This is a genomic window from Collinsella aerofaciens (assembly GCF_039062365.1).
Lineage (GTDB): Bacteria > Actinomycetota > Coriobacteriia > Coriobacteriales > Coriobacteriaceae > Collinsella.
Map to the genome: position 1 here is coordinate 1 of NZ_JBCJBI010000005.1, position 57,671 is coordinate 57,671.

Sequence of the window (57,671 nt, forward strand, 5' to 3'; positions counted from 1 at the left end):
TAAAGCCGTTTGTCTCCACCCGCGTAGCGGGTGGTTTAAAGCTGGCCGCTGCGCGGCCAGCAGACTAAAGTCTTGAACCAGAAGAGCCCGGCACCGTAGCGGTACCGGGCTCGATATTCCTCTGGTGCCCCCGGGCGGATTCGAAAACTCCCCCCGCGGGGAAATGAGTGACGCGGGTGCCGACGGTCCGAATCCTGCCCTTAGACCAGAAGAGCCCGGCACCATAGCGGTACCGGGCTCGATATTCCTCTGGTGCCCCCGGGCGGATTCGAACCGTCGACACCCGCTTTAGGAGAGCGGTGCTCTATCCCCTGAGCTACGGAGGCATGTTGTACTAGTGTAGCAGATTTACTGCATCGCCATACGTCGCATGACTAGACTTCGAAGTTGCGGTGGAATAGTTCTTGCCTAAAGCATCTAAAGCCGTATTTAGGAACTATTTCACCGCAACTTGTGAAGAGCTAGTTGCCTTTGTGGAAGAGGCCTTTGATGACGGAAGGAATGCTCTTAGCGCCCTTGGCCGTCACATCGATGAAGTCGGGCGAACGCACGAGCTTGTCCTCGTCGACGTACTTGCGGACCGCACGAAGCGTCTCTTTGTCGTCGCGCGTCGAAAACGTAAAGTGACCGTTGTCCTTGGTGAAGATGGCAAAACGCGTGATCTTCTTGGTGCCGCGCAAAACCTCGGCGGCAATATAGTCGACCTCATCCCACGGGATCTGAATATAATCCTCGGGATTGCGCTCGTTGTAATACTCGAACGCCTTATTGCCCACCATCACGTTACCGTGGCTGGTAAGCCCCATCAGGCAGGTTGCCGGCGTTGCCAGATCGACCGTGCTGTTCTGAGATTGCGCCATGCGCGCCTCGCCCTCCAAATAAAACAATCGGACCGCATCCAGTGTACCCACCGGGTGCGGTCCGTTTCAATGGCTCAAAAGCCCTTGCCTAGCAATTCTCGGTCTTAAGCCGAAACGTGCTTACATGAAGCCGCAGACGCGACCGATGATGCCGATGGCGAAGAGAGCCAGGATGATGACGATCGGGCTGACCTTCTTCTTGAGGAGCTTGCAGACCAGCAGGGTCAGGCACACGGCGGCAAGGCCGGGGATGAGCTGATCGAGGTTGGCCTGAAGCGTGGTGACCTTCACCTGATCAAGGGCGTTAGCACCGATGGAGTTATACATCGTCAGTGCTTCCTTGACACCCTCAGAACCGGAGGGCAGGTTAGCCCAGTCGATAAAGGCGCCAGCAGACTGCGTGACCTTGGAGACGACCGGGGTAAAGGAGATGGACACCCAGCGCTCGACCAGGGCGCCGATGATGAACATACCCAGGATGGAAGCACCCTCGGTGACCTTGCCCATCAGACCGCCGGAGAGATCCTTGGCGATGGAGGAGCCGACCTTGTAGCCAAACTCCTGCGTGTACCACAGGAAGGCGTAACGGATGATGTTCCACGCGAAGAAGAACAGCAGCGGACCGGCGATGCTGCCGGACAGGGCCAGGGAAGCGCCCAGAGCACCCAGAATCGGGCGAAGGGTGAACCAGAAGGCGGGGTCGCCGACACCGGCGAGCGGGCCCATCATACCGACCTTGACGCCCTGAATGGCGACGTCGTCAATCGGGGCACCGTTGGCGCGCTCCTCCTCGAGAGCGAGGGTAACGCCAATGACGGGGGCGGAAACATAGGGGTGGGTGTTATAGAACTCCAGGTGGCGCTTAAGAGCGGCAATCTGGTCATCCTTGCTGGTGTAGAGCTTCTTGATCGCAGGGATCATTGCGAAGCACCAGCCGCCGTTCTGCATACGCTCGTAGTTCCACGAGCCCTGAAGGAACTGATGACGGAAGCAAACCTTCTTGCGGTCAGCCTTGGTGAGCTGAATCTTGTTCTCTGCCATATGTATCACTCCCCTCCTACTCGTAATCGTTCAGAATGTCGCCGAGCGGGTCACCGGAGCCACCGCCCATGCCGCCACCCTGCTTGGCCAGATCCTTAAGGCCAAGGTAGATGAGGGCAAGGGAGATGCCGATGAGGCCAAGGGCGATCAGCGTGAGCTGAGGGATGGCAGCAAGGACAAAGCCGAGGATGAAGAACGGCCAGGTCTCCTTGGTGGCCATCATGTTGATGACCATGGCGTAACCGACGGAAGCGACCATGCCGCCGCCGACAGCCATGCCGCCGGACAGCCAGTCGGGCATAGCGTTAAGCGCGTTGGTAACAGCCTCGGCCGGGATGATGCACAGAAGCACTGCCGGAATGGCGATACGAAGGCCCTGCATAAGGATGGCAATGTACTGCCAGCGCTCGATGCCGGCGAAGTCGCCCTTCTCGGCGCAACCGTCCATGGCGTGAGCGATAGCGGTAGCCAGGGTACGGCAGATCATGGTCAGGAACAGACCAGCGACCGACAGCGGGACGGCGACGGCGATGGCGGCGGTAACGGCCTTCGACGGATCGGTAGCGCCGCCGTTGAGGGCGAGCACCATGATGATCGAAGAGGCGACCGAGGCCAGAGCGGCGTCAGGCGCGACGGCGGCGCCGACGTTAGCCCAGCCAAGGGCCATCATCTGGAGCGAACCGCCCAGGAGGATGCCCTCCTGAAGGTGACCGGTTACGAGACCGATAAGCGTGCATGCCACGAGCGGCTGATGGAACTGGAACTCATCCAGAATGCCTTCCATACCGGCAAGCAACGCGACAATCGCAACAAGCAGAATAGTGATTGCAGACATGTATCGGACCCTCCTTTACTATGCTTGAGCGGCCAGTTCGGCCTTAGCTTTCTTCAACATGGCGTCGAGATCCTCGGAGGAATCCGAAGGAACCTTGCGGACCTCGAACTTGACGCCCTTGGCCTTGAGGGCCTCGAGAGTCTTGACGTCATCATCGCCCATAGCGACGGCGTTGGTGACGACGACCTTGCCCTTGGAGTGAGCCATGGAACCGATGTTGACTTCCTTGATGTCGACGCCGGCCTCGATGGCCTTGAGCAGATCCTGCGGGTTCTCAAAGAGCAGCATAGCCTTGGTGTCACCAAAGCGCGTGTCCTTGACGACCTCGGCCATCTTCTTGATGGGCACGACGTTGGCATGGACTCCCGGAGGGGCAGCCTGCTCGATCATGGTCTTGCGGAGCTCGTCGTGAGCAACGCCGTCGGAAACCACGATGATGCGGTTGGGGTTGATCTGCTTGGTCCACGTGGTGGCCACCTGACCATGAAGCAGACGGGTGTCGATACGGACGTGGGCGATCTTGATGTGCCCATCGCCGATGACCGTTCCCGGAGGGATGGCGCCTGCAGGAGCAGCGGCGGCCGCAGCCGGCTTCTTCTCCTCGGGCTCCAGAGACTCGGGCTTGACACGCACGCCAGCCTTAGCCTCAGTCACGAGATGTTTTGCGATCGCATGTGCAGTGTTCTTTGCGTCAAAGCGCTGCGAATATGCCTCGATGAGCATAGGCAGGTTGACACCGGTGACGATAGCCCAGGAATCGTGGCCCTCGATGAGCCCGCTGATCTGGTTGAACGGCGTGCCGCCCCACAGATCAACGAGGAAGAGCACCTGCTCCTGGTCCTCGAAGGAAGCAACTGCTTCCTCGACCTTGGCACGGAAATCGTCGGGGCCCATGCTCGGCTCGAGCGAGACCACGGCAACAGACGGCTGATCGCCAAAGACCATCGAGCCCGTCTGCTTGATTCCAGCTGCCAAGTCCCCGTGGCTAGCAAGAACAATACTTACCATCACATAACCTCCTTTTTGTCTACGTATTTCCTACACGACATGAAAGGAGTATACCTGTTTGGATTGTGGAATTATAGCTAAATTCGCAAAAGGTTGGATTATTTGTTTAAACGTCTAAGTTTGTTACAAATTGATTACATTGCTGATTTACAGCTCATTGCCTGCTAAAACGTGATTTTCCGATTGCTTTCAAAGACATATAAAGGTGCACTGTTCGTTAAGACCGCTTTTAGGTGGATCCCAATGCGTCTGCGTGCCGCCATTTTGTTTAAACAGACATGACTTGACTAACCGAAGCAAATATGTTTAGAACTCTAGCCCATGCAGTCATTGGATGTTAGGCGATGTGGATGGGGTTGGCGGCGTCGACGGCGTCGGGAGCGTCGGAAGGACCGTCAGGAGCAGCGTCTGCCGGGTCCTCGTCGGGGGTCTCGATCTGCTTGATCATGACCTCCTGGCCCTGCAGCAGGTATGTCTCGCCGCTGCCGCAATGGGGGCAGGTCTTGCCGTGCTCGACTGTCGAATAGTCGCGGCCGCACGCCTCGCAATGTGTCACGGCCTCGACGGGCTCCACAATAAGCTCCGCATCCTCGGTGATGGACTTTTTATCTGCCGCCCAGCGCCAAGCGTCGAGCAGCAAGTCGGGAACGACGCCCGAGACCTCGCCCAGCAGCAGCGTGACGCTCGAAACGCGACTCACGCCATTGGCGCGCGCCACGTTCTCAACATCGCGAATGATGTGATAAACGATTCCCAATTCGTGCAAGGTAGAAACCTTTCAACAACGGTTGATGCGATGCAAACTCAAAGCAAGGGGACGGCGAAATCTAGTCTGCGCCGTCCCCCTACCCGCCATGGTTACCTATTTACGACCGAACTTAATCTTGATGGCGCGTTTCAAAGCATACTTGCCCAGGCTTGGGAGCTTTTGCTCGTATTTGACCATCGTGGAGCACTCGGGGCGGTCGCGATCCAGATGGATGGCGTCGAACGCGCACTTGGTGGTGCACAGGCCGCAGCCGATGCACTTGTTGGGGTCGACGATCGAGGCACCGCAACCCAGGCAACGGGCGGTCTCGGCGCGCACCTGCTCTTCGGTAAAGGTCTCGACGTACTCGCTAAAGGGCGCAGCCTTCTCGCGGTCGCGGTTAACATGCGCCACCTCGCGGCTCGCGTTGTCATAGCTCTCGATCACGACATCGTCGCGGTCGAGCGCGGTGTAGCGGCGCTGGTTGCGGCCGATGGTGAGCGTGGAGCCCGGCTGCACAAAGCGATGGATGGAGACGGCGGCCTCGTGACCGGCGGCAATGGCATCGATGGCAAAGCTCGGACCAGTATAGACATCGCCGCCCACAAAGATGTCGGGCTCGGCGGTCTGGTAGGTCTGGGGATCGGCAAGAGCACCCTGGCCGCGGCCAAGCTCCACCTTGGAGCCAGCCAACAGGTCGCCCCACACAATGGACTGGCCAATCGACATGACGACACGGTCGGCATCGACACGACGCAGATCGTTCTCGTCGTACTCGGGCGCAAACCGGCCCTCGTCGTCAAAGACGCGCGTGCAGCGCTTGAAGGTGATACCGCACACACGGCCGGACTCGTCCAGGTGAACCTCCTTGGGACCCCAACCACAGCTGATGTGCGCGCCGTCCTCGATGGCCTCGCGACGCTCTTCCTCGCTGGCGGGCATCTGGGCCTCGCTCTCCAGGCAGAACATCTCGACGTGCTCGGAGCCCAGACGGCAGGCGTTGCGGGCCACGTCGATGGCCACGTTGCCGCCGCCCACCACGATGGTGCGGCCGGGCAGCGCGTCGATCTTGCCGCTGTTGACCTCGCGCAAGAAGTCGACGGCCACGGTCACGTCCTCGGCATCCTCGCCCGGAATACCGGCAAGGCGGCCGCCCTGGCAGCCGATGGCAACATAAAAGGCCTTAAAGCCCTGCTCGCGCAGCTCATCGAGCGTCACATCGCGACCGACCTCCACGCCATAGCGGAACTCGGCACCCATCAGGCGAATAACCTCGACCTCGGCCTCGATAACGTCCTTCTGCAGCTTAAAGCTGGGAATGCCGTAGGTGAGCATGCCGCCCGGGCGCTCGTTCTTCTCGAACACGACGGGCTTGTAGCCCTTCTCGGCCAGGTAGAAAGCGCAGGACAGGCCGGCCGGACCGGCACCGATAATGGCGATCTTCTGGTCGAAGCCGCCAGCGCGCGTCGGCGTCACCACGGGCGGGACATAGCGGGTCGCGGCATCCAGATCGCGCTGGGCGATGAACTTCTTGACCTCGTCGATGGCCACGGCGGCGTCCACACGGCCGCGGGTGCAGGCATCCTCGCAGCGGCGATTGCACACACGGCCGCAGATAGCGGGCAGAGGGTTCTCGCGCTTAATGAGTGCTAGGGCCTCGTCATAGCGACCCTGAGCCGCGAGCTTCAAATAGCCCTGAACGGCAACGTGCGCGGGGCAGGCCGTCTTGCAGGGCGCGGTGCCGGACTCATGCGTCTCGATGCGGTTGTCGTTGCGGTAGTTGGGCGACCACTTGGTGTGGTCCCACTTGGTGGCATCGGGCAGCTCCTGGCGCGGATACTCGGGCACCCGTCCGCCCGCCTTTTTGCTGCAGAGCTTCTGGCCCAGCTTGGCGGCGCCGGCCGGACACACCTCAACGCAGCGACCGCAGGCCACGCACTTGTCCTTCTCGACCTTGGCGACATAGGCCGAGCGCGACAGGTTGGGCGTGTTGAACAGCTGCGAGGTGCGCAGGGCGTAGCACACGTTGACGTTGCAGTTGCAGATGGCGAAGATCTTGTTCTCGCCGTCAATGTTGGTGATCTGGTGCACAAAGCCGTTGTCCTCGGCCTGGCGCAGGATGTCGTAGACCTCGTCGCGGGTCACGTAATGGCCACGATCGGTCTCGACCACGTAGTCGGCCATATCGCCCACGGCGATGCACCAATCGGCCGGGTCGTCGGCGCAGCCCTCGCCCATCACGCGACGGCTTGCGCGGCAGCTGCAGGTGCTGGCGGCATACTTACCCTCGTATTTGTCGAGCCAGTGCTCGATATGCTCAATAGGCACCGAGGTGCTCGCGGCATCGATGGCCTTCTCGACCGGAATGACGTGCATGCCGATGCCGGCGCCTCCGGGCGGCACCATCGGCGTGGCCTTGGACAGCGGACCCTTGGATGCCTGTTCAAAGAACTTGGCGTAGACCGGATGCTCATCGAGCTGGCTCACGCGCATGTTGAGGAACTCGGCAGAACCCGGCACCAGCATGGGCAGGACCCACTGCTTGGCGCGCTCGGGGTTTTCCCAGTTATACTCGAGCAGACCCGTGTAGCTCATGTCGTCGAGCATCTTTTCGATATCGGCCTCGGGCATGCCGGTGAGCTTGACCATCTCGGGCAGCGTATAGGGACGGCGCATCTTCATCTTGCAGAGCACTTCGGCTTGCTCGTCGGTTGCGGCCTCGGCAAACGACCAGTACTCGTAGCCCAGCAGCTCGTCGCGATGCAGCAGGCGGTTAGTGCAGTGCTCGCACAGTTTGACGATGGCCTCGCGCGGATGCTCCGGCAGCGGCGGCACAAACTCCGCACCGATATCGGGCTCGGTGTAGCTAATCCCCGGTCCGTTGAGAATCATAGTCGTCCCTTCTCTTGCCGCAGCCTGGCAGGCACGCAGCGCCCCTCTTTTTACGGGCTCGACATGCCCCCACGCCGTTCACCCGTTATTGTTGACATTGTGTCAAAAACAGTATTGACGAACCGTCAACAATATTCAAGACTGTTAGGCGAACGGTCAGGCTCAAACGGATGAAAGGCGGCAAACGCATGGGCAACAACACAGCAGATACCTCTGCGGTCAATGCCGTCCCCGCATCCGACAGCGCGGCAAAGCGCTTGACGGGCGACGAACGCCGTCGCGAGATCCTCACCGCCGTGCGCACCGTAAGCTCCGAGCTGGGCGTGTCCCACCTATCGGTATCGGCCGTGACCAAGCGAGCCGGCTGCACGCGCTCGCTGTTCTACCACTACTTCGCCGACATGGACGCCGCCGTCACCGCCGTCATGGACGAGGCAATTGACGGTTTTATCTCCGAGCTCGAGCAGTGGAATGCCAACCGCACCGTCGGTGATATTGAGGGCGCGCTCGACACCGTCGCCCCGCTCTTTAAGCGCCTGGTCGCCAGCGGCCACGAGCTGCCGAGTACCCTGACCTCGAGCAGCGGCGCGCTCTACGGCGGCTTTTTGCACAACGTGGTTCAGCGCGTGGCTCAGTACATCTGCGACACCACCGTGGTTGATTTTGTCGCCCATCACGAGCTGCGCATCGACCATGTCTACGAAACGTTCTACACCCTCATCATGGGTCTTTTGATGTATATCCGCACGCACCCCGATGTGCCCGACGAGACGGTCAAGGAAATCATCGCCTCGACACTCCACATCGAGGGCTATACCGCCAAGTATCCGGAGCGCATGCCCCAGAACTGACGACATTTGGCCAAACTGCCCGCGATCAGAAGAGGGGCCGCGGGCGTGTGAAAGGAGAGCAGCATGCTGTTCGATGTTTGGGGTAGCGATACCCTTATCCACTGGGCCGGCTGGGCCATGGTCTTTATTGGCCTCATCGTGCTCAACGAGGTCGGCCGCCGCACCAAGCTGGGCGCGGCAATCATCTTTGGCGTGGCTCCGCTGGCCATGACCATCTACTGCGTCGCCATCGCCGTCGGCGTTTCGCAGGGTGCCGAGTGGGCACTCACCAACCCCACCCATGTGTACCAGAACAGCTGGTTCCACTACGCCAAGGTATACGCGGCGCTGGCCGGTTGCTGGGGCTTCATTGCCATTAAGTACCAGTGGGGCAAGATCGGCAAGGCGCATTGGTTCCGCGCGTGGCCGTTTGTGATCGTCGCCATCAACATCATGATCGCCGTCGTGTCCGACTTCGAGAGCGCCTATCACTTCTTTGTCCTGGGCGAGTCCAACTGGGTCACCTCCGAGGGCGCCACGCAGCTGGCCGGCTGGAACAACGTGTTCAACGGCATCGCCGGTATCATCAACATCTTCTGCATGACCGGTTGGTGGAGCGTCTACGCCTCCGAGGATCAGACCGACATGTTGTGGCCCGACATGACTTGGGTCTACATCATCGCCTACGATATCTGGAACTTCTGCTACACCTACAACTGCCTGCCCACCCACTCCTGGTTCTGCGGCTTTGCGCTGCTGCTGGCGCCCACCGTCGCCGCCTTTATCTGGAACAAGGGCGGCTGGATTCAGAACCGCGCCTTTACGCTTGCTATTTGGTGCATGTTTGCCCAGGTGTTCCCGTACTTCCAGGAGGAGTCCATCTTTGTGACCCACTCCACGCTCGACCCCGGCGCCGCCACCGCGGTCTCGGTCGCCGCGCTGGTCGCCAACGTCGCCGCGATCATCTACATCGCCTACCGTGCCAAGAAGCTCGGCCGCAATCCCTACAAGCAGGATGTCTTTGAGGGCACCAGCGATTGGGAGAAGGCCACCGCTCGCCGCGCCAAGGCTGATTACGCGCACGCCGAGTAACATGTTTATTCCGTCCACATTTGGATGTAGGCAAACTTAGCCGATGCCGCAATCGCGCGTCATGTGCAGCCCCGGAAAGCGATTCGTCCGCTTTCCGGGGCTTTTTGTTGCTGCGCGCATTCACGCACATATGCAAAACCTCTCTCACAGATAAAATCAGATTTCCAATCGCCTGACAGCTCTATGTGACCCCAATTTTGGGTACATTGTTGTCCCGATATTGAGCTTGGGGGATGTATGAATGATGAGACGATGGGCCAAGAGAATGCGGCCCAAGATGCAGAAGCGTGTGCCGAAGCCCTGGAGAGCCTAGACCGGATTTCACTTGATGAGATTGCGTTTGACGATTCGGGCGTTGATGTGCAGGATGAGTCGGAAGCCGAGGCGCAGTCCGATGATCAGGATGCAGACGACGTTGAGCCTGCCGAAGATGAGGCAGATCACGAAGACACCGAATGCGAGGCCGACGACCAGCCCGAATCCGACACGAGCGAGGAAACCATCTTGCTCGGCAGCTTGCCGGCCGAAGATTCCCTGACCCGCGAGCTTCCCGGCCTGGGCTCCGCTCCTGCCGTGGACGAGACCATCGCCATGGGCGATATTCCCCTACCGTCCGTTCCTTCGGCACGCGAAGCCGAGGTTCGTCATCGTAAGATGTCGCCCAAGCGCCGCAACCTGATGGTTGCCGGCGTTGTGGCCGTCGCGCTCGTCGCCGGCGGCGCAGGCTACGCAGCCTGGAACGGATACCGGCAAGAGCAGGCTGCCATCACCGCCGCCAATGCCCACACGATGATGTCGGTGCAGATTGGCGTGCATGCCGCGGGCCTCGACTGTTCCGCCGGCTCCAAGATTCCCGTACAGGTGAGCGGTCAGGACGCTGATGGCTCCTCCGTGAGCGAAACGCTCTATGTTGACGAGCACGGCCGCGGCATCAAACTGCTGCCCGGCGATTACACGCTCTCCATCGCTGCCTCCCCCATCGCGGCCGACGGCACCATCTACACCGTCCCGACCACCAAGACGCAGGTCACCGTTAAGAGCGATGGACAGGATTTAAGTGCCCAGGCCACCTTTAAGCTCAAGGTGCCTTCGGCCGACACGGTGACTGACGACCAGATCGATGCCGCCGCCAAGTATGCCGAAGAGGGCGGTGCGAGCTCCGCCGCGGCTGCCAAAGTGCTCCAGCAGGCAGCAACCGCGCGACGTGACGCCGCCGTCAATGCCGTGAGCGCGCAAAAGGCACAGGCATCCCGTGATGCTGACGCTCGCCACAAGGCAACCGACCTCTACCAGCTCGATATTCCCGTCGAGTGGTACGGCAAGGTCGCAACTTGGCAAAACGGCAGCACGCTATGCATCTATCTGGGCGACGACGCCAATACGCCGCTCGTGACGCTCGTCGCCGTGCGCGATGGCGAGACCTTTACGCCCGATGACGGCGATACGGTTTTGGGCACGGTCAGTCTGGGCAACGGTTATACCGTCTATGCCAGCGGCCCCGTCTATCCGTACGTGGTGCCCCAGACCATCAACGGACGGACGCAGAATCCCGTGTCAACCTACCCCATGGACACGGCCATTGAGCTTGTCGAGCTTACGACCGGCAACCGCTACACCTATAGCCAGATCAAGAACGTACTGGTCGGCAAAGACGGCAAAGCCGACGCCGCGACCAAACTCGAGACCGACTACCTCGCGCAGATCCTGCTACCGAGCATCAAAGCCCAGGACTAGCCAGCCCGAAGACAGCCGCCCAACGTCCACACCCCTAACGCAGTTGCGGTGAAATAGGGACTGTTTTTGCTGGTCAAACCGCAAAACAGTCCCTATTTCACCGCAACTTTTTGGTGGCACTCAGCGCCACGGGTCAGCTTCGAACATCGGCTCACGCTCGGGGCGTCGGTCGCTGTAGGGGTCGTAACCGTCATCGTCCTCGTTCTCGGCACGAATGTAGGGGTCGCACGGCTTGGGCGCCGGTTTCGGTGCGGGCTTTGGTGCGGCGGACGCGGCGTTAGTCGCCGGCGTGTTCGTCTTGATCTCGACGTTCATCTGCATATCTCCTTGCCATGTACTCATGCTCAACATCATCGATTGTCGCACGAAAAAGGGCGGCGGACCCAATTGGATCCGCCGCCCTTGGCGTTTTGCGATGAGGGGCGGTTTTAAAGCCGGCCCCAAAAATCTACTCGGCGTCGGGGACCTCGTAGGTGGCCGCCGGCGTGTTGTCGCACACGACGGTAAAGCCGCCGTCCTTGTCGACATCGACCGTCACCTGATCGCCCTCGCGCACCGTGCCGTCGATGATAGCGGCCGCAATGGCATCCACGACCTCGCGCTGAACCAGACGCTTGAGCGGACGGGCGCCAAAGACCGGGTCCAGGCCGCCCACGGCGAGCATCTGCTTGGCCGCCGGGGTGATGGCAAGCGTCATGCGCTCCTTGGCCAGACGCGCGCGGACGTCGGCGAGCTGGATGTCGACGATCTTCTCGATCTGCGCCATGCCGAGCGGATGGAACACCACGATATCGTCGATACGGTTGAGGAACTCGGGGCGGAATGTCTGAGCCATGGCGGCGTCGACCTGATGGCGCATCTCCTCCTCGTCCTTACCGGACAGATCGGCGATGGCCTTGGAGCCCACGTTGGACGTCATGATGATGATCGTGTTCTTGAAGGACACCTGGCGACCCTGACCGTCGGTCAGACGGCCGTCGTCGAGCACCTGCAACAGTACGTTAAAGACATCCGGATGGGCCTTCTCCATCTCGTCGAGCAAGATCACGGAGTAGGGCCTGCGGCGCACGGCCTCGGTGAGCTGGCCGCCCTCGTCGTAGCCCACGTATCCCGGGGGCGCACCGATCAGACGCTGGACGCTGAACTTCTCCATGTACTCGGACATGTCGATACGCACGAGCGCACGCTCGTCATCGAACAGGCACTCGGCCAGCGCCTTGGCGAGCTCGGTCTTGCCCACGCCGGTGGGGCCCAGGAAGAAGAAGCTGCCGATGGGCTTGTCCGGATCGGAGAGGCCCGCACGGCTGCGACGCACGGCCGCGGCGACAGCGGAGACCGCCTCGTCCTGGCCGATGACGCGCTTATGCAGCTCGCCCTCCAAGCCCTTCAGCTTGTCGAGCTCGCCCTGCATCATCTTGGACACGGGCACGCCGGTCCAAGCGCTCACGACCTCGGCGATCTCATCGGAGGTCACCTGCTCGTTCAGGCCCTCGCCGTCCTGCTGCTTTTGTGCCTCGAGCGCGGCCTCGGAATCCTGAATCTGCTGCTGCAGGCCCGGAATCACGGAGTAGCGCAGCTCGGACGCACGACCCAGGTCGCCGTTGCGCGTCGCACGCTCCTCCTCGCTCTTGGCCTCGTCGAGCTGTCCCTTGAGCTCCTGCACGTGGTCGATGGCGTTCTTCTGGTTGAGCCAGCCGGCCTTTTGCACGTTGAGTTTTTCCTGGACCTCGGCAATCTCCTGGCGCAGGGCCTCCAGACGCTCCTTGGAGGCGTCATCGGTCTCTTTCATGAGCGCCTGTTCCTCGATCTGCAGCTGAGTGAGCTGACGCGTGGTGGCGTCGATCTCGACCGGCATGCTGTCGAGTTCCATGCGCAGGCGGCTTGCCGCCTCATCGACCAAATCGATGGCCTTGTCGGGCAGGAAGCGGTCGGCAATGTAGCGATCGGAGAGGTCGGCAGCTGCCACGAGCGCGCTATCGGTGATATGCACACCGTGGAAGATCTCGTACTTCTCCTTGAGGCCACGCAGGATAGAGATGGTGTCCTCGACGGTAGGCTCGCTCACCATAACGGTCTGGAAACGACGGGCGAGCGCCGCGTCCTTCTCGATGTACTTGCGGTATTCGTCGAGCGTGGTCGCGCCGATCGCGTGCAGGTCGCCACGGGCGAGCGCCGGCTTGAGGATGTTGCCGGCGTCCATGGAGCCCTCGGTGGCACCCGCGCCCACGATGGTGTGGAGCTCATCGATGAACAGGATGACCTTGCCTTCGGACTTTTGGACTTCCTTGAGTACAGCCTTCAAGCGATCCTCGAACTCGCCACGGTACTTGGCGCCGGCGACCAGCGCGCTCATGTCGAGCTCGATGAGGTCGCGGTCGCGCAGGGTGCTCGGCACGTCGCCGGCCACGATACGCTGGGCGATGCCCTCGACGATGGCCGTCTTGCCGACACCCGGCTCACCGATGAGCACGGGGTTGTTCTTGGTGCGGCGAGACAGGACCTGGATGGTACGACGGATCTCGTCGGTACGGCCAATGACCGGATCGAGCTTGCCGGCGCGGGCGAGGTCGCAGATGTTGCGGCCGTACTGCTCCAGTGCCTCAAACTGCGTCTTGTCCTCGGCGGACGTCACGCGGTCATCGCCGCGCAGCTCCTCGTAGACTTGCTCGATGCGCTCCTTGGTGACGCCGGCGTCGCGCAGCACGCGGCCCGCCTCGCCCTTGTCCTCGGCAAGCGCCATCAGCAGATGCTCGGTCACCACAAAGCTGTCGCCCATCTTGGTGGCCTTTTTCTCGGCCTTCTCGATGACGCGGACGAGCTCGTTGGACAGGCCCATCTGCTGACCCTCGCCCGAAACCTTGGGCGCATGGTCGATGGCATCTTGTGTGGAGCGTGCGAGCTGAGCCGGGTCGGCACCGATGCGCTCGATAATCACGGAGATATTGCGCTCACCGGCACCGAGCAGGGCAGACAGCAGGTGAATCGGCTCCACCGCGCCGGCCTGCGCGTCGGCAGCCGTGCTCATGGCGGTCTGCAGCGCCTCGCGCGACGTCATTGCTAGCTTATCGATTCTCATGGAATCACCTCTCTTGGGGTGGCCGCCCTACGGGGCGGCTTCACGTTGTTCGAGAAGTATTGTTGCCAGCTTTGCACGATCTTATACACAAATCTAAGTCTCTATATATAAGATTTTCTGAGTGATTAAGTGATAGGGGTAGGCACGCTCACCAGCTGCGGCCTCGTCCCCTTACTATCTCAATCTGTAACATCTAGTCAGCAAATAGAGCTCTATCTGTTACAAATCGAGACGAACAGAAAACACCCGGATCAAAAATCTAAATCTGTAACACCAGGCCCACTTTTAGCGGCCAAGATGTAACAAATCGAGACAAACGAAACCACTACAAAGGCGCCTGTCCCCTTTGTGGTGGTCCAGAGAAGAATCAGCCCCGATTAAAAGAGGCGGTATCAAGCCCAGTCTACGTTTGGCGATCCCAAATCGAAGCCCAATAGGGCCTTTTAGCCCTCTCATTCCGGGCGGTCGCTTTCTTTTGAATATTGTCGTAAGCTGGTATCACTTATCTTAATGAATGCATACTGTTTGCGAGGTACTCGCCGTGAAACGCTCCACCTATATCGGCCTGCTCGTCTTAGCGTTTGCGATTACCGCAGCCGGCGTAGGAATTATCTATCTCGCATTTCTCCCCGCCTCTGCGACGCAGGCGGCGGTTGAGACCGTAATCTATCCCATCGAGGTCCTCACCGATATCGTCAAACCCGATTCGATCACCGTCGATTTCGACGGTACGCCCGCAGCGCTTGGGGTCAGTAACTATCCCCGAATCGAACTTGGAGCCACGCGCTATACCCAAGATGAGCAGCTTATCGGCGAGGCAACCAGTTTATTCAAAGGCAAGACGTTTAAGCGGTGGTACGGCGCCATAATATATCGAGCCAAGAAAATCCAAATGAATGGCGGGTATTATTCGACCCTTGAACTCGATGCGGCAAACGGGAGCAGGCTGTGCAACGTCTCATACGACCCCGGCTACGTGGACAATGAAGGACCGGGGGTCTATATCTCGGATGGCGACGTAATCTATGTCATGGAGGGCGACCAGACGGCAGTCGTCGATTTTATGGATCGGTGTACCGAGGATGCCTACGAACAGACCTGCGAGCCCGATCCGCAGACAGCGCGCAACAGTGGTTCGGCACGCACTTGGCTATTTGACGATGAAATAACCTGGACCCCATCGAAATAAGGACCCGCCGGGCAGGCACCTTTGTGGTGGTTTCGGTTCCGATGTTCCGCTGTCTCGATCTGTAACATCTAGCGGCCGTTTTTGGGTCCAGATGTTACGGATCGAGATGAATTGTTCAGCGGTGCCCGTTTATCTAGATCTGTAACAACCGCTCGGCAAATAAGGGTCTACCTGTTACAGAACGAGACAAACCGTGAACCACCACAAAGGCGCCTGTCCCCTTTGTGGTGGTTCTCGACAAAAAGAAGCCACCCCGATAACAGAGGCGGCATCAAGCAAGCCCATTTATTAGTGTCCCTCAAGACCCAACGAGAACGCAGAAATGTAGCCCGGGACTTACCCTTTCCCGAACGCGACCCTCGCGAAGCGCGTGAGCGGGCGGGAAAGGGTAAGCCCCGGGCGGACAATAAAGTGCGTTACTCGGCAGCGGCCTTGAACTTGTTGTAGTTGATCAAGCAGCCGGCCTTGACGATGGCACGCTCCTCTGCCGTCATATCGGCAATGTAGAGCTCAATCTGCTCGACCGTGCCGTCGGCGCGCACCACGTAGGCGGCGATGTCCTTCAGGTCGCCGTCGAGCGCGGCACGGATACCCGGCACAAAGACGTAGTCGCCCACCTCAAAGTTGGGCTCCGCCTCCATCTGGAAGGGCACCATGCCCCAGTTCATCACGTTGGAGCGATAGCGCTTGGTGGCGTACTCGTGGACGATGTTGGCCAGGCCGCCGATCACGCGCTGGCAGCTCGCAGCCTGCTCGCGGGCAGAACCGTCGCCCGGCTTCTTGGCGTAGAGCATGGAGCCGTACTCGGTCGCCTTGGCGTCGGCTGCGACACCCGCGCCAGCCAGCGCCTCAAACACACCGGCAAGCCCGGCATCGAGTGCGGTCAGGTCGCCTGCTGCCTCGCCGGCAACGCGGCGCTTTTCCACCGCATCAACCTCCTTGGAGCGGCCCACGTAGGCAGGGTCGCGGCGGCTGAGCGTAAACTCGGCCAGGCCCAGCGGGTTGGAGCGGAAGGAGCTCGTCTCGCCCGAGGGAATGAGCTCGTCGGTCGTGGTGACCGGGTCCATGATCTTGGAGCACACCTTGAGCAGAATGTCGTCGCCGAGAGGCTCCATCGCGGGCCACGGCTTGATGTTGGGACCCTCGACCAGCTCGTCGGCAGGCTCCGCCTTGCCAAAGCCCCAGTACACACGCTTTTTGTACGGCGCGTCGTCAAAGGTGTACTCGCAGGCCTCGTCCCAAGTCTCCTCGGGCAGGTCGGTCGCCGGTGTCAGGACGCCGCCGTTGGCAGCCGTCGCCGCAATGGAGCGGGCATCCATCAGGGCCACGGCACTCAACTGGCCATTGCCCGGCTTGGAACCCTCGCGGTTGGGGAAGTTGCGCGTAGTGTGGCGGATCGAAAGGCCGTTGTTGGCAGGCGTGTCACCGGCGCCAAAGCACGGACCGCAGAACGCCGTGCGAACGATCGCACCGGCCTCCATGAGGTCGTAGATATAGCCACGGCGCGTAAGTTCGAGCGCCACGGGCTGGCTCGTGGGATAGACCGACAGCGAGAACTCGCCGCAGCCGGTGTTGGCGCCCTTGAGCACGCGGGCAGCCTGGACCACGGAGTCGTAGTTGCCGCCCGAGCAGCCGGCGATAACGCCCTGCTGCACGTGTAGCTTACCGTCGACGATCTTGTCGAGCAGGCTAAAGTGCGTCTTGCCCTCGCCGATCTTGGCAGCCTCGAGCTCGACCTTGTGCAGGATGTCCTCGAGATTCTCGTTGAGCTCGTCGATCTCAAAGCCGTTGGAAGGATGGAACGGCAGCGCGATCATGGGCTTGATGCTCGACAGATCGACCTCGACGCAGCCGTCGTAGTAGGCAACATCGGCGGGCTTGAGCTCGCGGTAGTCGTCGCCGCGGCCGTGCATGGTCAAAAACGCGTGCGTGTCCTCGTCGGTGGCCCAGATGCTCGACAGGCAGGTGGTCTCGGTGGTCATGACGTCGACGCCGTTGCGGTAATCGGTCGTCATGCTCGCGATGCCCGGGCCCACAAACTCCATGACCTTGTTCTTGACGTAGCCCTTGGCAAAGACGGCGCGGATGATGGCGAGCGCCACGTCGTGCGGGCCGATGCCGGGACGCGGGGCGCCCGTGAGGTAGATGGCAACGACGCCGGGATAGGCAACGTCGTAGGTGTCGCGCAACAGCTGCTTGGCCAGCTCGCCGCCGCCCTCGCCCACGGCCATGGTACCCAGGGCGCCGTAGCGGGTGTGCGAGTCGGAGCCCAGAATCATCTTGCCGCAACCGGCGAAGTTCTCACGCATAAAGGAGTGGATGACGGCGATGTGCGGCGGAACGAAGATGCCGCCGTACTTTTTGGCAGCCGAGAGACCAAAGACGTGGTCGTCCTCGTTGATGGTGCCGCCCACGGCGCACAGCGAGTTATGGCAGTTGGTGAGCACGTAGGGCAGCGGGAACTGCTCCATGCCCGAGGCACGCGCCGTCTGGATGATGCCGACGAAGGTGATGTCGTGGCTCGCCATGGCGTCGAAGCGAATCTTGAGCGCCTCGGGGTCGCCGGACGTATTGTGTGCCTGAAGGATCGAATACGCGATGGTGCCACGCTTGGCATCCTCGGGCGTCTGCGTAATACCGCGCTCAGCAGCCTCGGCCGCAGGCACAACCTCGCTGCCACGGCGCAGGTAGATGCCGTCCTCGTACAGCTTGACCATACTGTCTCCCACTCTGCCCAAACAATTTGGGCGCATAGCATACATTCGTTCAATATCGTGCCATAGAACGGTTGCGAGTGGGCTACGAATCTGCGCGTTCACTTTATCTCGGTAAAGTAAAGGGCAAGCCGGGGGCGGGAAGACGGGTTTGGCGCAGGGAGTGTCACCAAGTGCCGAAATGACGAGAGTGGATAATCTCCCACTTTGAGCCTGCACATAGGCCAAAAACGGGAAATTATCCACTCTCATTCTGTGGGCACTCATTTAAGTACGTCCCCAATGAGTGCCCGGCAGCGTCGGCGGAGCTATAGGTCGCCACCCGTACCTAGCAGTTTGCGCATGACTTGCTCGGGATTGACTGAGCCGTCGCGCGGGGCCAGGGCGGTGATCTTCTTCTGCATCTTGTACTCGTGCAGCTCGTCCTCGAGCTGGCGCACGCGGGCGCGGAGCCTCTCGTTCTCGCGCTCGCGCTCCTCGGCACGCTCCTTCATATCGAGAATGCGCACCACGCCGGCAAGGTTGATACCCTCGTCGGTCAGCTGGTTGATGAGTTCCAGACGCTCGATATCGGCACGCGAATACAGGCGCGTGTTACCGCCCGAGCGTTGAGGATTCACCAGGCCCTTGGACTCGTAGACGCGCAGAGTCTGCGGGTGCATGCCGGTCAGCTCAGCCGCCACGCTGATCATGTACAGCGGTTTGTTCCTATTGTCCTCGGCCATGCTACCTGACCCCTTTCCGTCTCGTTATCGTCCATCATAAGCCCGCGAGCGTGGGCGTGCGCCGCGACCGCCCTAGTACGTCGCCTTGTAACGGTTGACCTTCTCGCGATAATCGCGCGTGTCGGCCTCGCGCAGCTTGGTCATGGCATCGCGCTCGTCGTCGGACAGACTCGTGGGAACCTGCACCTTGATCTCGACGAGCAGCGCACCCGTGCGGCCACGGTGCTTAACGTCGGGCGCACCCATCTCCTTAAAGCGGAACTTCTTGCCCGTCTGGGTACCCGCGGGCACCTTCAGACGAACCGTCGCACCGCCGGGCGTCGGCACCTCCACCGTGCAGCCGAGCGCCGCCTCGTAGACCGAGACCGGTACCTCCATGGTCACGTCGGCGCCTTTGCGCTTAAACAGCGGGTGCTCCTCCACATGCGTGGTCACGACCAGGTCGCCGCGCTCGCCGCCGGCAACGCCATACTCGCCGCGACGCTTGTAGCGTAGCTTGCCGCCGTCGACCGCGCCCGCAGGCACCGAGACCGTAATGGTCTGCTGCTCGCCTGTCGAGGGAATGCGATAGGTGACCTTGTGCGTCACGCCGCGAAACGCGTCTTCGGCCGTCACATCGACGGTCAGCGACAGGTCGCCGCCCTTGCGAGCACGGCTGCGGCCCGCGCCGGCACCGGCAGCACCCGCAGCCCCGGCAAAGCCCGAGCCCCAATCGCTACCCCAAGCGCCGTTGCCGCTAAAGATGCTGTCGAAGATGTCGCCCCAGCCGCTGGCGCCCGCGCCGGCACCGTAGCCGCCGCCATGCGCGCCGCCTGCGCCCGGCATGCCGCCGAACATGAGCATCTGGTCGTACTCTTTGCGCTTCTTCTCGTCCGAAAGCGTCTCGTAGGCCTCGCTAATCTCCTTGAACTTGGCCTCGTCGCCGCCGGCATCGGGGTGATATTTTTGCGCGAGCTTGCGAAACGCGCTCTTGATCTCTTTGTCGGAGGCGCTCTTGGATACGCCCAGGATGTCATAGAAGGTTTTGCCTGCAGCCATCGTAGCTCCTCTCCTGTTACGTCCGCCGTCCATGCAGACGACGGCTCATGCTGTCATATGGCACTTGGCCAGAAAGGGCCCCGGGTGTTGCCCCGGGGCCCTTCTCAATTACTCCTCGGTGCTCTCGGCCGTATCGGCCGCAGCATCCTCGGGCGCCGCTTCGGGCTCCGGTGCGGGGCGCTTCTCGCCACCGTAAGTCACCGTCACCATGGCGGAACGCAGGATACGATCCGCCATGCGGTAGCCCTTCTGGTACACGTCGTTGACGGTCTCGTCGTACTGCGATGCGTCCTCGACGCGGCCTACAGCCTGGTGCTCGAGCGGATCGAACGCCTCGCCCTTGGGGTCGATGGGTTCAACACCCTCGTGCGCAAACACGTCGAGCAGCTTGGCATGTACCGCGTCAACGCCATCGACGAACTGCTTAAAGTCGTCGGAAAGCTCTTGGCTGCGGGCATGGTCGATCGCGCGCTCGATATCGTCGATCACCGGCAACAGCGCGGTGACAAGCTTCTCGGTCGCGCGCTCGCGCTCGGCGATGCGCTCGTTGGCGGTGCGGCGACGGAAGTTCTCCCAGTCGGCCTGCAAACGGGCGGTGCGCTCGGTGGCGTCCTTCGCCTTGTCCTCGGCGGCCTTCTGAGCCTCTGCCGCAGCATCGAGCTCGTTGCGCACGTCGGCAAGCTCTTTTTGGGCCTGCTCGAACTTGAGCTTAAAGTCGTTGTCGGCGGCTTCCTCACCGGCGCGGATAGCGGCTTCCACCATCTCGTCCTCGGTCATCGTCGCCTCCTTGTTAGAATCCTCTACCTGGTTCTCGGCAGCCTCGGCGGCCGGGGCCTCATTGGCCTCGGTATCGTCAACGGCCTCTACGGGAATCTTCACGTCCTTCTCCTCAGAGTCAACGGGGGCGGCGCCAGCGGCAGCCGCCTCCGTGCGAGCTTTACGGGCGGACATGATTACTTGTCCTCGTCGTCCACAACCTCGTAGTCGGCGTCGACGACGTCATCGTCGGCAGGCTGGGCGCCGGCGGCACCGTCGGTCTGCTGCTGAGCGTCGGCGTAGACAACCTGGGCCAGCTCGTAGGCCACAGACTGCAGGGACTCGCCGGCGGCCTTGATGGCCTCGACGTCAGAGCCCTCGAGCGCCTTCTTGGCGTCGGCGATAGCGGCCTCGGCCTTGGACTTCACGTCGGCGGAAACCTTGTCGCCCAGCTCGTTGAGGGTCTGCTCGGTGGAGTAGCACAGGCTATCGGTCTGGTTGCGGACCTCGACCTCTTCCTTCTGCTTCTTGTCCTCCTCGGCATGAGCCTCGGCGTCCTTGACCATACGATCGACTTCGTCGTCGGACAGAGCGGTGGAGCCGGAAATGGTGATCTGCTGCTCCTTGCCGGTGCCCTTGTCCTTAGCGGAGACCTTGACGATGCCGTTGGCGTCGATGTCGAAGGTGACTTCAATCTGCGGCACGCCGCGGCGGGCAGCCGGGATACCGGTCAGCTGGAACTTACCGAGCGACTTGTTGTCGCGGGCAAGCTCGCGCTCGCCCTGGAGCACGTTGATCTCGACGCTGGTCTGGTTGTCGGCAGCGGTGGAGTAGACCTCGGTCTTGGAGGTCGGGATCGTGGTGTTGCGGTCAATCATCTTGGTCATGATGCCGCCCATGGTCTCGACGCCCAGAGACAGCGGGGTAACATCGAGCAGCAGGATGCCCTCGACGTCGCCGGTGAGCACGCCGCCCTGGACGGCAGCGCCGTCGGCAACGACCTCATCGGGGTTCACGGACATGTTGGGCTGCTTGCCGGTCATGGTCTTGACCAGATCCTGGACAGCGGGCATGCGGGTGGAGCCGCCGACGAGGATGACCTCGGTCAGATCGGAGAGCTTGAGCTTAGCGTCGCGCAGGGCGTTGGTGACAGGCTGCTTGCAGCGCTCGAGCAGGTCGCGGGTGATCTTCTCGAACTCGGCGCGGGTCAGCGTGTAGTTGAGGTGCAGCGGGCCGGACTGGTTCATGGTGATGAACGGCAGGTTGATGGTGGACTGCTGGGCGGCGGAGAGCTCCTTCTTGGCGTTCTCGGCGGCCTCCTTCAGACGCTGCAGGGCCATGGGGTCCTGACGCAGGTCGACACCGTTCTCCTGCTGGAACTTATCGGCCATCCAGTCGATGACGCGCTGATCCCAGTCATCGCCGCCCAGGTGGTTGTCGCCCGAGGTGGACAGAACCTCAAACACGCCGTCGGCGAGGTCGAGGATGGAGACGTCGAAGGTGCCGCCGCCCAGGTCGAAGACCAGGATGCGCTGGTCGGTGCCCTGCTTGTCCAGGCCATAGGCAAGAGCGGCAGCGGTCGGCTCGTTGACGATACGCTTAACGTTGAGGCCGGCGATCTTACCGGCGTCCTTGGTGGCCTGACGCTGGGCGTCGTTGAAGTAAGCCGGGACGGTGATGACGGCGTCGGTGACGGTCTCGCCCAGATACTTCTCGGCGTCGGCCTTCATCTTGGCGAGCGTCATGGCGCTCACCTGCTCGGCGGTGTAATCCTTGCCCTCGATGTCGACGACGGCACGGCCACCCTGGCCCTCCTTGACCTCATACGGCACGGTCTTGATCTCGGAGGTGCACTCGGAGTACTTGCGGCCCATGAAGCGCTTGATGGAGAACACGGTGTTCTTGGGGTTGGTGACAGCCTGGTTCTTAGCAGCCTTACCCACGACGCGGTCACCGTCGGCACGGAAGCCCACGACGGACGGGGTGGTGCGGTCGCCCTCGGCGTTCACGATAATGGTCGGAGAACCGCCCTCGAGAACGGCCATTGCGGAGTTAGTAGTACCAAGGTCGATACCAAGAATCTTACCCATTAGAAATTCCCTCTCTCTTGTGCGTTTGCACCGACTCGGCGGTCTGCCGCGCGGTGCTTCGGCTTGTCTTTCAGGATGTAGTGTATCCCCTTATGGGCCGGAATATACAAAATCTAAGTCAATTCATATAAGATTTCTTGTTGTTGAGAGTTTAGGTTCTTAAATGCGCAGGTAGATGCACTGTTTGAGTTCTCGGCAAATCTATTGAGATCTATGTAGAGTTGACTGAGGTGCGAGCTTGGGGCGTGTGGAGCAGTCTGGGGCGGCCTTGGGGAAAGCGCGTCCCGTTTTGAGCGTCGATTTCGGGATGCGGTTTCCGGTTGAGCGCTCAACCGGAAACTGTGTCCCGGTCTGAGCGCGAATTCTGGGACGTAGCTTCCGCCGGGCGGTCCAACCGGAAACTGCGACCCGTTTTTCGACCAAATAACGGGATGCCCTTTCCGCAGGCGCGCTCAATAGCTCAATATTTCAAGTCACCTTTAGCTAACATTTGCGCAGCTCAACGGCCCCACCTGCGCGTTTTTTAGTAAGCCGTGGCATACTCGGCGAACGGTATGAAGATGCCGGTCAGAGGGTATTGCAAACGGTCGCTCCCGTGGTATGTTTTTGCCCGAATCAAACCGACGCGCATCGCCTGTAGCGTCGGTCAACAGAGAGGAAACTACCATGGCTCATCCCGTAATTGATGCCGACGAGTGCATCGCTTGTGGCGTTTGCGTCGACTCTTGCCCCGCTGGCGTTCTGGAGCTCCAGGACGTCGCTACCGTCGCTGACGAGGACTCCTGCGTCGCCTGTGGCGCTTGCCAGGACGCTTGCCCCGCCGGCGCGATCACCGAGATCGTCGAGGAGTAACAACTCCCCCACTTGCACACTCATAAGTACACCGTGCACAAAAAAGGAGGCCTCCGCATCGCCGCGGAGGCCTCCTTTTGCATATGTGGGCAGTTGCGGTGGAATAGTTCCTGTTTCATGGCTTCGATGCCCATTTCAGGAACTATTTCACCGCAACTTATAAAGACGGTGTCGGGCTAGGACAAATCATCCTCGTAGGGCATTAGGTCCGCCAAGTAGCCTTTTTCCTTGAGCATGGCCTCGATCTCGTCGAGGGTCTGCTCGTCCTCCGCGGCGATGCGATGGAAGTGGTAGCCACTGGTCACCGTCAGCAGCGGAAAGCTCTTGCCGCTGGCGATGCCCTCCAGGTAGCGCTCGACATCGCGACGATTGCGGATGTCCAAATCGGCCGTAATCTTGCCGTACACACGATGGTTGACGATCACGTTGAGCACGGCGCCACCCGCGTCGACGATGCTCGTAAGCTCGTCGCCCGCCTGCTCCACACTGTGGCGCACCTTAACGAGACGCGTGGGCACGGCGGGGCTACTCGCGGCTTCCTGCAGCACGTAGCCGCGGTTGGTTGCCACGATATCGTGCCCATCGGCACGCAGCAGGGCGATGTCCTGCACCACGACCTGGCGGCTCACACCCACCTCACGGGCAAGCGCGCTGCCCGATACGGCCCCCTTGGCTCCCTCGAGCACGGCCATGATGGCACGGCGACGCTCGTGGGCGTTCATTATTTACCGTCCAGCAGGCGCAGGTGCTTAAGCGAGAGGTCGAGAATCGGCGCGGAGTGCGTCAGGGCGCCCGAGCTAATGTAGTCGACACCAAGGTCAGCCAGGGCGCGAATGTTGTTTGCGTCCACGTTGCCCGAGCACTCGGTCTTGGCGCGACCGGCGATAAGCTCAATCGCAGCAGCCATGTCGTCGTGGGTCATGTTGTCGAGCATGATGATATCGGCGCCGGCCTCCACGGCCTCGCGCACCATGTCCAGGTTCTCGCACTCGATCTCGACCGTCGTGGTAAACGATGCATGGGCGCGCGCCATCTCGATCGCGCGCGTCACGCCACCGGCAGCATCGATGTGGTTGTCCTTGAGCATGACGGCCGTCGACAGGTTGTAGCGGTGGTTGTTGCCGCCGCCGATCTCAACCGCTGCCTTCTCAAACACGCGCATGCCCGGCGTGGTCTTGCGCGTGTCGACGAGCACGGTCTTGGTGCCCTCGAGCACCGCGGCCATCTGGTGCGTATAGGTAGCAATACCGCTCATGCGCTGCAGGTAGTTGAGCGCCACGCGCTCACCCGAAAGCAGCACACGTGCATCGCCGCGCACCTGACCCACGTGGTCGCCGGCGTGTACCTCGTCGCCATCCGAGACATCGAACAACACGGAGCTCTGCGGATCCAGCAGCTCAAAGGTGCGGGCGAACACATCCAAGCCGGCGATGATGCCGTCGGCCTTGGCGATAAGCTCAACGGTAGCAGGGCGTGCCGTGGGGCACACGCTCGCCGTGCTCACGTCCTCAAACGTAATGTCCTCGCGCAATGCCTGCAAAATCAGATCATCGACGACGAGCTTCATGGTAACGGGATTCATGGTCTACTCCTCCACTGCCTGCGTGCCGGCGGCACGGGCCAAATCATCGATTGCAAGGGCCTCGGCGCTCAGGGCGCGGTGACGGCCATCGAGCGCGGGCTCACCGGCCTGCTCCACGGCGAGCGACTCGCCGGTGCGCATGTACCACGCGGCGCGGCGGCCCCAAACCAGGGACTCGAGCAGGCTGTTGGAAGCCAGGCGGTTCTTGCCGTGCACGCCATTGCAGGCCGTCTCGCCGGCGGCGTAGAGCTCGGGCATCGAGGTGCGGCCGTCCTTGTCGACCCACACGCCGCCCATAAAGTAGTGCTGCGTGGGCGTAACGGGGATGGGCTCGTCCAAGATGTCGCGGCCGTCCTCCAAGCAGCGCGCGCGAATGTTGGCAAAATGCCCGGTCACCACATCGCGCTCGACGGGGGCAAAGCTCAGCCACTCGTGCTCGGCGCCGTCCTGCTTCATCTGCTCGCGAATAGCGGCGGCGACAACGTCGCGCGGCTGCAGCTCGTCGGTAAAACGCTCGCCGGCGGCATTGAGCAGAATCGCGCCCTCACCGCGGCAGCTCTCGCTGATCAGGAACGTACGACCTGGCTGCGGCGAGAACAGGCCCGTGGGGTGAATCTGCACGTAGTCCAGGTGCTCCATCTGAATGCCATGCTCCTGAGCGATATAGCAGGCGTCGCCCGTGAGCTGCGGGTAGTTGGTCGAGTGGTCGTATACGCCGCCGATGCCGCCCGTTGCCCACAGCGTATGGCGGGCATGGATCTTAAACGACTTACCGACATGCACGCCCTCAGCGGCATTTGCAAGCTCGTCGGCGGGGCGAGCTGAATCGTCCTCGTCCACGGCAACGGCGACGACGCCGGTGCACACCGTGGCGCCATCGCGCCCGGCGGTCAGGATATCGGTCATGGCAACGTGTTCGAGAATCTGCACGTTGTCCAGCTTGCGAACGGCCTGAAGCAGCTTGGTCGTAATCTCCTTACCGGTGATATCGGCATGGAAGGCGATGCGCGGGCGGCTGTGCGCGCCCTCGCGGGTAAAGTCGAGGCTGCCGTCGGCCTTGCGCTCAAAGTCCACGCCCATGGCCAGTAAGTCGTTGATGACCGAGCGGCTCGAGCGGATCATGATGTCGACGCTCTCGCGGCGGTTCTCGTAATGGCCGGCATGCATGGTGTCCTCAAAGAAGGCATCGTAGTCCGAGCCTTCGGGCAGCACGCAGATGCCGCCCTGCGCGAGCATCGAATCGCACTCGTCGACAGCGCCCTTGGAGAGCATGATCACGCGCGTGCTCGTCGGCAGGTTGAGAGCCGCATACAGGCCCGCTACGCCGCAGCCGGCAATGACGACGTCGCATTCCATATCGGGGTATTGCTTGGTTTCCACAGGAATCCTCTCCCTTGAATGTGACATAAGGGACCGTCCCTCATGCCACATTGTTCTAGCGCGCTGCGTACTCGAGCATACGGTCGAGCGTGAGCTTAGCCTGGTCTGCCGCCTCGTCCGAGACGCCGATCTGCACCTCGCCCTCGCCCGTCTCCAGGCAGCGCACGAGCTTTTCGAGCGTGATGAGATCCATGTTGATGCAGGTGGGTTGCACCGCTGGGAAGTAGAACTTCTTGCCGGTGCCCTGGCAGCGGCGCTCGAGCTCGTAGAGCACGCCACGGACCGTCACGATGATGAACTCGCTCGCGTCGGACTCCTCGGCATACTTGATGATGCCGGCAGTGGAGCCGATGTAGTCGGCCTCGGCCAGGACGTCGGCCTTGCACTCGGGGTGCGCCAGCACGAGCGCATCGGGATGCGCCTCCTGCGCGTCGACAATCTGCTCGACGGTGATGATGTGGTGGCGCGGGCAGTAGCCGTTGTTGAGGATGACGTGCTTTTGCGGCACCTGCTCGGCTACGAAGCGGCCCAGGTTTTGGTCGGGAATGAACAGGATGTGCTGCTGCGGCAGCTCGGACACGATCTTGACGGCGTTGGAGCTGGTGACGCACACGTCGCTCCAGCTCTTGATCTCGACCGTGGAGTTGACGTAGCAGACCACGGCAAGGTCGTCACCGTACTCGGCGCGGGCAGCGTCGACCGTCTCGCGCTTGACCATGTGAGCCATGGGGCAGTCCGCGCCCGGCTCGGGCAGCAGCACGGTCTTAGTGGGGTTGAGCAGCTTGGCGCTCTCGCCCATAAACTCCACGCCGCACAGCACGATGGTCTGCTGCGGCAGGCTCTTGGCGAGCTTTGCCAGGTAGAAGCTGTCGCCGACGTAATCGGCAACGGCTTGGACCTCGGGCGCCACATAGTAGTGCGCCAGGATCACCGCGTCACGTTGGGTTTTTAGTTGCTGAATGGCCTCGACGAGCTCTGCGGGCACCAGTGCCGCGCGCTCCGTTGCCGTCGTTGCCGATGCTAGGCCGGCCGCGATATCGCGTGCAAGCTCCGACGCATCCATGTTCGCGCTCTGTGCCATCAAGGCCCCTCTCTTTTGGCGAATCTTGGGGCTTTAGTATGACACCTAGGTTTACAGCTGACAAGACAGCTGTAAACCTAGGTGTAAGGTTGGAATAAAGATTCAATCATGCGGCAGGCCCATTTTCGAACTGACAAGTTAAGGATAATCGAGCTCTCGATAGCGCAGGAGGCATCTTTGGACGGCCGCCGCGCATGGTCGACGGCATGCCCACCAGGCAATCGCTCGCCGGCGCCAATCCGCTACAGTGGAGCGGCCGCCGGGGTCAGCTGCTTGATGTATGCCCACATGCGCTGTTTGGCGGCTTTGTCGGTGAGCGCCGCCTCAAAACCGTCGAGCGCGAGCACGCGACGTCCCTGCACATGGGCGACCAGACCGGGTTTGAGCATGGCGGTATCGAAGTCATCGATTGCCACGAGCATATCGGCATAGGTCTCGCGCATGACGTCGGCCGCGCTGTTGTCCAGCAACAGCACCGCCTCGGGATCCAAGGCCTCGAGCGCTTCGCGGAACAGCTCGCATGGCAGGCCCTCGCCTGTCGCAACCGCCCCATCGCCCGCGCCGGCAACACTTGCCAGCACGCAAAAATCCTCGGGCGCGTAGCCGATGGCGCCGAGCGCCTTGCGCAACGCGGCACCGTCTGGACCGGCAGCCAGCTCGCCGCCCGCACGCTCGGCATCGTCTAAATCACCTTTTACCAGCACGATCGGCGAGCACGCGTTGCCTGCGATACGCACGCCGCGGCCCGCGAGCGATGCGAGCTCCTGCTCGGTCGCCTGAGCGATAGCTTCTTTTTTTTGGCTTTGTGACGTAGGCATGCACTCTCCAATCGTTTGCGTGCCCACCATTATATAAAAGAGCCGACTGCAAGTGGTTGCTTTGCGGGCCGTTGGGTATAAGCACGGTCGTACTGAGTTTTACGCGGCTGAGCCGCGTCGCATTATGGAGGTCACCATGGCTGACATCAAGCAGATTACCCCCGAGAACTTCGGCTCCACTGTTAACGGCCCGCTTCCCGTGCTGGTTGATTTTTGGGCTCCTTGGTGTGGACCCTGCCGATCGCTTTCGCCCATCGTAGACGAACTCGCCGACGAACTTTCCGGCAGAATCGCCGTCGCCAAATGCAACGTCGACGACAACCAGGATCTGGCCATGAAGTTTGGCGTCATGAGCATTCCCACGCTGATCGTCTTTAAGAACGGCGAGGAAATTGACCGCTCCGTTGGCGCATTGCCTAAGGCAAGGCTTCAGGCGCTGCTGGAGAAGCACCTGTAATACACCGGTCACGTGCTGCCGTCCATGAGCGGTTTTGCGCCGCTCGCCGGAGAGCCGGGTGTTGTGCCCGCGACCACGGATAGTATGGTAGTCACAAACAGCCCCCAGTGAACGGGTGCGGGTCAGACGGACTCGCACCCGTTTTCTTCATTTGCCTAGTCTTTGCCACAAGTTTTGTTATGGATTTAAAAACTCAGATCCGATAGCACGTTCGTAAGACTGGATCGTTTCGGCATTTGCCCTCTCGATATCATTAAGCGGTGATGTCATCGCATCAAATTCCTCAGGCGAGTATATGCCTTCATACCAATCCTTATTGTCGAAATACTCTTGAATCTTCTCATTCTTGAACTTGCGACCATGGCGTGCATATATTTCATTTCTTGCCAAGCAAAGCTCCCATGTGCTCATACCCATTTCTTTAATCTCCGCCTCGGTATAACGCCGTGAGTCGCTTTCAGAAAGTAAGTAACCGTCTACCGTCGAACTCTTCGCATCACAGTAATAGGAAAAGCTATCCATAACCTTATGTGATTGATCATCAATATATGACACGACAACCGTACGGCTATCACCCGAATCGCTACCGAGCGTCGACCGATATGCGAGCTTGCAAACTCCGTCCAAACCAACTACAACACTCCGGGGGTTAGTCGAAGCCTGCTCACCGTTCGTACCCGCTTCTTTCAGGGACCAATTCTCCGGCTTCGACAACGCCTCTGTCGAAGAGCCGGTCACCTTGACATTCACCACCATCTCTGGAAACCCGGCGGAGTTATTTGATACCACTATTAATTCAGTTGCGCCCTCGTCGTCGGCCTCGTCCTTTTCATCTGAGTTTTCCAACTCAAACTCATCGGCGTCCGATTTATACATCGCATGCTGATAGGTTTGAGTGAATTCTGGTGATGAGTGCCCGCCCCCGAATCGATTCCAAACATAAAAGCCGCCAACAATAATGGCGGCCACGAGGCCAATTATCACGATTTTATTTGAATCGAATCCGCCAATTAACCCAATTACTCTTTTACCTAGTTCGTTGCCAGAATCCTCCGCCGCTGCCCTCCCCTTCGCATTATCCTTGACATCGAATGGCATCCGCTCATTTTCTGTGGTCGACCGACCCACGTCAGAAGATACTTTCGCAGCACAAAAGGGGCAGTAAACTGTCCCCTCTTCTATCTCTGCGTTACATTTGGGACACTTCACTGTCTCCCCTTTCAATCTGTCTTTAGCCATCAACATGACGTCGATATTCTTGATAGTTCGACAGATATGATGAGAATTCCGCCGATGTATCAGAATTTCCCGTCCGCCACGCCTTGTGGTCGATAATCTGGCTCTTGAACCCGTAGTACTCATCGATATACGCAATTAGACCGTCGACAGCGATAAGCTGCTCTTCGGGGTAATCGCCCGATCCTCCAACATGGACCATCTCAATCCCAACGGAATAAGAGTTCATGCCGTAATCGGGATAGCTTCCCCCTATCGGTAACGTTCCGACCTTGTCATCTCTCGAATCATCGATTGTTCCATACTGCTCGTTCTTCCCAGCATCGCCAAAACCGGCATGGTGCGCGATTTGATCGAGAGGCACACATTGAACGATCGACCCATCTTTTCCAACAACAAAATGAGCCGCCACCTTATTGCCGTTGGACTCCCACCAATCGATGACACTTTCAGGGGAAGAATCGCCCTCCGTATCGTGCAAAACGATGTACTTCTGAAACTCAGGACCCTTAGGCCCATGCGCCAAGTCGGCGTAGTACCGTTCTTGAATGCTTGGCTGAAATTCCGAGCTCCCATCGATGGACGAAGAGCGAGATTCGCCTTGCTCTACAACCCCTGAAACCGTGTCAGCAACTCTCGCATTGCAGATATCAAGCACATCTCCAACACCATCTGCACAAGCCGCCAGCACGCAATTGCTTCCGCTGGATTTCACGACCTCTCTCACGCCAATACGACCGACCAGAACAATTCCCAAGCCGAACAAGAAAACGGCAAGCGCGGAGACGAGCCCCCGCGCCACCCATAAACGCCTAGAGCGAGCTTGCATACGTGCTGACCACATCGCATGCCGTACTGATAAGGCCACCCGCCTCGAGCAGCTTTGCCGCTGCCGCTCCAAGCTGCCCAACCGCCTCATTTTGAGCGGTCGAATTTGTTCCTTCCATTGCCGCGTTAAGCATGTCGTGCAGTGAATCGAGATCGTCCGCCACCGTGACGCACACACCTCGCTGCGTCTCCATCTTCGACACCAACGCGTTCAGCTCTGCAACGAGCTGGCCGATGTTCTGACTCATTTCTGTTCCTTTCCGTTGTCACAACAACCCAAATAGCACATTCGCAATAAGCGAAATTACCCCAATACAGCACGCGCATAGAACCGCCGCCTGAGAAAGGCAGCCGCCTTTCGACTCCTCGGCTTTAACGGGAAGAGGATCCGGCATCGCCTTCTCTTCTTCCACCAGAAGACGCTTCCGGTCAAGAGCCGCCCGTCGAGCATCCAGTGCATTTGAAGATCGCTGACTCAACTCGTTCACAGACGTATCTTTTTCAATCATCTCGATATAGCAATCGATTTTCTTGATAAGCCCTGATAACGAAGAGGCAAGCTCGGCAGCGTCTTCATTCGACGCAATCGGTCTTACCATGTTCGGAAGCGCAGCGCCGACGTCCTTCGCGTGACTCCCCGCAAGTCGTTTAGACAATTGCGAAAAAGCCTCCTGTGCTTGATGCGCCAGGCGATCTATCTCCGCTTTCTTTTTGCCCGCCATGTTCCTCGCAGAGGTCGACTCCCGATCACAACGATCGCACTCCTGCTTAACAAGCTGGGCGGTCGACGCCTCCGATTTCAGAAATCGTTCTGCTTCGGACAGATACCTTTCGTACAAATCATCCCTGCTCATCGTCGCCCCTCCTCCATAATCGCGTTGCGACAAAGGGCATGAGCTTCATTGAGGGACGTCCCGAAGAAGCCTCCTTGTAAAGGACCCGGTTCTCTTGCCCGTTCCACTGGCACAGCGGGCCATCCAACTGCTTCGCTGCGACATTCGAGCCAAACAGACACGCCACGCCGTCAAAAGACGACAGTCCCGATGAACCCAACTGCGCTGAAAGCGCTACGGGGTTTTGCCAATGACAGACAAAGTGGATTCCGTGCATAGGAGCCTCGCGGAATACCTTTTGAATCTTCTGCTGAGCACCAAAGTCGAAAGATCCTAGTGAGTCCGCATTCGGCACCAACACAAACCGCTCCCGCCCACATTCTTCCCCGACATCATTTCTCTGAAGACAATTGGTAATCCATGCAGCCGCTTCGTCCGAAGGCACGACCTCCGGAGAAACCCCCGTACGAGCGCATATCTCCAGAGTCGAATTAGAAACATGGCGCGCGCCATCCTCCACTACAGCAAACTCAGCGCCTCGCTCATAGCGCGCAAGCGATAAAACAAGCGTTTCCATAACGCACGCCGCAAGATCGACAGAATTCGGAAGATCACCGAGCCCTGGCAGCGTTCCCCTGCCCACAAGAGCGATATTGCTTCCCGCAGCTCTTTCAAACGGGAAATATTTCGGTGCCAACCCAGCAGAAACACCCCGGCCAAGCAACGCGCGCGGCACGTTACCTGAATCTATGTCGTTCTGCTCAAGGAGGGCCTCAGTCAACTCCGGCAGAGCGCTTCCGTCGAAAACCACCGGTTCATCAAGGTGCTCTTTTGGCATTGCATAGAACTTGTTCCTGAGACTGTCCAACGTGGCATCTTCAGCAAACGGCGTAAGCACCGTCACATTTGCGCTCGGATTTCCGTAATCTTCGTTCAGAATCGCCTGTCCCCTGAACCTTAGACTAGCAGCCGCCTCGTTAAAGGGTCCGAAAGTCGCCCGCGACTCCGCCGGCGAGTTTTTCAGTCCGATACGGATAGGAAACTGTGCAAAGAACTTGCCCTGGGAAATGGCAAGATTGGTTATCCCGCCGATACTTTGTGACGCCAATATCACGTGAATACCGTATGCACGATAGAGGCGAACGATGCGTTCCAAAAGTTCACAGGCTTCCTTGCCTCTCGCGCCTTCTAGAAATAGCTGGAACTCATCAATGACCACAACGATACGCGGCATCTTATTCCCGCTATTGCGCCGATACTTGAGCAGATTATCTCCGTAAGGCTTGATCGCAGCGGCCCTCCGTTTGGCCTCGGCGGCTATGGAATTCAGCACATCCATGGCAAAGTCTTCATCGGCCTCAAGCCCAAATGCCTTTACCTGCGGTAGATACTCTGGGGAATCCGGCGTGGGAGCCATGGGAAACAGGGTAACGCCCTCTTTGAAATCAAACAGATAGAGTTCCAACTCGTCGGGAGAATACCTGGCGCACAAACCGTAGATGATATCTTTCAACAGATTCGATTTACCCTGTCCGACCGCGCCGGTTATCAGTGCATTATGTCTTTGAGTCTCATTCGAGCCAATCGTGACATCAACCGTCTGGGTTCCACGCAGACCCAGCGAGAACGTGACTCCGTCCTCGCTCGTCTCCATCCAATACTCCGCGGGAAGCACCGACTCGATCTTTACTTCGGGCAACCGTAGCTCTGCCGCTGATCGGGCCATCCGCTCGGCGGCTTGCGCCGATTCAATCGTGTCAAGCTCATAGAGCTCAACATCGTAGCCATCGTGACCCAGCCATCGGGCATGACTGCCCGAGAATAGTTCGAGACGCTCCGAAACAGGATAGGAACGTTTCTTCTCGCAATACCATTTGGGCAAGTCGTCCATCTTAGGTTGTATCATTAGGAAAGAAGTGCCTGCCTTTGGGGCCGCCTTCATCAGCGAGCAGATACGGTCGTATTGCTCGGCAGCCATTCCCATCGGCATATCGTGGATTACAACGAGCTGGTACTTCTCGACCGGCATTCCGACCCGTTGGTGATATACCGCCAGGCTCTCATCGTCTGACAGCAACTCGTTGTTGATTTGCGTCACACGGTCGGTCAGCTCGTTAAGTAAGGCATCGAGTTCGCCTCTTGAATGCAAATACCTGACCGCTGCCTCGCCTTGCCCGTTCCGGCCAATCGTCGAAAAAGGAGCCTCGATGTTTTTGAGTGCCGGGTCAAAACTAATGATTTCAACTTGCGACGCTGAAGTCGATAAAAGCGTCTTGGCCTCTACCTCGCGCACTACCCCGTCTGAAATGCAGCCCTCGCCTGAAACCGACATCACGATATTGCCGTGACCAAGCAACGGAACGATAAAGGGCACCGTAAACAAATCGTCACGTTTTGAGGTTTTCGACATGGATCCGATCTGGATATACTCGGCGGCATTGAGGGCCGAGCCTTCCTCGATCGCCAGCAACTCGTCAACGGTATCCTGCACGCGCTTTTTCGAAAGGGCGCTGCGTCGTTTTTCACGGTGATTGATTTTGTTGAGGGCCCGTGTTTTCGCCTCCTGCTTTTCCTTCAGCGTCACCTTCAACCACATGTCAACGGAGACAGATTGGGATTCACAAGCTCCCAGCAGACGAGCTTGGCATTCCTTGACCTCGCTGACTGCTTGCCTCATTTCGGCATAGGTCTCTTCCAACGACATATTGGCCATCAGCCCTCTTCATACCGAAAGACAACTACTCGCGCCGGGCGAAGAAGCCTTACGCCAAGCCTATATCCATCCCGTTCCACCCGGGCAATCTCCCCGTCTTTTGATGCGTCGCACGTCTTAATCAATCCGACGACTTCATGCTCCCGCAAGTTGACCTTCCCTGCACACGAAACCCGCTCAAGCCCGTAATGACCGCACGTCCCGATGACTTCATCCACAATCGAGGTTCGCAAATCCTCCGATAGAGGTTCGGACCTAAATCTGTCAATTGCCAACAACAACTCGGTGAACAACGTTGCAAAAGCTTCGCCAGTAGCCAGGTCTTTGATTTTGTTTGAGTCTGATTTGAGAGACGCGAGGGACGTCTTGAGCTGTGCGGCGCAGTCAATAATTGCCCGGCGATCGCTGTCCAAGCCGTCCAGTGCCTGGTCCCACCGTACATCCATTATTGAAGCCCTGTTTTCCAAGCGGCATCTCCTAGATTTCGCTTGTTAATCCGCCATCCTTCGGGAAACACTTCAAACATGACCACAACAACAACGATCGCCACGTAAATCAAGACATACACAGCACCAACAGCGGCGAGTATAAAGAACAGCACAATGAAACCGATTATCGCTTTGCCAATATCTTCCTGATTTACAAAGTGCCTCTTGCGTGCCCACTCGGTCATTCCGCGCATTTGCACAACCCATTTTGCTGTTTCGCTATTTACTTTCCCCATAGAATCTAGTTCCGCTATTACTTTTTCTACATATTCAACCTGCTTCAAATTGGCGAAGCAAACTTTGCTCCCTTGCGAACTCATCTTGTCTTCCGCATCATGTCGGAGGCAACGGCACAACGAATTTCTAACGATTTCAGAATCCGGATGGGCCTCGTAAAGGTTGCGGCACATTTGCAGGGCCACGTCATACTGACCTCTGTAGTACCTCACATCGGCAAGCAGCGCCAAAATCAAGTAATCCGACGGGTCAATCTTTTGAGCAACAAGAAGCTGAGATTCAGCTTTCTCATATTCATCGGTCATGTAGTAGGCAAATGCCAGTAGCTTTCGAGCATACACGTCGTCCGAATCCAACTTAAGCAGCTCGGATGTTGAGAAAATGACATCGTCATATTTATCAAGCAATTGGGAAGCACGCGCGCGCCACAACCAAGCCGACCCATCAGACGCGTCAGCTCGAACAGCTTCGCAAGCTGAATGGAACGCATTTGTATATTGGCCCGCCTCATAATACGCTTTTGCGTCTGCGACCCAGTCTCTTCCCGAGGTTCTCGACATTGGGCTCTCGCCATGGGGCTCTCGCCCGACTTCCCTCTTGTTTGCGTCATACGACGCATCGTACTTACCACGACGCACCTCATCGTGGAACAGTTCATCCGCTTCGTTCAAGCGCTGCATCATTTTCTCAGCGTTCGTTCTTTGCTCCGCATCGGGCGAGCCCTCGAGGCGCCTGAAGCGCTTTCTGGTTTTCTTGATCGCCTCTTCGATATCCTCAATCGAGGCGTCCTTTTGCAGTTCAAGGATTCCGTAGTAGTCGACAAATTCTTCCATCTGATTTCCTATCCGATCTCGATGTTCTTCATCTTGTTAACGGCAGCATCAAGTTGCCGCTCGTCCATATTCGCCACGCGGTCGATTTCGAACTCACCGTACAGTCGTCCGTTCTCCCCGTCATATAGACGGATATGCACTGTCTGTTCTTTGTCGTATTCATAGACGATGCGGATGGGAGAACTCTTGGGCAGGCCAGCGGGAAGCGGTATCTCTTTAGATCCGATGATTACCACATAGTTCAAATCAGGGTCATCGCCCTGCGTCACCTGGACGTTGACGCATGATTGGTTTTCACAGACCGTCGCTGCATCTTGTGAGTAACTTCCCGGCACGGGCGAATTCCTCGGAATCACGACCTCGTTGTAATCCTTGCCATCCTTATCGAGCATCACAACCCCCAAAGGTTGCGATGTCACATCGGTGATGACAACGCTCGGGACCTCGAAGATGGGCATGTCAGGCAAACCATCCTTCGGTAAACCCGCCTCATCAAGACTAGACTCCATCTCTATCGCTGCCTGAACGGCGGCTCCCATGGCAACAGCCTCATCAGGATTTACCCCGAGCTCAGGCTTCATTCCCGATATTTCTTCAATCAGTTTGTGCACCATCGGCATACGCGTCGAACCGCCCACAAGAACCACATGGTCGATCTGCGACCATGAATAGCCAGTGTCTTCGAGCACATCCTCAACCAGTTCTTTTGTTCGAGTTAGAAGCGACTTGCTTACGCGTTCGAAATCTTCGCGCGTAATAGTTACGCGATAGGGCTTTCCGTCTTTCGAAATGTGAAGGTTGGCTTTTGCCACGTTCGAGAGAGTGCGCTTCACCATTTCGCACTTCTCGCGAAGCTCAGCGCTTATCAGATAATCCTCAAGAACATTACCCGCCCCCTGCTTCGAAAGCTCTTCCGCTGCAAACGACATGAGGGCGTTATCGAAATCGAATCCGCCCAAGTTTCTATCGCCATCGGTTCCTATAACCGTAAAGCAACCGTCCTCTATCTTAAGAAGCGTCACGTCGAACGTTCCGCCGCCCAGATCATAGACAAGCGTGACGCCGTTCTTCTCGGTATCGAGACCAAAGGAAAGGGCTGCGGCCGTCGGTTCATTCAACACGCGAAGCACTTTGGTGCCCGCAATTACACCTGCCTGCTTTGTCGCAGTTCTTCTTGCATCATCAAAATATGCGGGAACCGTAATCACGGCTCCGCATACTTCTTCTCCAAGTGCCTGCTCGGCATCTTGCAATAATTTTTTGATAATAAGGGAGGAAACCTCTTCTGCAGAGTAGGAAACGCCCGAGTCGGAGTCGAATCTCCAATCCGGATTTCCCATCTGCCGTTTAACGAACTGGACAACATTATCGGGATCACTTGCCGCCGAATGCTTGGCCATCGTTCCAACAAGCGGCTCGTCTTTTCCGTCAAATGATTGGAATAAAACAACCGAAGGTGTAGTCGGTTCTCCGTCCGCATTCTTCAGTATTTCGGGAAGTCCATCGTCTCCCAACACAGCGACAGCCGAATAGGTCGTCCCAAGATCGATTCCAACAACTCTCCCCATAGCCACCATTCCTCGATGTCTATTTATATTGGTTTTGAGTTTATTCAAATTAGACTTTATGTCAATTATTGCACCTAAGGACAATCCAGTTAGACATTTGACCGGCATCGAAATGCAAAGTTGCTCTTGATATCAGACGGGAGCGACATGGATGTGACCAATAAACATACCGCACTCGCCAGAATCCGCAAAAAGTCAGGGCTTACTCAGCTTCAAATTGCGGACAGTCTTGGCGTTAGCAAGGCGACATATAGTGCATGGGAAACAGGTCGAGCAAAACTAGGAGAGGACCGCATTGTTGCATTGTGCGATCTCTTTGGATGCACGCCCAACGATATCCTTGGCTATACCAAAGATCCAGACGGAAGCCCTGCGTTTTTTACTGCTCAGGAAGACGAATATCTATCGCTCTTCAAAGCCCTGCCGCCAAACATCAAGGCCGACATTCTTGACATCATGCGTTATACGACAAAGGCCTGGAGACTCTAGGGCTTCTCTTTTGGCATCATGATTGTTTACTAGATATAATGTCCAACTTGCACAATCTAAATCGTCCAACTTGCACAATCTAAATCGTCCAACTTGCACAAATTAACAGTATAATACCCTGCTAGCAAGGAGGGTGACATGGGTTCAATTCAACACGGTTATTTACCACGAGTCGCGGACAAAGTGCTCGCCAGAAAACTAAAATCTTCTGGGGCTGTCCAAATCAAAGGGCCAAAATGGTGCGGCAAGACCGCAACGGCTGAACAGGCAGCCGCAAGCAGCATCTACATGCAAGACCCCGATAACGGTCCGAGCTACATCCAGCTTGCCGATTCGAAGCCCTCTCTCCTGCTCAAAGGAGATGAGCCACGCCTCATCGATGAATGGCAAATGGCCCCACAGCTTTGGGACGCCGTAAGGTTCGCGATCGACCGCGGCAAAGGACGAGGCAGGTTTATCCTCACCGGCTCCGCAACGCCTCGGGCAAGCGAAATGCCGGCACACTCAGGAGTCGGCCGCATAGCACGTATAAACATGCGTCCGATGTCACTTTTTGAATCACGCGAGTCAACAGGATCAGTTTCGCTGGCAAGCCTGTTTGGTGGAAACACCGATGTTGCCGATATGGTCGACTTCGATATCGAACGTATCGTCTACTCACTTTGCCGAGGAGGTTGGCCTGAAGCGGTTACCGAGCCAAACCATGGAATTGCGCTATCCATGGCCCCTGATTACATCTCGGAACTGCTTGATTCCGATATCGACGAGATTGATGGACTGCGGAGAAATAAGACTTGGATGGCCCAGATTATTCGAAGCTACGCTCGCAATATCTCGACAGAGGCATCGCTCGCCACAATCGCTGCTGACATGCAAGGAGAACCTCCCTCAAGAAATACCGTTTCTGAATATGTCGACGCCTTGACCCGCTCCTGCGTTTTCGAAGATCTCGAGGCATGGGCCCCGCGGCTCCGCTCAAAAACCGCCGTACGGACGAGTCCGACGCGCCATTTCTGCGATCCATCGCTTGCGGTCGCAGCCCTGGGGGCAACGCCTCAAAAGCTCCTGGAGGATTTTGAAACATTTGGGCTTCTGTTTGAATCGATGTGCATCCGTGACCTGCGCACCTATATGGATCTGCTTGGCGGCAAGGTTTACCACTATCGGGACAAGACCGACCTTGAAGCCGATGCCGTACTCGTGCTAGATGACGGCAGGTACGCTCTGGTTGAGGTCAAGCTTGGCTCAAAGCCTATAGACACCGCTGCCGCCAATCTCAAGAAACTCGCATCTAAAATCGATGCGACCCACCAAGGCGAAGCGTCCTTCTTGCTCGTTCTCACTGGAACCGCAACTGCCTACCGACGGGAAGACGGTGTCGTAGTCGTGCCACTTGCTTCACTGGCACCGTAGGACAACTGGCATACAGCGGCGGGCGCGGGAGCCCTCCGTAGTAGAATCTGAACCACTGATTAGACCCGTACAAAAGGAGACTTTCCATGCATGACGTCGGAATGAACATGAGCCAGCTTGCCATGAGCGTCAAACAGGTCGATGACACGATCGAGCTCGCCCACGAGTGGAGCCATCAACTGCTGCATGCGACCGAGAACTTTGATATGGAGCGCATTGGCGCCAAACTCGAAGCTGCCATGGCCGCACTGCACGAGGCGCATGACGCGCTCGAGGGCTACGAGGAAGCCATCGAGGCCGACCACAATTCCGTCGGTTCCGTGAAGCTGGTGTAACGTGGCCGAGCACGAACATGCCGACAGCAACGACCACTGCCACGAGTCTGGCATCGCGGGTGAGCCTAGCTACCGTTGCGGCGGCTCCGAACTCGTGCGGTTTTCGGTTACCGCGCCCGATGACCTGCTGCGTCGCTTTGACGCGCAAATCGCGCGCCGCGGCGACGTGGCCAACCGTTCCGAGGCCGTGCGCGACCTGATTCGCGCCTCCATTGCCAAGGAGCAGATGCGAACGCCCGACGAGCAGGTCATCGGGTCGCTCACCATGATTTACGACCATCACACCGGCGACCTGACACGCCGCCTGGACGAGGTGCAGCACGACTACACCGACGAGATCGTATCGACTATGCACGTGCATCTGGATCACCACAACTGCTTGGAGATTCTGGCGCTTAAGGGTCGCGGCGAGCGCGTCTACGAACTAGCCGACCGCCTGCTGGGCCTGCGCGGTGTTAAACACGGCGAGCTCACCTGCGCCGCCACCGAGCAGAGCCTGGGGCTCTAACAGCATGCACCCGCCAAAAAGGGACAGGTTTGTTTTGGCAGGTTTAGAAGTTTTACCTACCAAAATAAACCTGTCCCTTTTTGGTCGGTTTAGATGAGGGAGAGTCGCATGCGGCATGTGCATATTCATGTGACGGGCATCGTGCAGGGCGTTGGCATGCGACCGTTCGTGTATCGCGAGGCTATGGCACACGGCATTTGCGGCTGGGTGCTCAACGCGGGCGATGGCGTGCATATCGAGGCGCACGCCCCCGCCAAAGCCATCGATGGCTTTGCCGCTGCGTTGTCTGAGCATGCGCCCGCGGCGGCTCGCGTGGAGCATGTCGATGTCGCCGATCTCACGCCCGCCAGCTGGGACGCCGCCGACGAGCAAGGCTTCCGCATCGTAGCGTCGCAAGATCAGACCGAGCACACCACGCTCATCTCGCCCGATATCGCCACCTGTGACGATTGTCTGCGCGAGCTGTTCGATCCTGCCGACCGACGCTACCACTACCCCTTTATCAACTGCACCAACTGCGGGCCGCGCTTTACCATCATCCGATCGCTGCCTTATGACCGAACGGCCACGTCGATGGATTGTTTTCCCATGTGCCCCAAGTGCGCCGCGGAGTATGCCGACCCACTCGACCGGCGTTTTCACGCGCAGCCCGATGCCTGCTTTGACTGCGGGCCACATATTACCTGGCGCGAGGCGGAGGACGACATGGAGCTCGAAGGCTCGGGGGCGACGCCAGCCGTCGGCAGCACGCGCGAAACCAGCGATGCCATTATTGACCGCTGTGTCGAGCTGCTGGCCAACGGCGGTATCGTCGCTATCAAGGGTCTGGGCGGATTTCACTTGGCATGCGACGCCTCCAACGAGCAGGCGGTAGCCGAGCTTCGCCGCCGCAAACGCCGCAGCAACAAACCGCTTGCCGTTATGGTACGCGACCTTGCCGACGCTGAACGCCTGTGCCATGTCGATGATGCCGAGCACAGCTTGCTGGCCGGCAGCATTCGCCCCATCGTGCTGTTGCACCGGCGTGCCGTTGGCGAGGGAGATTCCCCCGACGCCCTTACACTCGCGCCGTCCGTCGCGCACGACCTTCCCGAACTCGGTGTTATGCTCCCCTACACCCCGCTTCAGCATCTGTTGCTTGCCGCGGCAGAAGCCCGCGGTATGCACGCGCTCGTCATGACCAGCGGAAACCTGAGCGAAGAGCCCATCGAGACCGACGACGACCTTGCCTGGGAACACCTCGTTGCCGCCGGCATCGCCGACGCGCTACTTGGCAACGACCGCGCAATCCTCTCGCGCTACGACGACTCCGTGGTACGTGTGGTCGACGGCACCGTCATGCCTGTGCGTCGCGCACGCGGATATGCGCCGCAACCGTTGTCGCTGCCGGCGCTCGACGCCGTCGCGCCCTGCGTGCTCGCCTGCGGCCCACAGCAAAAAGCCACGATCGCGCTCACGCGCGAGGACGCCGACGGCCATGTGGCCTGTTTTGTGTCGCAGCATATCGGCGATGTCGAAAACGGCGGGACCTTCGATGCCTGGAACGCCGCGCGCACGCGCTTGGAAGATCTCTTTGACTTGGCGCCCGCCGCCTTAGCCTGCGATGTACATCCCAGCTATCTATCGAGCCAGTGGGCGCGTGAGCGGGCACGGGAGCACAATCTGCCGCTTATCGAAATCCAGCATCATCATGCGCACATCGCGAGCGTAATGGCAGAGGCTATCGCCGTGGGCCAGCTTACAACCGACGCGCGCGTCCTTGGCATCGCCTTTGACGGCACCGGCGCCGGTACCGATGGGACCATTTGGGGCGGCGAGTTTCTTGTTGCCAGCCTTGGCAGCTTTGAGCGCGCCGCACATTTGCGCACCTGGGCGCTCCCCGGCGGGGCGGCCTCCGTGCGTGACGCCCGCCGCAACGCCTTCGCCCTGCTCAGCGAACTCAGCCTGCTTGAACATCCGGGAGCCGAGCAGCTCTTGGGCGGCCTAGACGAGCAAACGCGTAGCGTGACGGCAACGATGATCGAGCGGAGCATCAACAGCCCGCGCACGAGCAGCATGGGCCGCCTGTTTGACGCCGCGGCGGCAATTTTGGGCATCTGCAGCACTGCAACCTACGAGGGCGAACCCGCCATCGAGCTCGAAGCCGCCGCCTGGCGCGCGCTTGACGGCGAAATCAGCCGTTTCGCTTGCAATCAGGTGGGCGTATCCGCATCCGTCTCAACGGCGCTGGACAGTTTGTTCAGATACGTATTAACTACTAACCCCTCATCTGGCATTTTTGCCTCAAATTTGGCCAAAAAAGGCTCTCCAGACACCTTATTTGCGGCAAGCGTGCCCGGCATAGGCCCCAAATCGACCCATTTGGAATCCTCACAGACGACTTTTTCCACCCAAAGCCGCTCTAAAAAATACGAATCTGAACTAACTGTCCAGGCTGCCTCGGACAGCCCTTTCGTTCTGGACCCCAAGCCACTTTTTGAGGCACTTTTGAGCAGAATCGAGACCGAAGAATCCGCTGACCGGCTCGCGCTCGGGTTCCATATCGCCATCGCGCGCTCTTCGGCACGAATCGCACGCGAAATCTGTGCGCGCGAAGGCCTCGACACCGTCGCGCTCTCGGGCGGTGTGTTCATGAACCGACTTTTGCTCCAGCTCCTCACCCGCGAGCTCAAAAGCATGGGTCTCACTGTCTTGGTTCCCCACTCCGTGCCCGTCAACGACGGCTGCATCGCCTACGGTCAGGCGGCGATCGCGCGCGCCCGCCTTGCACAGGCAGCACTGTGTTAAGCAGTCCTGCTTGCTTGCGCGCCGCCGTCTCACAGGCGTAACGCGTTTGCCCGCGACCCCCTTCGAGCGCTACCATCAAACGATAGATTATTAAGCGCCTATCCAGCGCAAAGCGTATAAAAGGGGAACATTATGTGCCTTGCCGTTCCCGGTAAAGTGATCAAACGCGACGATGACCTAAGGGCGACCGTCGACATGATGGGCATCGAGCGTCCAGTGTCGTTGAGGCTCGTGCCGACAGCTCAGATAGGCGACTACATCCTGGTTCACGCCGGCTTTGGAATCCAAATCGTCGACGAACAAGAGGCGCGGGAGACGCTTGACCTGGTCAATACCATGACCGAACTGGTCGAAGAAGATCAGCTGACCAGCAACCCTGCCGAGGTGTACTAATGGCAATCGGGCAGCCGGTACATTCCGGCATCGATTTCTCAGCGTTTCGCGACCCACGGCTTGCTCGTGAGCTCATCGAGCGCATCAACGAGCTTGTCGGCGACCGCGCCATCAACCTTATGGAAGTCTGCGGCACGCACACCGTGAGCATCGGTCGCTATGGCTTTCGCTCCATTATGCCGGCGGGACTCAAGCTGCTGAGCGGCCCGGGTTGCCCCGTCTGCGTTACCGCCAACCGCGATATCGACCATGCAATCGCGCTCGCCAACATAGACGGCGCCATCATCACCACCTTTGGCGACATGATGCGCGTGCCTGGATCGTCCACCTCGCTCGCCGCGCAAAAGGCGGCAGGGCGCGACATCCGCATTGTCTACTCACCACTCGACGCACTCGACATCGCTGAGCAAAGCCCCGACCGCCCGGTCATCTTTATGGGTGTGGGCTTTGAGACCACCACTCCCACCATCGCCGCCGCCATCCTGGAGGCAGACGCACGCGGGCTGCAGAACTTCTCGGTCTACTGCGCCCATAAGACCACGCCGCCGGCGCTGCGCGCCATCGCCAACGATCCCGAGACCACCATCGACGGCTTTATCCTGCCGGGCCACGTCGCCACTATCACGGGCTTAGCCCCCTTTGGCTTTTTGGTCGACGAGTTTAAGACCCCGGGCGTGGTTACGGGATTTGAACCGGTCGACATTCTGCAGGGCATTTGCATGCTGGTCCAGATGGTTGTCGAGGGGCAGCCCGCGATCGACAACGCCTACCGTCGCGGCGTCAATGCCGACGGCAATCCCGTGGCGCGCCAGCTGGTCGAGCAGGTATTTGAGCCGTGCGATACCACATGGCGCGGGCTGGGGCCGATTGCCAACTCGGGCCTTTCCATCCGCCCCGAATTCTCGCGCTTTGACGCCGGCCCCCGCTATGACGTGCCCATTGAACCGACAGTCGAGCCGCGCGGATGCCGCTGCGGCGACGTGTTGCGCGGAGCCATTACGCCGAGCGACTGCCCTCTGTTCGGCCACGCTTGTACACCCGAGCATCCCGTCGGCCCCTGCATGGTGAGCTCCGAGGGCAGCTGCGCAGCATATTTCCGCTACCGAGGCTAATAGGTTCCGCCGCTCTAACGAACGGCGGACCGGTCGACGCTGCGCCTCACCCATATAATTCCACCCACGATTGGAGTTTTCGATATGTCCCATAGCGTTACCGATAGCACCGTCATGCTGGGTCACGGCTCCGGCGGCCAGATGATGAAACGCATCATCGACGAGGTCTTTTTGGATGCCTTTGGGTCGCCCGAGCTGCTCGAGGGCAACGATGCCGGCGTCGCCGCACTACCCGCGAGCGGGAGCATCGCCATGTCGACCGACAGCTTTGTGGTGACGCCGCAGTTCTTCCCCGGCGGCAATATCGGCCGACTCGCCGTGTGCGGAACCGTCAACGATGTCGCGACCTCGGGTGCCAATGTGCGTTACCTTTCGTGCGGCTTTATCCTCGAAGAGGGCTATCCCATGGACAAGCTGCGTCAGATCGTGCAGACCATGGCCGAGACGGCGCGCGAGGCGGGCGTGGCGATCATCACCGGCGACACCAAAGTGGTTGAGCGCGGCGGGGCCGACGGCGTCTACATCAATACCGCCGGCGTGGGCGAGGTACCCGCGGGCGTGACACTCAGCGGAGCAAACTGCCAGGCCGGCGATGTCATCCTGGTCTCGGGCACGCTGGGTGACCACGGCATCGCCATCATGAGCCAGCGCGAGGGCCTGGCGTTTTCGAGCAACATCGAGAGCGACGCCGCGCCGCTCAACCACCTGATTGCCGATGTGCTGGCCGCCGCCCCCGACACACGATGCTTCCGCGATCCCACGCGTGGCGGCCTAGCATCCACGCTCAATGAGTTTGCGCAGGCCAGCGGCGTTGTCATGGAGATCGACGAGGATGCCGCGCCCGTGCGCCCCGATGTGCAGGCCGCCTGTGAGATGCTCGGCTATGATGTGCTGCAGGTGGCAAACGAGGGCAAGATGGTCGCCGTGGTGCCGGCCGAGCAGGCCGATGCGGCTCTAACCGCCATGCGTGCCGCCCGCTACGGCGAGAACGCCGCGATTATCGGCCGCGTGCTGCCGCTTGGACCGGACGCTCGACCCGCCGTGCGCGTACGCACCGGCTGGGGCTCGACCCGCATCCTCGACATGCTCGTAGGAGAGCAGCTGCCGAGGATTTGCTAGGGCGGAATTGCACGGCTAGCGTGATGCGTCTCGATGCCGTTAAAGACATTCAGATTCCAAGCACGCTCGACACGCCAGCCCAGTATCATGATGTGCGTTTTGGAACCCAATGACGGGAGCTTTCATGGCAGCAGCTTTTTCCCATGTGATTTTTGATTTAGACGGCACAATCCTCAACACGCTCGAGGATCTGGCGGCCGCCGGCAACCATACCTGCGAGATGCACGGCTGGCCCACGTTTGCTGTGGACGAGTACCGCTACAAGGTGGGAAACGGTATGCTCAAGCTGGTTGAGCGCTTTATGCCCGCCGAATATGCGGGCGACGGTCGCATGTTTGAGCAGACGCTTGCCGAGTTTAGGGCTTACTACGGCGAGCACAAGGAGGACCACACCTCACCCTACGCCGGAACGATTGAGATGCTCGACCGTCTGCGCGCAGCGGGCGTTCAGCTTGCCGTGCTCACCAACAAGGACCATATTTCGGCGGCCCCGCTTATCGAGAAGTACTTTGGTCCCGACCGCTTTGCGCTGGTCCAGGGCCGTGTCGATGCGTTTCCGCCCAAGCCCGAAGCACCCGTCACGCTGCATGTGATGGAAGCGCTGGGCGCCGACCCGGCAACCACGCTCTATGTGGGCGATTCCAATGTCGACGTTCTGACCGGTCACAATGCCGGCCTCAAGAGCGCGGGCGTTAGCTGGGGCTTCCGCGGCCGCGCAGAGCTCGAAGCAGCCGGCGCCGACTACGTGGTTGACACTCAGGAAGAGCTCGCGGCGCTGATTCTGGGCGAGTAACGAGCAGCACCGCTTAACGTAGCTGCGACAATTCTTCCGCGCGGAAAGCGCGTCCCGTTTTGGAGCTCCGGAATGGGATGCGCTTTCCGTTTGAGACGCGTCGGGGAAACGCCATCCCGTTTCAGAACAATATTCCGGGTCGCACTTTCCGCAACCCACCCCATCCGGAAACCGCGACCCGGAATTCGGCCAAAAACCGGGCCACATTTTCCCGACCACTCGATGCAACGCTGGCGCAAGGAGTGTCCCCAACTGCCGACAGAAAAGGAACGTCCCCAAGTGCCGCCTTCCCAATGACCACTCCAGCAATGGCGACGTCGCAGGTAGAGGACGGACAGCGAAAACGCCCCTAAGCGAGCAAGGTGACGTGAAATGAAAGGGCGCTGACCTTCTGGTCGCGCCCTTGAAATTGAACGTCAGATTGCCGCTTAGGGGCGTTTGCAGCGTCGAGCAGTTGCGGCGTTTGGTAAAACGCCGCAACGAACTAGTTCATCATCGCATTCATCATCTCGTTGGTTGCGGAATCGTCAGCAGACCACTCGCCATCGTCATTGGCGGTGTACTTGAAGGTGACCGTGGTGTCCTTGGTCTTAGCAGCCTTGGTCACATCAACCATGACCTGACCGGCCATCTTGTACAACTCGTCATCGGAAGGCATCGAATCGAGCGCGGCGACCTTCTCCTGGTACTGGGTGGCAAAATCCTCAACGATCTGGTTCATTGACTTGCAGGTAATGGTAACCTCGGCAGTTGCGGTGCCCTTGTCCTCGTCGACCGTCACGTCGCCGATCTTGTAGTCAAAGCCCTCGAGATAGCTCTTGGCATACTCCTTGGGATCGATGCCCAGCTGCTCGAACTCGTCGCCCGAAGCCTCTTCCAGACCGGCGAGGAAATCGTCTCCGCCATTCTTAACCTCATCAAACTGAGTCGTAAGGTCCTTGGTGATGAGCTCCTCGACCGAAGGGCCTCCGCAGCCGGAAAGCAGGACCACGCACGCAACCAAGACGGCCATGAGGGGCGCAAGCAGCAGCTTCTTTTTCATGTTGTTCCTCCCAATGAGCGGCACCGCGCTTCCCGGACACGGCGCACGTTGTAATAAGGTAGGCCCATACTATCAACTAATGAACACCCTCGGCAGTACGAAGGCGCGGTCGGTTCGTTTTAGCATCCGAACGGTCTGTAGACTTGCACAACGCGCAATAAAACGTGTGCACCCGGTCTAATAAAAAGGGTGGCCGGACAATCCAACCACCCTAAAACATCCTCTGGACGCTACAGCTTACTTGCGGACGACCTTGACGATGGCATCGCCGGCGGCGACGGCGGACTCAGCCTCGACGGCGAGCTCGACATCGGCAAACTCGGCGGTGTTGGACACGGCCACGACGACGCAGTCCTTGTAACCGGCAGCGGCGATCTTGGCGCGATCGATCTTGAGCATGGGCTGGCCGGCCTTCACGACGTCGTCGGCCTTGACGAAGCCCTCGAAGCCGTCGCCATTCATGTTGACGGTATCGACGCCAACGTGCACCAGAACCTCGATGCCGCTATCGGACTGCAGGCCCACGGCGTGACCCATGGTGACGGTCACCTTGCCGTCGCAGGGAGCATAGACCAGGTCATCCTCGGGCCACACGGCGCAGCCCTTGCCCAGGACCTCGCCACCAAAGACGGGATCGGGAACGTCAGCCATCTTGATGACCTTGCCCTTGACAGGCGAGCACAGCACGTCGGCGCCGGCAAAAGCAGAGATGGAGGCCGGAGCAGCAGCAGCCGCGGGTTCAGCCTTCTTCTTGAACATATCAAACAGACCCATACGTTTTCTCCTCTTGATTAAGCGCAACGTCATGCGCATGCCTATGGTGATTATAGTGCCAAATGGTCAAATTGCTAAGGTGAGGGCGCGAATCGAGAGCCCTTCCCGGTAGTGCTCGTGGGATGAGCATCTCCTTTGCATCGCGGGTCGATAAGCCGAGTATCGCCTGCGCACGGGACGGACAGAAGCGGGCGCGCCAAACCCGACACTTCTTTTCGCGCCCACGGACCGCCGCCCCGCCCCTGACACTTCCTGATACCGACCGAAACGTGCCAAAATAAGCCTGTCCCTTTTTGGCAGGCTTGGCGAGTGTGGGAGTTCGCATGGATATCAAACGCAAGATTTCCGAGGCGCAGGGCCTCACCCCCACCGAGCAGCAACTCGGCATTGCAGCCCTTGCCATCGGCGAGGACATCCGCGTGCTTTCTATTAAGGAATTTGCCGCACGCACCAACGTTTCGGTCGCAAGCGTGCACCGTTTTTGCAAAAAGCTCGGCCTCGAGGGCTTCAAAGACCTCAAAGTCGAGCTTATTCGCTTGGCAACCGAGGCGGGAAACCGCTGCGACGTGGACATCAACTTTCCCTTCGACGCTACGTCCACCCCTGCGCAGGTTATGGAACGCATGGAGGGGCTCTACCAGACCACGCTGGCCGAAACGCAGGAGCTGCTCGACCCCACGCAGCTTGACCACGCCGCCAAGCTCATCGCGAACGCCCGACAGGTCGACATCTACACGGGCTCGCACAACCTCTATCCAGCGGGAATGTTCCGCGATCGCCTGCTCTCCGCCGGTAAAAGCGCAACGTGCCACGACAATTCCGAAGCCCAGGTGCGCACGGCGCTTGCCTCGGGCCCCGACCATGTGGCAATCGCCATCTCCTACAGTGGCCTTGCCCCCAACCTCAAGGATATCCTGCCGATCCTCAGCAGTCGGCATGTCCCGGTCGTCGTCATCGGCACGCCTCATTGCGCGCGCATTCACCCTGGCTTTGCCGCCTACCTTACGGTGAGTGACCACGAGAGCATGACGCATCGCATCACACAGTTCGCGAGCCACATCGCCGTGCAATACGTGCTCGATTCGCTCTACAGCAGTTACTTCGCCAAAGACTACGTCCGCTGCTCCGAATTCCTGGAGCGCTCGTTTCCCTACACCCGCCTGCCCGGGCTCAAGTAGCGACGAGCGTGGATTTTTGGACGCTTAACTAACGAGCGTGGATAATCTCCCACTTTGAGCCCGCACACAGGTCAAAACCGGGAGATTATCCACGCCCATTTCTGCCTAGTCATTGGGGACGTTCTTAAACGACTAGTCAAACAAGAACGTCCCCAATGACTAGTCGTTTAAGAACGTCCCCAACGACTACCGCGGCAACGCCGATGTCTTGGCAGCGACAGCGAGCGGGCCGCATTTGAGACAAGGTGACGTGAAACGAAAGGGCGCTGACCTTCTGGTCGCGCCCTTGAAGTTGAACGTCAGATTGTCCAAATGCGGCCCGCGCAGCGTCGACCGGTCCGCCGTTCGGCAAAACGGCGGAACCTACTTGACTCCGTACTGCTCGTAGTAGGCGTCGATGGCGGCCTTGAGCTCGTCGTCGATGACAACCTTGCCGTCGATCTCGTGGTTGTAGAGGGTCTCGACGACCTCGGCCATGGAGACGATGCTCGCGACGGGGAAACCGTACTTGGCCTCGATCTCCTTCTGAGCGGTGGTCACGCCACCCTTACCGACCTCCATGCGGTTGAGAGACACGATGAGGCCCTTGATCTCGACATCGGCAGCAGCCTTGACCTTGGGATAGGTCTCGTCGATGGACTTGCCGCTGGTGGTGACGTCCTCGACCATGACCACGCGATCGCCGTCCTGGGGCTCGTAGCCCAGCAGGTTGCCCTTGTCGGCGCCGTGGTCCTTGGCCTCCTTGCGGTCGCAGCAGTACTTGACCTCCTTGCCGTACAGCTCGTGGTAGGCAATGGCGGTCACGACGGCCAGGGGAATGCCCTTGTAGGCCGGTCCAAACAGCACGTCAAAGTCGTCGCCAAAGTTATCGTGGATGGCCTGGGCGTAATACTCGCCCAGCTTCTTGAGCTGGTAGCCCGTCACGTAAGCGCCGGCGTTCATAAAGAACGGGGACTGACGGCCGCTCTTGAGCGTAAAGCTGCCGAACTTAAGGACGTTGGACTCGACCATAAACTTGATGAACTCTTGCTTGTAAGCCTCCATGCGGGCTCCTCTCGTAATCGCGTACGTGCCCTCCAGTTTAGCGCAGGCAGGGCGTCGATGCGGGCGCGCTTTGAGGCCACGGTATTCTGTAAAGGCTTTATCAGCGACAATGGTTTTCCGAACAATGGGGTTGACATTGCAACCCCCCCTCATCAAGAATACGGGCGGATTAAAACGGGTACGAGATACCCAAAGCGCGCTGCGCCCAGCCTTAAGGAGGTGTGCCATGGAAGGCAGTCATAGTCGAAAAACCTGCATGTTGCCCTCGGCACGCCGCGAGGATTCCGCACACGCATAAGCGCCACGAATCGATCGTCAAAACCACCACAAAGGTGCCTGTCCCCTTTGTGGTGGTTCGAGAGCATGACGTGAGCGACATCTAGGTTTTTTGAAGCAAATACGACACGTACGCTAACTCCCTTCAACAAGGAGGACCCTATGCTGATGCTCAAAACCGCCACGGTACTCGAAGCTATCTCCAAGCGCCGTCGCACGGCGCGCCCTGCCGCTCACACCGGCCTGTCCAAAAACACCATATTCGCCGCTACCCATAGCGCCGAGGACGCCCTCGTGCTGCTCGACGCCACGGCAAACGGCCTCACCGCCGAGCAGGCAACCGAGCGTCTGGACGCCTCTGGCCCCAACACCATCGAGGCACCGACCAAGACGCTCGCGCGCCGCATCGCCGACGCGTTCATCGATCCCTTCGCTGGCATCCTCGCCGCGCTCGCGCTGGTCTCGCTCTACATCGACGTACTCGCCGTGCCCGAGCCGCAGCGCGATCCCTCCACGGTCATCGTCATCGGCATCATGCTGCTGGTATCGGGCGGCATGAAGTTTATCCAGGAAGCCCGCAGCGGCAATGCGGCCGAAGCCCTTAAGGACCTGGTCTCCAACACCTGTACCGCCCTGCGCGACAGCGAGCGCATCGAGATCCCCTTCGACGAGCTCGTCCCCGGCGATGTAATCCGCCTCTCTGCCGGCGATATGGTGCCGGCCGATGCCCGCATCATCACCGCGCGCGACCTATTTGTGATCGAGTCCGCGCTCACCGGCGAGAGCGAGGCCATCGAAAAGACCGCCGCCACCGTCGTCGAGGGTGCCGATAGCTCCGCGCTGCCGCTCTCTGCCTGCAAGAACATCGTCTTTACCGGCACCTCCGTGCAAAACGGCACCGCCATGGCGCTTGTCGTTGCCACCGGCTCGGACACTTACCTGGGCGGCATCGCCAAGATGCTCAACGGGCGCGGCGAGAAGAGCGCGTTTGATCGCGGCGTCTCGAGCGTCTCCATGTTGCTCGTACGCCTCATGCTCGTTATGGCTCCGGCCGTCTTTGCCATCAACGCCGCCACCAAGGGCAACGTCATCGACGCGCTGCTGTTCGCCACGAGCGTGGCCGTGGGCATCACGCCGCAGATGCTTCCCGTCATCGTGACCACGAGCCTGTCGCAGGGCGCCAAGGACCTTGCCCGCCGCCAGGTTATCGTCAAGGAGCTGCCGGCGATCCAAAACCTCGGTGCCATGGACGTGCTGTGCTGCGACAAGACCGGCACCCTCACCGAAGACCGCATCGTGCTCGAGCGCTACCTCAACACCGATGGCAACGAGGACGCGCGCGTGCTGCGCCATGCGTTTTTGAACAGCTTCTTCCAGACCGGCCTCAAAAATCTTATCGACCTGGCCGTAATCGACCGTGCCGATGTGACGCCCTCGACCGTCGCACCCGATTCCATGCTGGGCCAGAGCCTGCGCGACCGCTACACCAAGGTCGACGAGGTTCCCTTCGATTTCTCGCGCCGTCGCCTGAGCGTAGTTGTCGCCGACGCCCAAGGCAAAACCCAGATGGTTACCAAGGGCGCTGCCGAGGAAATGCTCGAGATCTGCTCCTTTGTCGAGATCGATGGCATCGCTCAGCCGCTCACCGACGAGAAGCTCGCCCAGATTCGCAAGCAGATCGCCGGACTTAACGCCGAGGGCCTACGCGTAATTGCCGTGGCGCAGAAGACCAATCCGCGCTGCGTGGGCGAGTTTGGCATCGCCGACGAGTGCGACATGGTGCTGATGGGCTTTTTGGCCTTCCTCGATCCGCCCAAAGCAAGTGCCGCGGGCGCCGTCGCCACCCTCGAGGCCAAGGGCGTGGCGGTCAAGGTCCTAACCGGCGACAACGACCGCGTCGCCGCCACCGTCTGCGAGCAGATTGGTATCGATGCGAGCAACGTCTTGCTCGGCTCCGAGATCGATGCGCTCGATGACGCCGAACTTGCCAAGCGCGCCGAGAAAACCCACCTCTTCGCCAAGCTCTCGCCGCTGCAGAAGGCGCGCCTGGTACGTGTCATGCGCGAGATGCTCGGCCACACCGTGGGCTTTATGGGCGACGGCATCAACGACGCCGCCGCCATGCGTGCGAGCGATTGCGGCATCTCGGTCGATTCGGCCGTCGATATTGCCAAGGAATCCGCCGATATCATCTTGCTTCAGAAGGACCTGGGCGTGCTCGAGCGCGGCATCATCGAAGGCCGCCGCACTTACGGCAACCTGCTCAAGTACCTCAAGACCACGGTGAGCTCCAACTTTGGCAATGTGCTGTCCGTGACCGTCGCGAGCCTGTTCTTGCCGTTTTTGCCCATGAGCGCCCTGCAGCTGGTACTGCTGTCGCTGGTCTACGAGATCGTGTGCATCGCACTGCCGTGGGACACCGTCGATGACGCCTGGACTGCCCGCCCGCGTGCCTGGGACGCCGCGTCCATCAAGGGCTTTATGCTCGAGCTGGGCCCCGTGAGCTCGCTGTTTGACATCGTGACCTTCGCCGCGCTCTTCTTTGTCGTGTGCCCCGCCGCCGTGGACGCAAGCTGGTCCGAGCTTGCCACCGCGGGCGACGTCGCGGGTATGGCGACCTTTGCTGCGCTCTTCCAGAGCGGCTGGTTTGTCGAGTCCATGTGGTCGCAGACACTCGTGGTCCACATGTTGCGCTCCCCGCATCTGCCGAGCCCGCGCGACCACGCCGCGCCCGCATTGTGCGTTCTTACCGTGCTGGGCCTGGCGCTCGTCACCTGGCTGCCGGCAAGCCCCATCGCCGATGCGCTCGGCCTCATGCCGCTGCCCACGAGCTTTTTTGGGCTGCTCATTGGCATCGTTACCGCCTATATCGCGCTCACCCAGCTGGCGAAGCGCCGCTACATTGCCCGCCACGGCGAGCTGCTGTAGCAAGTAGACGGAAAACACCCTGCCAGCTGCCGTTGCCACTACCACAGCTGCCAACGCCGCTGCCGTTGCCTCTGCCGCCGCCGCAGTCTATCCCCCCAGCAGTTGCGGTGAAATAGTTCCTGTTTAAAGCCCCGTGACTTTAATTTAGGGACTATTCCACCGCAACTTATTGGGAGATTAGCTAGTCCTTGGGCGTCCAGGACCAGAAGAAGTTGATGAGGGCCACGCGCGAGGCGGTACCGGCCTTTTTGTTGATCGAAGAAATGTGGCGATAGAGCGTGGAGCGCGAAAGAAAGAGCGTTGTGGCGATGTCCTGAACGCTCTGGTCCGAAACGACCAAGACCTCAAGAATATCGCGCTCGCGCTCTGTAAGCCCAAAGGTGGCGACGAAGGCATCAAGGCGTTCATCGGACGTGAGCTCCGCTGCCTCCACGGGCTCGGGGTCGGAGCATGTGGGCGCAAGATCCCCACCAAGATCGTCGGTGGCAAGCGTCAGTCCGTCCCGCATCGCGGCATCATCGGCTCGTTGCCCCAACTGCCCCAGCAGCGTAATCGCAATACCCACAAACATCACGAGCGCCGCGCCGACTGCAGCCAGCACGTTTTGACTCAAAATAATCGCCACTGCCGGCGCCGTCACGAGCATCGAGCACACGTTGTTGACGACGCGGCCCATGCACGGCCAAAAATATGACCAGCGCGCATAGAGCGAGATGGCGGCGAATTTTGTGGTAAAGAACACCACAAAGAAGCCCGAGCCCAGATAAAAGATGATCGTGGCAGCAAGCTCGTTGCCGCCATTGCCCTCGACGATGAGCACAAAAAACGAAAGCGTAGACAACATGGCGGCGCATGTCATGCCGATATTCATATACGAACGGCCGCGCAGGTCAAATAGGACGCCGGCGGCCAACGAGCTCACGACAAGCAGCAGGCGCGGCCAGTCACCCAAATCAACGGCTCCGGTAGCATGCAGGGTCGTGAGGCCCGCGTTGAGAGCGGCGAATACGACGGAAAGATACGCTGTCGCCACGGTCAAGCGAGCTGCAGTGCGGCGGAATGCCGCCTTTGCCTCGGGATCGTCATGCCACTTGGCGCCATATTCCAGAGCATCTACCGAAAGCCCGGCAACACTGGGTTCAAAGCTGGGATCGGACTCGTCGCGCAGCTTGGCGCGTCGGGCACCGTGGAGCGACGCCACCTGCGCGATCGCGCAGACGACCAGAACAGCCTGCTGAGGAATGCCGGCAGGCATCACCATGTGGTTGAGCACCTGCACCAGAACGCCCATGGCGTAGGAAAGTGCAGCCGCACGCGCCAAGCAGGGCGTCCGTGCAAAGCGCCGCGCAAAGTTTGCATGGGTAGTCGATCCGCAGTAGCCCAGCGCGCAGCACGCCACCAAACCGCCGGCAATTATCACCTCAACCTGAACCGCCATAATCAACAGCAGCAATGCCGCCACCAGCAAAACGCCCGTAACGTCACTCGTTGCTTCAATGGCATGGGGACGGCGATAGTACAGAATAGGACGCACAAAAAAGCCAATCACGCTCGCGCCGATAACAAGGCTCTCATAAATAACAACCTCGTCCGGAGACACGAACTCGGCCATGCGCACGTCAAAGAGATACTCGCACGCCAAAAACGTGAAGAAGAACAGCGCCAGGCATATAATCTCCCGAATGCCCCGACGCAAATATGCGGTTGTGTCTCCCATGTCCCCCATGGTTAACCCCCAGTCGCTCAATTGTCTGGAAATCTATTTTAATAAAGAACCAGTCTCAATATCGAAGCCAGGCTTGAAATGCTGCAAATTTGACCCCAGCCGTTCACGTCACACCGCGGTTTTGAGCCTCATGGACCAGAAGGGACACGCGCGGCCTCTAGCTCGGCAAGGAGTGTCTCCAACTGCCACTCATTGAAGTACGTCCCCAATGAGTGCCCAATGACTACCCGCAGCAAGGAGTGTCCCTATGTGTCGGATGAAAAATGGGCCATGTGTCCCAGTTGTGGAGACTCCTTGAGCCGTCTGGGTATCGCGAAGGATCGCGCACTCCCCCATCATCAAAAGTGACACACGCTACCAGTTGATGGGAGGCAGCCATGGGCTTCTTTGACAAGATGTTCGAGAAGAAAGAGTGCGCGATTTGCGGTACCGAGCTGGGACTTCTAGGTAAGACAAAAATCAATGAAGGCTACCTGTGCAAAGAGTGCGCCGGCAAGCTCTCCCCCTACTTTCACGGCTATCGCTACAGCACCGCGGACGACATCCGTGAGCAACTCGCCTACCGCGAGGCCAACGCCGAACGCCTGTCTTCGTTCAACCCCACGCGCACGCTTTCTGCCGGGCGCACCAATATTATGCTCGATGAGGACGCGGGCCTGCTGATCATCACTTCGCAGAGCCGCTGGCGCGACGCCAATCCCGACATCATCGAGTTCTCGCAGGTACTCGGCTGCGATATGGATATCGACGAGCATCGCACCGAGATCTATCGCGAGACCAAGGACGGCGAGCGCGAGAGCTACAACCCGCCGCGCTACGACCTGGATTACGACTTTAATCTGACCATCCACGTCAACACGCCGTACTTTACCGAGATCAACCTGCGCGTGAACGACTCCACCATCGATCAGCGCGGCTCCATCGAATACCGCGAGGCCAAGCGCCAGGCAACCGAGGTCCGCGACGCGCTGGTGCAGCTGCGCCAGGAGACGCGCGACAGCGTCGTGGCCGCCAAGGCCCCCAAGACCGCGGTGACCTGCCCCTTCTGCGGAGCCACCACCATTCCCGATGCCAGTGGGCGCTGCGAATACTGCGGCGGCGCCATCGGCGCATAGCCTCCGGCAGCGAAAGGACCGATCATGGCCTTCGAGAGCGTTAACTATCAGTGCCCTGCCTGCGGTGGCCCCTTGCATTTTGCCAGCGCCGAGCAAAAGCTCGTCTGCGACTACTGTGACTCGCGCTTTGAAGTCGAAGAAGTCGAGCCCCTCTATCGCGAGCGCCAGGACAAGGCAGACGCCAAAGCCGATGCCGCAGCCGCAACGCCAAAGCCCGTCGCCGACGACGCGGTGCAGGAGCTCGCCCAAAACGCCGGCTATATCTGCTCGTCGTGCGGCGCCGAGCTGGTCTCGGACGGCACTGTCGCCGTTACCACCTGCCCGTACTGCGGCAACTCCGCCGTGGCACCCGGCCAGCTCTCGGGAGATTTCTCGCCCGATCTGGTGATTCCGTTTAAGCTCGGGCGCGACGATGTCATGGCCGCGCTCAAGGAACACTACAAGGGCAAGATCCTGCTGCCCAAGAGCTTTGTCACCGGCAACCACATCGACGAGGTCCAAGGCGTCTACGTGCCGTTTTGGCTCTACGGCGCCCGCGTGGACGGCGAAGTGTACTTTGACGCGACCAACGAGACCGTGACCGAGGAATCCGACCGCACCGTCACGACCACCGACCACTACGATGCCTACCGTAAGGGCAATATCTCGTTTGAGCGCGTGCCCGTCGACGGATCTTCCAAGATGCCCGACGGCCACATGGACGCCATCGAACCGTTTGACTACGATGCGCTGCGTCCGTTCTCGGTCGCCTATATGCCCGGCTACATCGCCAACCGCTACGACGAGGACTGCGAGACCTGCAAGGCGCGCGCCGAGCGCCGCATGGAGGAGAGCACGATCTCGGCCCTGCGTGAGACCGTCATCGACGAGTACGACGACGCCACGGTCGAAAGCAAGCAGCTCGACTACACCTGGGAAGACAGCAACTACGCCCTGTTCCCCGTCTGGATGCTCTCTACCTCGTGGAACGGCAAGAGCTACCTGTTTGCCATGAACGGCCAAACCGGCCGCATGGTCGGCGAGCTCCCCTGTTCCAAGCCCAAGCTTGCTATCGCCTCGGTGCTGTTCTTTGTGATCGGGTTTGTCCTCTCCCAGATTCTCTTTA

General features: G+C 59.5%; 49 protein-coding genes and 1 tRNA gene (1 of these 50 running past the window's edge). 19 read left to right on the forward strand and 31 right to left on the reverse strand.

Going from position 1 to position 57,671, the window contains the following annotated elements:
- Positions 1-250 precede the first annotated feature (250 nt).
- The 7 genes from ABCN01_RS03795 to ABCN01_RS03825 form a co-directional block, all read right to left on the reverse strand.
- Positions 251-326, reverse strand: a tRNA-Arg gene (locus ABCN01_RS03795).
- Between the two features lie 135 nt (positions 327-461).
- Complete coding sequence (locus tag ABCN01_RS03800; RefSeq protein ID WP_055310059.1) at positions 462-860, reverse strand: DUF956 family protein; 399 nt, start codon at positions 858-860, stop codon at positions 462-464.
- 120 nt (positions 861-980) lie between these two features.
- Positions 981-1,901, reverse strand: a complete 921-nt coding sequence (locus ABCN01_RS03805) for a PTS system mannose/fructose/sorbose family transporter subunit IID (RefSeq protein ID WP_022094170.1) — start codon at positions 1,899-1,901, stop codon at positions 981-983.
- A 16-nt stretch (positions 1,902-1,917) separates the two neighbouring features.
- Positions 1,918-2,736, reverse strand: coding sequence for a PTS mannose/fructose/sorbose transporter subunit IIC (locus ABCN01_RS03810; protein ID WP_271739911.1), 819 nt, complete (start codon positions 2,734-2,736; stop codon positions 1,918-1,920).
- Between the two features lie 18 nt (positions 2,737-2,754).
- Positions 2,755-3,744 carry a PTS sugar transporter subunit IIB gene (locus ABCN01_RS03815; protein ID WP_148332486.1) on the reverse strand — a complete coding sequence of 330 codons (990 nt, stop codon included), beginning with the start codon at positions 3,742-3,744 and terminating at the stop codon, positions 2,755-2,757.
- A 337-nt stretch (positions 3,745-4,081) separates the two neighbouring features.
- The gene (locus ABCN01_RS03820; protein WP_343014197.1) at positions 4,082-4,510 is read right to left on the reverse strand and encodes a hydrogenase maturation nickel metallochaperone HypA/HybF; all 429 of its coding nucleotides are present in this window, start codon (positions 4,508-4,510) and stop codon (positions 4,082-4,084) included.
- 96 nt (positions 4,511-4,606) lie between these two features.
- The gene (locus tag ABCN01_RS03825; RefSeq protein ID WP_342996954.1) at positions 4,607-7,384 is read right to left on the reverse strand and encodes an FAD-dependent oxidoreductase; all 2,778 of its coding nucleotides are present in this window, start codon (positions 7,382-7,384) and stop codon (positions 4,607-4,609) included.
- A 188-nt stretch (positions 7,385-7,572) separates the two neighbouring features.
- Between ABCN01_RS03825 and ABCN01_RS03830 the strand changes: the two genes are divergently transcribed.
- The 3 genes from ABCN01_RS03830 to ABCN01_RS03840 all read left to right on the forward strand — a co-directional run bounded on the left by ABCN01_RS03830 (position 7,573) and on the right by ABCN01_RS03840 (position 11,040).
- Complete coding sequence (locus ABCN01_RS03830; RefSeq protein WP_342996955.1) at positions 7,573-8,235, forward strand: TetR/AcrR family transcriptional regulator; 663 nt, start codon at positions 7,573-7,575, stop codon at positions 8,233-8,235.
- Positions 8,236-8,298: 63 nt separating this feature from the next.
- Positions 8,299-9,306, forward strand: coding sequence for a DUF5692 family protein (locus ABCN01_RS03835; RefSeq protein WP_342996956.1), 1,008 nt, complete (start codon positions 8,299-8,301; stop codon positions 9,304-9,306).
- Between the two features lie 237 nt (positions 9,307-9,543).
- Positions 9,544-11,040, forward strand: a complete 1,497-nt coding sequence (locus ABCN01_RS03840; protein WP_342996957.1) for a hypothetical protein — start codon at positions 9,544-9,546, stop codon at positions 11,038-11,040.
- A 120-nt stretch (positions 11,041-11,160) separates the two neighbouring features.
- Here the strand turns inward: ABCN01_RS03840 and ABCN01_RS03845 are convergent, their stop codons facing one another.
- Positions 11,161-11,355, reverse strand: coding sequence for a hypothetical protein (locus ABCN01_RS03845; protein WP_342996958.1), 195 nt, complete (start codon positions 11,353-11,355; stop codon positions 11,161-11,163).
- A 133-nt stretch (positions 11,356-11,488) separates the two neighbouring features.
- Positions 11,489-14,116, reverse strand: coding sequence for an ATP-dependent chaperone ClpB (clpB, locus tag ABCN01_RS03850; RefSeq protein ID WP_055310051.1), 2,628 nt, complete (start codon positions 14,114-14,116; stop codon positions 11,489-11,491).
- A 541-nt stretch (positions 14,117-14,657) separates the two neighbouring features.
- Here clpB and ABCN01_RS03855 point away from each other — a divergent pair.
- Positions 14,658-15,305, forward strand: a complete 648-nt coding sequence (locus ABCN01_RS03855; RefSeq protein ID WP_342996959.1) for a hypothetical protein — start codon at positions 14,658-14,660, stop codon at positions 15,303-15,305.
- A 416-nt stretch (positions 15,306-15,721) separates the two neighbouring features.
- Here the strand turns inward: ABCN01_RS03855 and ABCN01_RS03860 are convergent, their stop codons facing one another.
- The 5 genes from ABCN01_RS03860 to dnaK form a co-directional block, all read right to left on the reverse strand.
- Entirely contained in the window at positions 15,722-18,022 is a 2,301-nt protein-coding gene (locus ABCN01_RS03860) for a hydratase (protein ID WP_342996960.1), read from the reverse strand.
- A 305-nt stretch (positions 18,023-18,327) separates the two neighbouring features.
- Positions 18,328-18,744, reverse strand: a complete 417-nt coding sequence (locus ABCN01_RS03865) for a heat shock protein transcriptional repressor HspR (protein WP_342996961.1) — start codon at positions 18,742-18,744, stop codon at positions 18,328-18,330.
- 72 nt (positions 18,745-18,816) lie between these two features.
- A complete protein-coding gene (locus ABCN01_RS03870; protein ID WP_342996962.1) occupies positions 18,817-19,782 on the reverse strand; it encodes a DnaJ C-terminal domain-containing protein in 966 nt (321 codons plus the stop codon).
- Between the two features lie 108 nt (positions 19,783-19,890).
- Entirely contained in the window at positions 19,891-20,733 is an 843-nt protein-coding gene (locus ABCN01_RS03875) for a nucleotide exchange factor GrpE (protein ID WP_118270891.1), read from the reverse strand.
- Positions 20,734-20,735: 2 nt separating this feature from the next.
- Positions 20,736-22,628 (reverse strand): molecular chaperone DnaK, encoded by a 1,893-nt coding sequence (gene dnaK, locus ABCN01_RS03880; protein ID WP_342996963.1) that lies wholly within the window; start codon positions 22,626-22,628, stop codon positions 20,736-20,738.
- Between the two features lie 600 nt (positions 22,629-23,228).
- On the opposite strand from dnaK, the gene ABCN01_RS03885 reads away from it, so the two are divergent.
- Positions 23,229-23,480 (forward strand): ferredoxin family protein, encoded by a 252-nt coding sequence (locus ABCN01_RS03885; RefSeq protein ID WP_158564522.1) that lies wholly within the window; start codon positions 23,229-23,231, stop codon positions 23,478-23,480.
- A gap of 176 nt (positions 23,481-23,656) precedes the next feature.
- On the opposite strand, the gene ABCN01_RS03890 is transcribed toward ABCN01_RS03885, so the two are convergent.
- The 5 genes from ABCN01_RS03890 to ABCN01_RS03910 all read right to left on the reverse strand — a co-directional run bounded on the left by ABCN01_RS03890 (position 23,657) and on the right by ABCN01_RS03910 (position 28,341).
- Positions 23,657-24,202: a transcription repressor NadR gene (locus ABCN01_RS03890; protein WP_342996964.1), complete on the reverse strand. Its 546-nt coding sequence runs from the start codon at positions 24,200-24,202 to the stop codon at positions 23,657-23,659.
- Positions 24,202-25,062 carry a carboxylating nicotinate-nucleotide diphosphorylase gene (gene nadC, locus ABCN01_RS03895; RefSeq protein WP_342996965.1) on the reverse strand — a complete coding sequence of 287 codons (861 nt, stop codon included), beginning with the start codon at positions 25,060-25,062 and terminating at the stop codon, positions 24,202-24,204. Before nadC ends, ABCN01_RS03890 begins: the two co-directional genes overlap by 1 nt.
- Before the next feature lie 3 nt (positions 25,063-25,065).
- Positions 25,066-26,469, reverse strand: a complete 1,404-nt coding sequence (locus ABCN01_RS03900; RefSeq protein WP_425458739.1) for an L-aspartate oxidase — start codon at positions 26,467-26,469, stop codon at positions 25,066-25,068.
- 28 nt (positions 26,470-26,497) lie between these two features.
- Complete coding sequence (gene nadA / locus ABCN01_RS03905) at positions 26,498-27,523, reverse strand: quinolinate synthase NadA (protein WP_342996967.1); 1,026 nt, start codon at positions 27,521-27,523, stop codon at positions 26,498-26,500.
- 242 nt (positions 27,524-27,765) lie between these two features.
- Positions 27,766-28,341, reverse strand: a complete 576-nt coding sequence (locus ABCN01_RS03910; RefSeq protein ID WP_343014198.1) for a hypothetical protein — start codon at positions 28,339-28,341, stop codon at positions 27,766-27,768.
- Positions 28,342-28,477: 136 nt separating this feature from the next.
- On the opposite strand from ABCN01_RS03910, the gene trxA reads away from it, so the two are divergent.
- Entirely contained in the window at positions 28,478-28,798 is a 321-nt protein-coding gene (gene trxA, locus ABCN01_RS03915; RefSeq protein ID WP_342996671.1) for a thioredoxin, read from the forward strand.
- A 177-nt stretch (positions 28,799-28,975) separates the two neighbouring features.
- Here the strand turns inward: trxA and ABCN01_RS03920 are convergent, their stop codons facing one another.
- Genes ABCN01_RS03920 through ABCN01_RS03950 form a run of 8 tightly spaced genes read right to left on the reverse strand, consistent with a single transcriptional unit; the run spans position 28,976 to position 37,534 of the window.
- Positions 28,976-30,007, reverse strand: a complete 1,032-nt coding sequence (locus ABCN01_RS03920; protein WP_343014199.1) for a YARHG domain-containing protein — start codon at positions 30,005-30,007, stop codon at positions 28,976-28,978.
- A gap of 22 nt (positions 30,008-30,029) precedes the next feature.
- Positions 30,030-30,836 carry an N-acetylmuramoyl-L-alanine amidase gene (locus ABCN01_RS03925; RefSeq protein WP_343014201.1) on the reverse strand — a complete coding sequence of 269 codons (807 nt, stop codon included), beginning with the start codon at positions 30,834-30,836 and terminating at the stop codon, positions 30,030-30,032.
- Positions 30,837-30,846: 10 nt separating this feature from the next.
- On the reverse strand, positions 30,847-31,110 hold the full coding sequence (locus ABCN01_RS03930; protein ID WP_271758247.1) for a hypothetical protein: 264 nt from the start codon (positions 31,108-31,110) through the stop codon (positions 30,847-30,849).
- Positions 31,111-31,128: 18 nt separating this feature from the next.
- On the reverse strand, positions 31,129-31,716 hold the full coding sequence (locus ABCN01_RS03935) for a hypothetical protein (RefSeq protein ID WP_195192674.1): 588 nt from the start codon (positions 31,714-31,716) through the stop codon (positions 31,129-31,131).
- Positions 31,703-34,408, reverse strand: coding sequence for an FtsK/SpoIIIE domain-containing protein (locus ABCN01_RS03940; protein WP_342996674.1), 2,706 nt, complete (start codon positions 34,406-34,408; stop codon positions 31,703-31,705). Before ABCN01_RS03940 ends, ABCN01_RS03935 begins: the two co-directional genes overlap by 14 nt.
- Positions 34,408-34,854: a nucleotide exchange factor GrpE gene (gene grpE / locus ABCN01_RS09530; RefSeq protein ID WP_425458737.1), complete on the reverse strand. Its 447-nt coding sequence runs from the start codon at positions 34,852-34,854 to the stop codon at positions 34,408-34,410. Before grpE ends, ABCN01_RS03940 begins: the two co-directional genes overlap by 1 nt.
- Complete coding sequence (locus ABCN01_RS03945) at positions 34,854-35,966, reverse strand: J domain-containing protein (protein WP_342996675.1); 1,113 nt, start codon at positions 35,964-35,966, stop codon at positions 34,854-34,856. The genes grpE and ABCN01_RS03945 overlap by 1 nt, the downstream gene beginning before the upstream one ends.
- Before the next feature lie 8 nt (positions 35,967-35,974).
- Positions 35,975-37,534, reverse strand: a complete 1,560-nt coding sequence (locus ABCN01_RS03950) for an Hsp70 family protein (RefSeq protein WP_342996676.1) — start codon at positions 37,532-37,534, stop codon at positions 35,975-35,977.
- 147 nt (positions 37,535-37,681) lie between these two features.
- Between ABCN01_RS03950 and ABCN01_RS03955 the strand changes: the two genes are divergently transcribed.
- The 9 genes from ABCN01_RS03955 (at position 37,682) to ABCN01_RS03995 (ending at position 46,483) form a co-directional block, all read left to right on the forward strand.
- Positions 37,682-38,023, forward strand: coding sequence for a helix-turn-helix domain-containing protein (locus ABCN01_RS03955; RefSeq protein WP_342996677.1), 342 nt, complete (start codon positions 37,682-37,684; stop codon positions 38,021-38,023).
- Positions 38,024-38,161: 138 nt separating this feature from the next.
- Positions 38,162-39,436, forward strand: a complete 1,275-nt coding sequence (locus ABCN01_RS03960; protein WP_342996678.1) for an ATP-binding protein — start codon at positions 38,162-38,164, stop codon at positions 39,434-39,436.
- Positions 39,437-39,522: 86 nt separating this feature from the next.
- Positions 39,523-39,771: a hypothetical protein gene (locus ABCN01_RS03965; RefSeq protein ID WP_006235225.1), complete on the forward strand. Its 249-nt coding sequence runs from the start codon at positions 39,523-39,525 to the stop codon at positions 39,769-39,771.
- Between the two features lies 1 nt (position 39,772).
- Positions 39,773-40,279, forward strand: a complete 507-nt coding sequence (nikR, locus tag ABCN01_RS03970; RefSeq protein WP_342996679.1) for a nickel-responsive transcriptional regulator NikR — start codon at positions 39,773-39,775, stop codon at positions 40,277-40,279.
- A gap of 108 nt (positions 40,280-40,387) precedes the next feature.
- Complete coding sequence (hypF, locus tag ABCN01_RS03975) at positions 40,388-43,066, forward strand: carbamoyltransferase HypF (protein WP_342996680.1); 2,679 nt, start codon at positions 40,388-40,390, stop codon at positions 43,064-43,066.
- 132 nt (positions 43,067-43,198) lie between these two features.
- Positions 43,199-43,459 carry a HypC/HybG/HupF family hydrogenase formation chaperone gene (locus ABCN01_RS03980; protein WP_342996681.1) on the forward strand — a complete coding sequence of 87 codons (261 nt, stop codon included), beginning with the start codon at positions 43,199-43,201 and terminating at the stop codon, positions 43,457-43,459.
- Positions 43,459-44,571: a hydrogenase formation protein HypD gene (gene hypD / locus ABCN01_RS03985; protein WP_342996682.1), complete on the forward strand. Its 1,113-nt coding sequence runs from the start codon at positions 43,459-43,461 to the stop codon at positions 44,569-44,571. Before ABCN01_RS03980 ends, hypD begins: the two co-directional genes overlap by 1 nt.
- An 84-nt stretch (positions 44,572-44,655) precedes the next feature.
- Positions 44,656-45,690 carry a hydrogenase expression/formation protein HypE gene (gene hypE / locus ABCN01_RS03990; RefSeq protein WP_342996683.1) on the forward strand — a complete coding sequence of 345 codons (1,035 nt, stop codon included), beginning with the start codon at positions 44,656-44,658 and terminating at the stop codon, positions 45,688-45,690.
- A 124-nt stretch (positions 45,691-45,814) separates the two neighbouring features.
- The gene (locus tag ABCN01_RS03995; RefSeq protein ID WP_342996684.1) at positions 45,815-46,483 is read left to right on the forward strand and encodes an HAD family hydrolase; all 669 of its coding nucleotides are present in this window, start codon (positions 45,815-45,817) and stop codon (positions 46,481-46,483) included.
- Between the two features lie 484 nt (positions 46,484-46,967).
- On the opposite strand, the gene ABCN01_RS04000 is transcribed toward ABCN01_RS03995, so the two are convergent.
- The gene (locus tag ABCN01_RS04000; protein ID WP_342996685.1) at positions 46,968-47,525 is read right to left on the reverse strand and encodes a hypothetical protein; all 558 of its coding nucleotides are present in this window, start codon (positions 47,523-47,525) and stop codon (positions 46,968-46,970) included.
- Positions 47,526-47,762: 237 nt separating this feature from the next.
- Positions 47,763-48,299 (reverse strand): PTS sugar transporter subunit IIA, encoded by a 537-nt coding sequence (locus ABCN01_RS04005; protein ID WP_342996686.1) that lies wholly within the window; start codon positions 48,297-48,299, stop codon positions 47,763-47,765.
- Between the two features lie 323 nt (positions 48,300-48,622).
- Between ABCN01_RS04005 and ABCN01_RS04010 the strand changes: the two genes are divergently transcribed.
- Positions 48,623-49,477, forward strand: a complete 855-nt coding sequence (locus ABCN01_RS04010; RefSeq protein WP_342996687.1) for a MurR/RpiR family transcriptional regulator — start codon at positions 48,623-48,625, stop codon at positions 49,475-49,477.
- A 363-nt stretch (positions 49,478-49,840) separates the two neighbouring features.
- Here the strand turns inward: ABCN01_RS04010 and pyrE are convergent, their stop codons facing one another.
- Positions 49,841-50,521, reverse strand: a complete 681-nt coding sequence (gene pyrE / locus ABCN01_RS04015) for an orotate phosphoribosyltransferase (RefSeq protein WP_342996688.1) — start codon at positions 50,519-50,521, stop codon at positions 49,841-49,843.
- Positions 50,522-50,959: 438 nt separating this feature from the next.
- On the opposite strand from pyrE, the gene mgtA reads away from it, so the two are divergent.
- A complete protein-coding gene (gene mgtA / locus ABCN01_RS04020; RefSeq protein ID WP_342996689.1) occupies positions 50,960-53,725 on the forward strand; it encodes a magnesium-translocating P-type ATPase in 2,766 nt (921 codons plus the stop codon).
- A 181-nt stretch (positions 53,726-53,906) separates the two neighbouring features.
- Here mgtA and ABCN01_RS04025 read toward each other — a convergent pair whose 3' ends face one another.
- Positions 53,907-55,442 carry a helix-turn-helix transcriptional regulator gene (locus tag ABCN01_RS04025; protein WP_342996690.1) on the reverse strand — a complete coding sequence of 512 codons (1,536 nt, stop codon included), beginning with the start codon at positions 55,440-55,442 and terminating at the stop codon, positions 53,907-53,909.
- 386 nt (positions 55,443-55,828) lie between these two features.
- Between ABCN01_RS04025 and ABCN01_RS04030 the strand changes: the two genes are divergently transcribed.
- Both ABCN01_RS04030 and ABCN01_RS04035 read left to right on the forward strand, forming a co-directional pair.
- On the forward strand, positions 55,829-56,566 hold the full coding sequence (locus tag ABCN01_RS04030) for a DUF4428 domain-containing protein (protein ID WP_342996691.1): 738 nt from the start codon (positions 55,829-55,831) through the stop codon (positions 56,564-56,566).
- Positions 56,567-56,590: 24 nt separating this feature from the next.
- On the forward strand, positions 56,591-57,671 hold the 5' portion of the coding sequence (locus tag ABCN01_RS04035; protein ID WP_342996692.1) for a hypothetical protein. It continues 242 nt past the right edge of the window; 1,081 of the gene's 1,323 nt are visible here — the first part of the coding sequence; the start codon lies at positions 56,591-56,593; its stop codon lies off the right edge, out of view.

Bases quoted from the DNA above. Each gene is read 5' to 3' on its own strand.
- ABCN01_RS03800 (WP_055310059.1), bottom strand. From the start codon at position 860: ATGGCGCAATCTCAGAACAGCACGGTCGATCTGGCAACGCCGGCAACC.
- ABCN01_RS03805 (WP_022094170.1), bottom strand. From the start codon at position 1,901: ATGGCAGAGAACAAGATTCAGCTCACCAAGGCTGACCGCAAGAAGGTT.
- ABCN01_RS03810 (WP_271739911.1), bottom strand. From the start codon at position 2,736: ATGTCTGCAATCACTATTCTGCTTGTTGCGATTGTCGCGTTGCTTGCC.
- ABCN01_RS03815 (WP_148332486.1), bottom strand. From the start codon at position 3,744: ATGGTAAGTATTGTTCTTGCTAGCCACGGGGACTTGGCAGCTGGAATC.
- ABCN01_RS03825 (WP_342996954.1), bottom strand. From the start codon at position 7,384: ATGATTCTCAACGGACCGGGGATTAGCTACACCGAGCCCGATATCGGT.
- ABCN01_RS03830 (WP_342996955.1), top strand. From the start codon at position 7,573: ATGGGCAACAACACAGCAGATACCTCTGCGGTCAATGCCGTCCCCGCA.
- ABCN01_RS03835 (WP_342996956.1), top strand. From the start codon at position 8,299: ATGCTGTTCGATGTTTGGGGTAGCGATACCCTTATCCACTGGGCCGGC.
- ABCN01_RS03840 (WP_342996957.1), top strand. From the start codon at position 9,544: ATGAATGATGAGACGATGGGCCAAGAGAATGCGGCCCAAGATGCAGAA.
- ABCN01_RS03845 (WP_342996958.1), bottom strand. From the start codon at position 11,355: ATGAACGTCGAGATCAAGACGAACACGCCGGCGACTAACGCCGCGTCC.
- clpB (WP_055310051.1), bottom strand. From the start codon at position 14,116: ATGAGAATCGATAAGCTAGCAATGACGTCGCGCGAGGCGCTGCAGACC.
- ABCN01_RS03860 (WP_342996960.1), bottom strand. From the start codon at position 18,022: ATGGTCAAGCTGTACGAGGACGGCATCTACCTGCGCCGTGGCAGCGAG.
- ABCN01_RS03865 (WP_342996961.1), bottom strand. From the start codon at position 18,744: ATGGCCGAGGACAATAGGAACAAACCGCTGTACATGATCAGCGTGGCG.
- ABCN01_RS03870 (WP_342996962.1), bottom strand. From the start codon at position 19,782: ATGGCTGCAGGCAAAACCTTCTATGACATCCTGGGCGTATCCAAGAGC.
- ABCN01_RS03875 (WP_118270891.1), bottom strand. From the start codon at position 20,733: ATGTCCGCCCGTAAAGCTCGCACGGAGGCGGCTGCCGCTGGCGCCGCC.
- dnaK (WP_342996963.1), bottom strand. From the start codon at position 22,628: ATGGGTAAGATTCTTGGTATCGACCTTGGTACTACTAACTCCGCAATG.
- ABCN01_RS03885 (WP_158564522.1), top strand. From the start codon at position 23,229: ATGTTTTTGCCCGAATCAAACCGACGCGCATCGCCTGTAGCGTCGGTC.
- ABCN01_RS03890 (WP_342996964.1), bottom strand. From the start codon at position 24,202: ATGAACGCCCACGAGCGTCGCCGTGCCATCATGGCCGTGCTCGAGGGA.
- nadC (WP_342996965.1), bottom strand. From the start codon at position 25,062: ATGAATCCCGTTACCATGAAGCTCGTCGTCGATGATCTGATTTTGCAG.
- ABCN01_RS03900 (WP_425458739.1), bottom strand. From the start codon at position 26,469: ATGTCACATTCAAGGGAGAGGATTCCTGTGGAAACCAAGCAATACCCC.
- nadA (WP_342996967.1), bottom strand. From the start codon at position 27,523: ATGGCACAGAGCGCGAACATGGATGCGTCGGAGCTTGCACGCGATATC.
- ABCN01_RS03910 (WP_343014198.1), bottom strand. From the start codon at position 28,341: ATGCCTACGTCACAAAGCCAAAAAAAAGAAGCTATCGCTCAGGCGACC.
- trxA (WP_342996671.1), top strand. From the start codon at position 28,478: ATGGCTGACATCAAGCAGATTACCCCCGAGAACTTCGGCTCCACTGTT.
- ABCN01_RS03930 (WP_271758247.1), bottom strand. From the start codon at position 31,110: ATGAGTCAGAACATCGGCCAGCTCGTTGCAGAGCTGAACGCGTTGGTG.
- ABCN01_RS03935 (WP_195192674.1), bottom strand. From the start codon at position 31,716: ATGAGCAGGGATGATTTGTACGAAAGGTATCTGTCCGAAGCAGAACGA.
- ABCN01_RS03940 (WP_342996674.1), bottom strand. From the start codon at position 34,408: ATGGCCAATATGTCGTTGGAAGAGACCTATGCCGAAATGAGGCAAGCA.
- grpE (WP_425458737.1), bottom strand. From the start codon at position 34,854: ATGGATGTACGGTGGGACCAGGCACTGGACGGCTTGGACAGCGATCGC.
- ABCN01_RS03945 (WP_342996675.1), bottom strand. From the start codon at position 35,966: ATGGAAGAATTTGTCGACTACTACGGAATCCTTGAACTGCAAAAGGAC.
- ABCN01_RS03950 (WP_342996676.1), bottom strand. From the start codon at position 37,534: ATGGGGAGAGTTGTTGGAATCGATCTTGGGACGACCTATTCGGCTGTC.
- ABCN01_RS03955 (WP_342996677.1), top strand. From the start codon at position 37,682: ATGGATGTGACCAATAAACATACCGCACTCGCCAGAATCCGCAAAAAG.
- ABCN01_RS03960 (WP_342996678.1), top strand. From the start codon at position 38,162: ATGGGTTCAATTCAACACGGTTATTTACCACGAGTCGCGGACAAAGTG.
- ABCN01_RS03965 (WP_006235225.1), top strand. From the start codon at position 39,523: ATGCATGACGTCGGAATGAACATGAGCCAGCTTGCCATGAGCGTCAAA.
- hypF (WP_342996680.1), top strand. From the start codon at position 40,388: ATGCGGCATGTGCATATTCATGTGACGGGCATCGTGCAGGGCGTTGGC.
- ABCN01_RS03980 (WP_342996681.1), top strand. From the start codon at position 43,199: ATGTGCCTTGCCGTTCCCGGTAAAGTGATCAAACGCGACGATGACCTA.
- hypD (WP_342996682.1), top strand. From the start codon at position 43,459: ATGGCAATCGGGCAGCCGGTACATTCCGGCATCGATTTCTCAGCGTTT.
- hypE (WP_342996683.1), top strand. From the start codon at position 44,656: ATGTCCCATAGCGTTACCGATAGCACCGTCATGCTGGGTCACGGCTCC.
- ABCN01_RS03995 (WP_342996684.1), top strand. From the start codon at position 45,815: ATGGCAGCAGCTTTTTCCCATGTGATTTTTGATTTAGACGGCACAATC.
- ABCN01_RS04000 (WP_342996685.1), bottom strand. From the start codon at position 47,525: ATGAAAAAGAAGCTGCTGCTTGCGCCCCTCATGGCCGTCTTGGTTGCG.
- ABCN01_RS04005 (WP_342996686.1), bottom strand. From the start codon at position 48,299: ATGGGTCTGTTTGATATGTTCAAGAAGAAGGCTGAACCCGCGGCTGCT.
- ABCN01_RS04010 (WP_342996687.1), top strand. From the start codon at position 48,623: ATGGATATCAAACGCAAGATTTCCGAGGCGCAGGGCCTCACCCCCACC.
- pyrE (WP_342996688.1), bottom strand. From the start codon at position 50,521: ATGGAGGCTTACAAGCAAGAGTTCATCAAGTTTATGGTCGAGTCCAAC.
- mgtA (WP_342996689.1), top strand. From the start codon at position 50,960: ATGCTGATGCTCAAAACCGCCACGGTACTCGAAGCTATCTCCAAGCGC.
- ABCN01_RS04025 (WP_342996690.1), bottom strand. From the start codon at position 55,442: ATGGGAGACACAACCGCATATTTGCGTCGGGGCATTCGGGAGATTATA.
- ABCN01_RS04030 (WP_342996691.1), top strand. From the start codon at position 55,829: ATGGGCTTCTTTGACAAGATGTTCGAGAAGAAAGAGTGCGCGATTTGC.